General features: G+C 41.7%; 50 protein-coding genes (1 of these 50 running past the window's edge). 11 read left to right on the top strand and 39 right to left on the bottom strand.

Features of this window, described 5'->3' with window-relative positions:
* Nucleotides 1-534: the beginning of a spermidine synthase gene (locus tag BLO53_RS10535; RefSeq protein WP_092061255.1), read on the bottom strand. The gene continues 1110 nt to the left of window position 1, outside the view; 534 of the gene's 1644 nt are visible here — the first part of the coding sequence; the start codon lies at nt 532-534; its stop codon lies off the left edge, out of view.
* Between the two features lie 349 nt (nt 535-883).
* On the opposite strand from BLO53_RS10535, the gene BLO53_RS10530 reads away from it, so the two are divergent.
* Together BLO53_RS10530 and BLO53_RS10525 are read left to right on the top strand one after the other, a co-directional pair.
* Nucleotides 884-2299, top strand: a complete 1416-nt coding sequence (locus tag BLO53_RS10530; protein WP_092061253.1) for a GGDEF domain-containing protein — start codon at nt 884-886, stop codon at nt 2297-2299.
* A complete protein-coding gene (locus BLO53_RS10525; protein WP_092061251.1) occupies nt 2296-4083 on the top strand; it encodes an ABC transporter substrate-binding protein in 1788 nt (595 codons plus the stop codon). The genes BLO53_RS10530 and BLO53_RS10525 overlap by 4 nt, the downstream gene beginning before the upstream one ends.
* A gap of 26 nt (nt 4084-4109) precedes the next feature.
* On the opposite strand, the gene BLO53_RS10520 is transcribed toward BLO53_RS10525, so the two are convergent.
* The 8 genes from BLO53_RS10520 to BLO53_RS10485 form a co-directional block, all read right to left on the bottom strand.
* Nucleotides 4110-5321 carry an FAD:protein FMN transferase gene (locus tag BLO53_RS10520; RefSeq protein WP_242875359.1) on the bottom strand — a complete coding sequence of 404 codons (1212 nt, stop codon included), beginning with the start codon at nt 5319-5321 and terminating at the stop codon, nt 4110-4112.
* Nucleotides 5322-5410: 89 nt separating this feature from the next.
* Nucleotides 5411-6664: an FMN-binding protein gene (locus tag BLO53_RS10515; RefSeq protein WP_092061249.1), complete on the bottom strand. Its 1254-nt coding sequence runs from the start codon at nt 6662-6664 to the stop codon at nt 5411-5413.
* Nucleotides 6664-7905 (bottom strand): hypothetical protein, encoded by a 1242-nt coding sequence (locus BLO53_RS10510; RefSeq protein WP_092061247.1) that lies wholly within the window; start codon nt 7903-7905, stop codon nt 6664-6666. Before BLO53_RS10510 ends, BLO53_RS10515 begins: the two co-directional genes overlap by 1 nt.
* 760 nt (nt 7906-8665) lie before the next feature.
* Complete coding sequence (locus BLO53_RS10505) at nt 8666-10033, bottom strand: MATE family efflux transporter (protein WP_176757247.1); 1368 nt, start codon at nt 10031-10033, stop codon at nt 8666-8668.
* A 14-nt stretch (nt 10034-10047) separates the two neighbouring features.
* Nucleotides 10048-13002 carry an AAA family ATPase gene (locus BLO53_RS10500; RefSeq protein ID WP_092061245.1) on the bottom strand — a complete coding sequence of 985 codons (2955 nt, stop codon included), beginning with the start codon at nt 13000-13002 and terminating at the stop codon, nt 10048-10050.
* A gap of 74 nt (nt 13003-13076) precedes the next feature.
* Complete coding sequence (locus tag BLO53_RS10495; RefSeq protein ID WP_092061243.1) at nt 13077-14225, bottom strand: exonuclease SbcCD subunit D; 1149 nt, start codon at nt 14223-14225, stop codon at nt 13077-13079.
* 134 nt (nt 14226-14359) lie between these two features.
* Entirely contained in the window at nt 14360-15469 is a 1110-nt protein-coding gene (locus BLO53_RS10490) for a helix-turn-helix domain-containing protein (RefSeq protein WP_092061241.1), read from the bottom strand.
* The gene (locus BLO53_RS10485) at nt 15459-16733 is read right to left on the bottom strand and encodes an MFS transporter (protein WP_092061239.1); all 1275 of its coding nucleotides are present in this window, start codon (nt 16731-16733) and stop codon (nt 15459-15461) included. The genes BLO53_RS10490 and BLO53_RS10485 overlap by 11 nt, the downstream gene beginning before the upstream one ends.
* A gap of 245 nt (nt 16734-16978) precedes the next feature.
* Between BLO53_RS10485 and BLO53_RS10480 the strand changes: the two genes are divergently transcribed.
* Nucleotides 16979-17509, top strand: coding sequence for a hypothetical protein (locus tag BLO53_RS10480; protein ID WP_092061237.1), 531 nt, complete (start codon nt 16979-16981; stop codon nt 17507-17509).
* The gene (locus tag BLO53_RS10475) at nt 17496-17687 is read left to right on the top strand and encodes a helix-turn-helix transcriptional regulator (protein ID WP_026488573.1); all 192 of its coding nucleotides are present in this window, start codon (nt 17496-17498) and stop codon (nt 17685-17687) included. The genes BLO53_RS10480 and BLO53_RS10475 overlap by 14 nt, the downstream gene beginning before the upstream one ends.
* 77 nt (nt 17688-17764) lie before the next feature.
* Here the strand turns inward: BLO53_RS10475 and BLO53_RS10470 are convergent, their stop codons facing one another.
* From BLO53_RS10470 to BLO53_RS10455, 4 genes are all read right to left on the bottom strand, one after another.
* Nucleotides 17765-18979, bottom strand: coding sequence for a serine hydrolase domain-containing protein (locus BLO53_RS10470; protein ID WP_092061235.1), 1215 nt, complete (start codon nt 18977-18979; stop codon nt 17765-17767).
* 64 nt (nt 18980-19043) lie between these two features.
* Nucleotides 19044-19460 (bottom strand): hypothetical protein, encoded by a 417-nt coding sequence (locus BLO53_RS10465; protein WP_143003234.1) that lies wholly within the window; start codon nt 19458-19460, stop codon nt 19044-19046.
* Nucleotides 19461-19538: 78 nt separating this feature from the next.
* Nucleotides 19539-20078 (bottom strand): hypothetical protein, encoded by a 540-nt coding sequence (locus BLO53_RS10460; protein WP_092061231.1) that lies wholly within the window; start codon nt 20076-20078, stop codon nt 19539-19541.
* Nucleotides 20079-20086: 8 nt separating this feature from the next.
* Nucleotides 20087-20500 carry a DUF4430 domain-containing protein gene (locus BLO53_RS10455; RefSeq protein ID WP_092061229.1) on the bottom strand — a complete coding sequence of 138 codons (414 nt, stop codon included), beginning with the start codon at nt 20498-20500 and terminating at the stop codon, nt 20087-20089.
* A 296-nt stretch (nt 20501-20796) separates the two neighbouring features.
* On the opposite strand from BLO53_RS10455, the gene BLO53_RS10450 reads away from it, so the two are divergent.
* Together BLO53_RS10450 and BLO53_RS10445 are read left to right on the top strand one after the other, a co-directional pair.
* The gene (locus tag BLO53_RS10450) at nt 20797-21918 is read left to right on the top strand and encodes a DUF6688 domain-containing protein (protein ID WP_092061227.1); all 1122 of its coding nucleotides are present in this window, start codon (nt 20797-20799) and stop codon (nt 21916-21918) included.
* Nucleotides 21919-22002: 84 nt separating this feature from the next.
* Nucleotides 22003-22965: an endo alpha-1,4 polygalactosaminidase gene (locus BLO53_RS10445; protein WP_092061225.1), complete on the top strand. Its 963-nt coding sequence runs from the start codon at nt 22003-22005 to the stop codon at nt 22963-22965.
* Between the two features lie 12 nt (nt 22966-22977).
* Here the strand turns inward: BLO53_RS10445 and BLO53_RS10440 are convergent, their stop codons facing one another.
* From BLO53_RS10440 to BLO53_RS10415, 6 genes are all read right to left on the bottom strand, one after another.
* Nucleotides 22978-23889 (bottom strand): hypothetical protein, encoded by a 912-nt coding sequence (locus tag BLO53_RS10440; protein ID WP_092061223.1) that lies wholly within the window; start codon nt 23887-23889, stop codon nt 22978-22980.
* Between the two features lie 193 nt (nt 23890-24082).
* Nucleotides 24083-24445, bottom strand: a complete 363-nt coding sequence (locus BLO53_RS10435) for a hypothetical protein (protein WP_092061221.1) — start codon at nt 24443-24445, stop codon at nt 24083-24085.
* Between the two features lie 21 nt (nt 24446-24466).
* Entirely contained in the window at nt 24467-24787 is a 321-nt protein-coding gene (locus BLO53_RS10430) for a hypothetical protein (protein ID WP_092061219.1), read from the bottom strand.
* A gap of 4 nt (nt 24788-24791) precedes the next feature.
* Nucleotides 24792-25193, bottom strand: a complete 402-nt coding sequence (locus tag BLO53_RS10425) for an Imm7 family immunity protein (RefSeq protein ID WP_092061217.1) — start codon at nt 25191-25193, stop codon at nt 24792-24794.
* Nucleotides 25194-25222: 29 nt separating this feature from the next.
* Nucleotides 25223-25549, bottom strand: a complete 327-nt coding sequence (locus BLO53_RS10420; RefSeq protein WP_092061215.1) for a hypothetical protein — start codon at nt 25547-25549, stop codon at nt 25223-25225.
* A gap of 2 nt (nt 25550-25551) precedes the next feature.
* A complete protein-coding gene (locus tag BLO53_RS10415) occupies nt 25552-27540 on the bottom strand; it encodes a hypothetical protein (RefSeq protein WP_092061213.1) in 1989 nt (662 codons plus the stop codon).
* A 325-nt stretch (nt 27541-27865) separates the two neighbouring features.
* Here BLO53_RS10415 and BLO53_RS10410 point away from each other — a divergent pair, with 325 nt between their 5' ends.
* Nucleotides 27866-29143, top strand: a complete 1278-nt coding sequence (locus BLO53_RS10410; protein WP_092061211.1) for an O-acetylhomoserine aminocarboxypropyltransferase/cysteine synthase family protein — start codon at nt 27866-27868, stop codon at nt 29141-29143.
* 76 nt (nt 29144-29219) lie between these two features.
* Here BLO53_RS10410 and BLO53_RS10405 read toward each other — a convergent pair whose 3' ends face one another.
* Nucleotides 29220-29564, bottom strand: a complete 345-nt coding sequence (locus BLO53_RS10405) for a winged helix-turn-helix transcriptional regulator (protein ID WP_035789365.1) — start codon at nt 29562-29564, stop codon at nt 29220-29222.
* Nucleotides 29565-29679: 115 nt separating this feature from the next.
* On the opposite strand from BLO53_RS10405, the gene BLO53_RS10400 reads away from it, so the two are divergent.
* From BLO53_RS10400 to BLO53_RS10390, 3 genes are read left to right on the top strand one after another with little or no spacing between them, the layout of a single operon-like run.
* A complete protein-coding gene (locus tag BLO53_RS10400) occupies nt 29680-29865 on the top strand; it encodes a 4Fe-4S binding protein (protein ID WP_026488564.1) in 186 nt (61 codons plus the stop codon).
* 14 nt (nt 29866-29879) lie between these two features.
* On the top strand, nt 29880-30479 hold the full coding sequence (locus BLO53_RS10395) for a 4Fe-4S binding protein (RefSeq protein ID WP_092061209.1): 600 nt from the start codon (nt 29880-29882) through the stop codon (nt 30477-30479).
* Nucleotides 30476-30868: a C-GCAxxG-C-C family protein gene (locus BLO53_RS10390; protein WP_092061207.1), complete on the top strand. Its 393-nt coding sequence runs from the start codon at nt 30476-30478 to the stop codon at nt 30866-30868. Before BLO53_RS10395 ends, BLO53_RS10390 begins: the two co-directional genes overlap by 4 nt.
* A gap of 32 nt (nt 30869-30900) precedes the next feature.
* On the opposite strand, the gene BLO53_RS10385 is transcribed toward BLO53_RS10390, so the two are convergent.
* The 19 genes from BLO53_RS10385 to BLO53_RS10295 form a co-directional block, all read right to left on the bottom strand.
* Nucleotides 30901-31542 carry a GDSL-type esterase/lipase family protein gene (locus BLO53_RS10385; RefSeq protein ID WP_092061205.1) on the bottom strand — a complete coding sequence of 214 codons (642 nt, stop codon included), beginning with the start codon at nt 31540-31542 and terminating at the stop codon, nt 30901-30903.
* 128 nt (nt 31543-31670) lie between these two features.
* Nucleotides 31671-32963, bottom strand: a complete 1293-nt coding sequence (locus tag BLO53_RS10380) for a DUF6056 family protein (protein ID WP_092061203.1) — start codon at nt 32961-32963, stop codon at nt 31671-31673.
* Nucleotides 32926-33486, bottom strand: coding sequence for a hypothetical protein (locus BLO53_RS10375; RefSeq protein ID WP_092061201.1), 561 nt, complete (start codon nt 33484-33486; stop codon nt 32926-32928). The genes BLO53_RS10380 and BLO53_RS10375 overlap by 38 nt, the downstream gene beginning before the upstream one ends.
* Before the next feature lie 220 nt (nt 33487-33706).
* Nucleotides 33707-34432 (bottom strand): tRNA threonylcarbamoyladenosine dehydratase, encoded by a 726-nt coding sequence (locus tag BLO53_RS10370; RefSeq protein WP_092061199.1) that lies wholly within the window; start codon nt 34430-34432, stop codon nt 33707-33709.
* Nucleotides 34433-34445: 13 nt separating this feature from the next.
* On the bottom strand, nt 34446-35138 hold the full coding sequence (locus BLO53_RS10365) for a methylated-DNA--[protein]-cysteine S-methyltransferase (protein ID WP_092061197.1): 693 nt from the start codon (nt 35136-35138) through the stop codon (nt 34446-34448).
* Nucleotides 35139-35512: 374 nt separating this feature from the next.
* Nucleotides 35513-36358, bottom strand: coding sequence for a hypothetical protein (locus BLO53_RS10360; protein ID WP_242875358.1), 846 nt, complete (start codon nt 36356-36358; stop codon nt 35513-35515).
* A 75-nt stretch (nt 36359-36433) separates the two neighbouring features.
* Nucleotides 36434-37804 (bottom strand): MFS transporter, encoded by a 1371-nt coding sequence (locus tag BLO53_RS10355; protein WP_092061195.1) that lies wholly within the window; start codon nt 37802-37804, stop codon nt 36434-36436.
* A 105-nt stretch (nt 37805-37909) separates the two neighbouring features.
* On the bottom strand, nt 37910-38746 hold the full coding sequence (locus tag BLO53_RS10350; RefSeq protein ID WP_092061193.1) for a hypothetical protein: 837 nt from the start codon (nt 38744-38746) through the stop codon (nt 37910-37912).
* A gap of 598 nt (nt 38747-39344) precedes the next feature.
* Nucleotides 39345-41087, bottom strand: a complete 1743-nt coding sequence (locus BLO53_RS10345) for an SGNH/GDSL hydrolase family protein (RefSeq protein ID WP_092061191.1) — start codon at nt 41085-41087, stop codon at nt 39345-39347.
* A gap of 112 nt (nt 41088-41199) precedes the next feature.
* Nucleotides 41200-42690 (bottom strand): ABC transporter substrate-binding protein, encoded by a 1491-nt coding sequence (locus BLO53_RS10340; protein ID WP_092061189.1) that lies wholly within the window; start codon nt 42688-42690, stop codon nt 41200-41202.
* Nucleotides 42691-43035: 345 nt separating this feature from the next.
* On the bottom strand, nt 43036-44046 hold the full coding sequence (locus BLO53_RS10335; protein ID WP_092061187.1) for a carbohydrate ABC transporter permease: 1011 nt from the start codon (nt 44044-44046) through the stop codon (nt 43036-43038).
* Nucleotides 44039-44947: a carbohydrate ABC transporter permease gene (locus BLO53_RS10330; RefSeq protein WP_026488555.1), complete on the bottom strand. Its 909-nt coding sequence runs from the start codon at nt 44945-44947 to the stop codon at nt 44039-44041. The genes BLO53_RS10335 and BLO53_RS10330 overlap by 8 nt, the downstream gene beginning before the upstream one ends.
* A gap of 14 nt (nt 44948-44961) precedes the next feature.
* Complete coding sequence (locus tag BLO53_RS10325; protein WP_092061185.1) at nt 44962-47568, bottom strand: DUF5696 domain-containing protein; 2607 nt, start codon at nt 47566-47568, stop codon at nt 44962-44964.
* 19 nt (nt 47569-47587) lie between these two features.
* The gene (locus BLO53_RS10320; protein ID WP_092061329.1) at nt 47588-48247 is read right to left on the bottom strand and encodes a YIP1 family protein; all 660 of its coding nucleotides are present in this window, start codon (nt 48245-48247) and stop codon (nt 47588-47590) included.
* 5 nt (nt 48248-48252) lie between these two features.
* Nucleotides 48253-49776: a hypothetical protein gene (locus BLO53_RS10315; RefSeq protein WP_092061184.1), complete on the bottom strand. Its 1524-nt coding sequence runs from the start codon at nt 49774-49776 to the stop codon at nt 48253-48255.
* A 19-nt stretch (nt 49777-49795) separates the two neighbouring features.
* On the bottom strand, nt 49796-50659 hold the full coding sequence (locus BLO53_RS10310) for a carbohydrate ABC transporter permease (protein ID WP_092061182.1): 864 nt from the start codon (nt 50657-50659) through the stop codon (nt 49796-49798).
* A 1-nt stretch (nt 50660) separates the two neighbouring features.
* A complete protein-coding gene (locus BLO53_RS10305) occupies nt 50661-51599 on the bottom strand; it encodes a carbohydrate ABC transporter permease (protein WP_092061179.1) in 939 nt (312 codons plus the stop codon).
* A gap of 22 nt (nt 51600-51621) precedes the next feature.
* Nucleotides 51622-54567 (bottom strand): extracellular solute-binding protein, encoded by a 2946-nt coding sequence (locus BLO53_RS10300; protein WP_092061327.1) that lies wholly within the window; start codon nt 54565-54567, stop codon nt 51622-51624.
* Between the two features lie 13 nt (nt 54568-54580).
* Entirely contained in the window at nt 54581-56011 is a 1431-nt protein-coding gene (locus BLO53_RS10295) for an endo-1,4-beta-xylanase (RefSeq protein WP_092061177.1), read from the bottom strand.
* Between the two features lie 391 nt (nt 56012-56402).
* Between BLO53_RS10295 and BLO53_RS10290 the strand changes: the two genes are divergently transcribed.
* Nucleotides 56403-57368: a helix-turn-helix transcriptional regulator gene (locus BLO53_RS10290; protein WP_092061175.1), complete on the top strand. Its 966-nt coding sequence runs from the start codon at nt 56403-56405 to the stop codon at nt 57366-57368.
* The last annotated feature ends 303 nt before the right edge of the window (nt 57369-57671 follow it).

Genomic DNA, 57671 nt, shown 5'->3' with positions numbered 1-57671 from the left:
TGTGACAAAGGTCGGAACGAAGGTTCCAATGATGCTTCCGATCGTATTGAAAGCGCCGAGAGTTCCAATAATCTTGCCGTTGTCCTCAAGGGAGTCTGTAGTGTACTTGGCAAGGCTTGGTGTTACCGTTCCCAAAAGAAATAACGGAAAAACGAACACTATCATACAAGCCGCAAAGGCAGCAATAACAAGGAAGTTACTATTAACTGCAAAGATCAAAACTGCAGAAATCCCTAGAATTATGTATTTGCCAAGCACTGGAATTGCTGCGATCCAAAGAGCTGCAACAATGATCCTTCCATAAAGCCTTCCCGGATCTGGGTTTTTGTCGGCTGCCCTACCGCCATAGATGTTTCCAAGAGCCATAGCAATCATGATAGTTCCAATTATGATGGTCCACACAATCTGCGATGAACTAAAATATGGCGCAAGAAGTCTGCTGGCGCCAAGCTCTACAGCCATTACGGACATTCCTGCAAAAAACTCAGTCATGTATAAGAATAATTTGTTGTTTAAGATGGATTTGTTTTTCATGATTTTCCCCAATAATTTTTTGATATAGATATGATATAGAATTGTGAAAATACCCCTAGATCACTGACTCATCCATAATAACAATTCGAATATCATTATGAGAAGTATATCATAGACCTTTGCCACAAGCTAGTGCATGCAATCATATTGTAAGCAAGCAAATATCAACTGTCATAACTTCATAACTTCATAACTTCATAACTTCATAACTTCATAACTTCAGAATTTTATAATTTCGTAAATTTACATATTTATTTTCGCTAGTTTTCATAATTAGACGCCGCATAAATGCTATAATTACTGTGTATATGTATGGACATGGGAAGTATTCTCTCGGAGTTTTTTGCATATGTGGAATAAAGCGCAGGAAAGATTTAGAACTCGAAGCCTTATTGCTACCATAGTCCTGATAATAGCTGCTATGATCGGCTCTTTATTTTTCGTTTTTTTTATCAGGTCTTACACAAGGGAACAGAGTTATCTGAAACTTAAAAATGCTACAGAAGAAACCATCGAATCAATCGAGGGTGAATTTCGTGCGAGCAGAAATATGCTGCGTATGACCGCAAGGATCATTTCCTCCTCCCAGGATTCCCTTTCCTCCTTCAAAACTAATTCCTACCTGACCATAAGCAAAGTCACATCTTCTATTTCAGATATTGCAATCCTCACTGATGACAATACCATTATCAGAATAACCGGAAATGACATTGATGCCACAGGCGTTCTGGATTTTGAAAAGATAAAGCAAAAAGGCGAGCATATATCCACTCTTCAGGAGGATCTCGATACTCCTGGTGTCTATGACATAAGAACCTTTGTGCCCATCAGAAGAAAAGGCGAAACAATCGCTTTTATCTATGGAACAGTTACTCCTGAGGATATTCTAAGTGCCTGGGTTCCCAATATTTATGATGGTAGTGCAACAGTATCAGTTATAGAAAGAAATACCGGCATGTTCCTTATTGACGGCGCCGGTCGTCAGCTTCAGACCATAGAGGAAGCCAGCTTCAGCCTTAATTCGCTTAGTGTAGATGGCTCTTTTACCGAAGCCATCAGAAACGGCAGTAGCGGCTATGCTGTAGGCACCGATAGTGCAACCGGCACTACCACTTACTATTGCTTCCTTCCAATGGACATTGCTGAGTGGGAAATGCTGGTAAGCGTACCCTCAGAGAGTGTTTACGCCCAGGTTCGGCCAATCCACACCTATCTGTATATTTTCTTGTTGGTTGCGGGCATCGGACTTGTCATCTATTTCCTCTACATAATCCACATCACAACCGGTTCCCTTGTAGGTATCGAAAGACGTGCCAATATGGACGCTCTAACTGGCCTTCAGAACAGAAACCGCTATGAATACTTCTGCTCCCACCTGCAGCAAGGCACAGACGGTCTTGCCTGCATATATTTTGACGTAAATGGGCTACACGAACTCAACAACACTCAGGGCCACGTTGCCGGTGACAATATGCTAAAAACAATAGCAACTCTCATCTCTTCAGAGTTTGGCGAGAACAACACATACAGGATTGGCGGCGATGAATTCGTGGCCTTTAGATATGAGCGAGACGAAAGCCTTGTTCGTAAGGACCTTGCCAAGGTGATCCAGGCAATTGAAGATAACAACTACCACGTAGCCTGCGGCCTTGCCATGGCTACACCTGACAAAAAGCTCCTAACTGTCATCAAAAACGCTGAAGCCGAAATGTACGAAAATAAACGCAAATACTACGAATCTATCGGAAAGGAGATGAGGGGATGAAAAAGACAAACAAGCTTCTTTCCATATGTCTTTGCGCCCTTATGCTCCTTAACAGCGGCTGTAGTTTCTATAAGCTCCCTGATATTGAAAATCACAACCTTGATGAATACTACAAAGGGGACGCTGCAGTCTATAAAACTCTTTATTCTTCTGAAACCATGAGCCTCAACTACCTGTCCACAAACGCACTTGTGGACAACGTTATCTGCTCAAATGTCATTGACTGCCTTATCGACTATGACTCTTATGGCAAAGTAGTTCCCGGCCTCGCCAAAAGCTGGGATTCCAATAGTGCCATGACTCAGTGGACTTTTCACTTGAGAGATAACCTCAAATGGGTTGACCATAATGGTAATTACTACGATGAAGTAACCTCAGATGATTGGCTCTGTGCCGCCGAATACGCTGATGACAATGACCTCTCAAAGCCCATTGATTTTACAGTTGAAGCTCCCGATGAAAAGACAATTATCTACACGCTCAAGGACTCTTGCCCGTTTTTTTTAAGCATGCTGTCCTATTCTGCCTTTCTTCCGGTTTCCAGATCCTACCTCAAAAAAGTTGGTCCTATGTTTGCCAAAGACCATAAAAATCTTCTATATTGTGGTGCCTTTATACTTCACTATTTTCAGCCCTTTGAAAAGCAAATTCTTGTAAAAAATCCATCCTACTGGGATAAAGAAAATGTCTATATTGACAGGGTTGAAAACTATTACGACTATGATGCTTCCGATGTTTCTGTTGAAATGTTCCTTGAAGGCAGCATAGACAGGGCCATAATCCCATATGATCAGCTTGTTAAATCCCTGGAAGACCCGGAAATTTCCAAGCATATCCACCGTTCCAGACCAGATAGCTCTTTTACCTACTTCTATGCCTTTAACTTCGATCCTCAGTTCGATGAGAAATATGACCCGGAAAACTGGAAAAAAGCTGTAGTTAACGAAAATTTCAGAAAAGCGGTCATGGCTTCTTTGTACAGAGTTTCCCTGCTGTCTATCTACGAGCCGGAAGACCCTGCTTCTCTTATAAGTAACACCATCACTCCACCAAGATCCCTGTGGATAGAGGGCCAGGACTATACTCAGCTCCCTGCCCTTAACGCAATTTCAGGAAGAGACAGCTACAGCATCGCTCAGGCTAAGTATTTTAGGAAACTTGCCAAAGCTGAGCTTGACGAAGAGGGTGTCAAATACCCCATCAAGATTCTGATGCCCTATGACCCTTCTGTTGAGGGCTGGGTAAAAGAGGCATATAAGGCTGAGCTCATGATTGAAGCGGCTCTTGGTAGAAATTTTGTAGATGTAGTTGTGGAAGCCGGCAATGACACTGGCTTTACCACTTCTGTAATTGAAAGCGGCAAGTATGCCTTCACCAAATGCAGATGGGGCGCCAACTTCTCAGATCCTTTGACCTGGGCTGAGCCCTTTACTGATGACTATGAATATACTTTTTGGAATAGATGTAGTGATACGAAGATTTCTTTTTTAAATGCCAGATGGAATTCCATGATCCAGCAGGCCAGCAGTATCAACTACAGTCAGAAGCGGCGCTATATCGCCTTTGCAGAAGCGGAGAAATTCCTGATCAATAATGCGATAATCGTCCCCATCTCCATAATGAATGGTGATGGCTACGAGATGTGCAACCTGAACGAATTCGAAGGAGAGTTCGCCCCCTACGGCGCAGCAAGGCGCCGCTACAAGCACATGCATCTATATAATAGTTCCATGAACATGGACGAATACAAGGCCGCCTATGATCAGTGGCTTAAGGGATTCTGATATACTTCATATTAGCGGCTCTTATATTAATCCAAGACATGAAGCGAAAGATCATGATACTCGGAAGAAAGCGAGAATCTCTCTGAAGCTCCTGGGGTTATGTAGACATCACCCTCAGTAGTCACAAGGATCATGTCAAAAGAGCTTTCCTGTTTCGCAGCATCTGCAGCATTTGCTGTTTTGTCATTGGCTACGCTGCTCGAATCTGTGCTGGCAGCGGAATATTTGCGGTAGTAATCAATAGCCCCATCACGCCCTTTTACAAAAAGAGCTGTGGAAAGGGCGTCACACATAAGGCCATCCTTACCTATTATGGTAACGGAGATAAGGCCGTTCCTTGCTGGTTTTCCAGTTGAAGGATCTATGATGTGCCAGTAAGTTTCACCATTTTCCTCAAAATATCTCTCATATCCACCGGAAGTGATTATTGCCTCGTCAGAAGCCTGTATTACCCCAAGGATTCCGCTATCACTATCCTTAAAGGGGCTCTTTACAGCCACATTCCACTTGCTGCCATTAGGCTTATTGCCCACACACTCTACATTTCCGCCAAGATTTATAAGTGCACTTGTAACTCCATTGTCGCGGAAATATTGGGCAAGCTTCCTGCTGGTGTAGCCCTTTGTCACACTGCCAAGATCAACCTGCATGCCCTCTGGAATTGTGCAGAGTGCTGCTGCCTGATCATCACTGCCATCTGCATCTGCTTCTTCAAGCTTCACACTTCTGTAATCCACATTTTCAAGAAGTCCTGCAATCTCCTCATCTCCAGGCACCTGATACTCTCCAGTAGTAAAGCCCCAAGCCCTGAGCACCGGATAAATTGTAATATCAAGAGCTCCATCTGTGCTATCACAGTACATCAGAGCTTCCTTCATGATCTGTGCTGGCTCCTTAGAAAGCTCAGCTGATCCTGCTGCATTAAGCCCCGCAATCTCACTATTTTCATCTGTTACAGACAGCTCTTTTTCCAAAGTGCGGATCTGATTATCCGCATCTGCCAAAAGACCTTCCGCTTCTTCACCGCCATACACCTGAATATCCATAACCGTATCCATGGCAAATATAGTGCTGACGTGCATTATCTCCTCACCAACTGCTCCGCCGTCTACAACTTTGGGAAACTGAAAGCTGCCTTTTCCGCAACCAGAAAGAATGGCAACTGATAAAATCAGCGCCATTCCAGCCATTGTTTTATGTTTTATATTTCTTCTAATCCTTTTAAAGCTAAAACTCATATATACTTTCTTCCACAAATCTTTTCTGTTCCTCGATGTAATTTTTCGCCAGAGTTGATCATTACTTGATGCACTTCGCTTATTGGTTTTCACTCAGAAGCTCCGCTCTCCGCCTCCTTAAGGGCCGCACTCACCGCATCAATAAGTCCCTCAGAAGAGTAGGTCGCACCGGAAACAGTATCAACCTCAGCATTCTGAATCGCGATCATCTGCTGTGTCATCTTAGAACCATCTTTTTCTACATCAAAATAGTCCGCGTCATCGGGAAACTTAACTATCTCAATGGCAGATATCATGCCGCTTTGAATGGTGACATTAACGCCAATCTTGCCATTATTGCCCATTCCCTCGCCGTAATAGGTTCCATCTATATAATGATAACTTTCTGAAGACTCAACTTCAACTTCTTTTGGTCCAGAAGCCAATATTTCTCCTGCATCTTCGTTTTCACTTGTTCTTCTGGCGCCGGCAACCTCTGGATATTCCCCATCATTACCATGAGAATTCCCACCATCAGCCTCGTTATCCACAATTACTTCCGGTAAGTTCCCACTATTATCCACATAATCCTCTGATTTGTTATTCCTGGCATTATTTGCTGCTACAGCAAAACTCCCGGCCGCAGCAATCAGCAGCACCGCCACCACAGAAATAACCTGGGCTCTTAACATTTTTTCTTTTGCATTCTTATAGACCGATCTGAAAATCCTGCAAAAGAGATAACTCACAAAAACCACAAAATACGCGAATACGTTAAGTGCATAGCCCTTAACCCCGCGCAGAGCCTTAGGCATTTCAAAGGCCAAAATGTGGATAAAGGTCAGAAGGTAAAAGAGATATGCAAGGCGCTGAAGCTTTTTCCAGGACTTTGGATTCATCTTTTTCCTGATCACAGTAAATGAGGTCACAAATAGCGGCACCATCACAAGGAGCAGTAAAAGAGATATCACAAATTCTACAGTAAAATTTAGTCTCTTTATAAAGCTCTGCCCCAGGGCAATTCCGTGCCCTATAGCCAGAATGCCGCCCAAAATTGAGAGCTGCGCTCTTACAGGCATAGACTTTTTAGCCAGCGTGCTTCCCTGCACAAAGGCCCCTGCAAACATAACAAGGGTGAACAGCGCTCCAACCATGGCGCCCCCTGAAATGTAGGACAGAACAGCCTTAACGGTCTTCAGGGCAATACTTCCAGAGAAGATATCACCTGGCATAAGCTGAACAGTTATCGCTGCAGCCGCTAAAATAACCGCTCCCACATAGTATGGGAGCGGCTTCTTCCTCAGTCTGTCACCGCAGATTTGCACCAATAATACAATTAGACAAAAGGAAATCAGGAACTTCATTATTCCACCGTTACAGCTATGTTAGCGTAGTTATCGCTTGAAATTACAACGCTATAGCGGCCTTCCTCTGCCTGAGCGCTCTTTGCTTCTGATAAAGCTGCGCCGTCGATTGTTACTGTCTCGCCTTCAAGAGCTCCGCTGCAAAGATTTGTCTTTACACTGTCATGTCCCTTTCCGACGATATATACTGCCTCAATCTGAGGATTTTCAAGTCCCTCAGGCACTCCAGTCAGGGTAAGAGTTCCCTCTTTTTCATCTATAACACCTGTAACTTCCACATCTCTGTAAACTGGCTTTACATAAACCGGATCAAAGTTATACACATAAGCGTCATTCTGATTAATGAAGGTTACTGAAACTATCTCTTTTTCCTCAAGCTTGGACAGCTCTGAAAGGTTGTCGAACTTAACTCTCTGGTTGTGAGTATTGTCTGCTTCGATGTTAAAAGAAATTTCGTAAGGCATTACCCAAATACTCTGAAGGTGCTCCATACCTACCTTGAGACCATCTTTTGTCTCTAGGATAACGCCCTGAATATCTGTTCCAATTGGAAGATTCTCGTCTTCTCTTGAACTTCTGATGTACTTAGTTGAGTTTTCCACAACGTTGAGCTGATAATCTCCCCAGTTTGTTCCTGTAAGAAGCTCTGCTGTTGCGTCTGTTACTGTATCTGTAATGTTAAACACTGTTGCCGAGTACTGTGCCTGTCCATTTTCAACGCTTACAATCTTGTACTGCGCAGGTTCTTCATCTGCCTTGGCAAAAGAGTCATTGATCTTAGCAAATTCCTCTGCCTGATCAGCAGGTACTGCCACATTTACATTCTTAACTCCAAGAATGTTGTAGCCCTCTGCATTTGATGTCTCATCCACAAAGTCTGTGCTCATGTTAGGGAAAATCTCATATTTCTTGGCTGTTGCAGATGAAACTGCATCATAAGAATCAGTGCTTGATACATCCCCTGCATAAAACTCAGCATAGGTAAGTGTTGCTGTTCCAAAGACATACTCTGTATTTGGGTCAAGTGCTGCTGCAAGAGGCACTTCCTCCTCTGCAATTGTTGCTTCTACCGAAGCACTTTCTACTGCATCGCTTTCATCAGAAGCGCCCTCCGCAGCTGTCTCCCCGCTTGAAACCACAGACGCAGCATTATCTGCGTTTGCATCTTCTGCCACATTTCCACATCCTGCCATTGCAAATGTCATAACAGCAAGTGTCATAGCTAATACTTTTTTCTTCATACTTTCTGCTCCTCCACGTTGTATTTACATGTTTAAGGCCGGCACAGATATGCGTTTGACTAAAGATACACAAGTCAACACTCGTGCCTGCCTTACGTTTGCTCTTACATGTTAGTTGCCGCTAACACTTAGTTATGATAACAACGAGGTTTTGCAGTGTCAATTGCACTAATTGATAATATTCTTCATCTACTCTTGCATCTTTGTCTGGAACGTTGTCTGGAATTTGAGTAATGCATAGATCATATTTTCCTTTATTCTGCATCATTCTGGCAAGCCACTGTAATGCAAAACAAATAAAAACACAATTCTTGCATCATTCTTTGACACTCGAATAATGCACAAATCATATTTTTCTCTTTTCTGCATCATTCTGGCAAGCCACTGTAATGCAAAACAAGTAAAAAAATTATTTTTGCATCATTCTTTGGCACTCGAGTAATGCACAAATCATATTTTCCTTTATTCTGCATCATTCCGCCAAGCCACTGTAATGCAAAAAAATCAAAAACACTACTTTTGCATCATTGTCTGACACTCGAGTAATGCACAAATCATATTTTCCTTTATTCTGCATCATTCTGACATGTCCAAATAATGCAAAACAAACAAAAACACTACTCTTGCATCATTATCTGACGCTCGAGTAGTGCATATATCAATATATTCCATTTCTTGCATCATTCAATAGCACCTAAGTAATGCACAAATCTAAATTTCCTCTTTTTGCATCATTCCGCCAAGCCAAGTAATGCAAGTTTTAGAATTTCTTAAGTTCCGTATAAGCCATGGGGATTGCGATGAACAAAGATAGCACATCAGCGCAGGCCTGGGCCATCTCTACGCCTGTGATGCCAAGGAATGTAGGCAGGATCAGGATCATAGGGATAAAGCAGATTCCGTTTCTGGCGGAAGCTGTGATAGAAGCCTTGACGCCCTTACCGATAGACTGAAGCATCATGTTACTGATGACGATTGCTCCTGAAAGAGGAAGTGTGCAGGCCTGGAATCTAAGAGCTGCAACACCAACAGTAATCGCAGCATGGTCCTTTGAAAAGCCAGAAATAATGTATGGAGCAAAAATAAAAGCTGCGGCGCCGATACCAACAAGAACAATTGTTGAATACTTGACGCAGAACTTAAATCCCTCTTTTACGCGGGCTGTGAGGCCTGCGCCGTAGTTAAAGGAGCAGACTGGCTGATAGCCCTGACCAAATCCAATAAGAGCTGCTGCCAGCATCATCATGATCCTGCCCGCAACACTCATACCTGCAATTGCAGCATCTGAGCCAATTGAGCCAGCTGTATAGTTGAGAATAAGTGTAGAAATAGCGGCAAGGCCCTGACGGAAAAGAGATGGTGCCCCGCCGTTAATGATTTCCTTAATAAAATGCCAGTTGAGGTGCACATTCTGAGGAAGAAGCTTTATGTTCTCCCCTTTGCTAGTGCCAATAAGAAGTACCAAAAAGCTTGTGGCCTGGCCCATAACTGTTGCTATAGCTGCGCCTCTTACTCCAAGATGGATCACCAGGATAAGAAGTGGATCAAGTACCATGTTCATAACTGCACCGCACATAAGACCAATCATGGCATAGTAAGCAGCTCCCTGGAATCTGAGCTGATTGTTTACCACAAACTGTGCCATCATAAATGGGGCGCCAAAGAGAATTATCCTCATATACTGCATTGTAAATTCAAGAGTCTGGCTAGACGCTCCTCTTCCAAGAAATCCTGCAATTGGTCCTGCGAAGATATTCCCAGTAATAGCAAATATCACACCCAGGATAAGTGCTAGCGCAAAGCCTGTAGAAGCCATTTCGCTGGCTTCCTTATAATTGTCTGCTCCCAGCATTCTTGATAAGTAGTTGCCTGAACCATGTCCGCAAAAGAAGCCTGTAGCCTGGATCAAAGCCATTATGGTAAATACGAGTCCAACTGCTGCTGTGGCAGAAGTGTTGATCTCTGCAACGTCAGATACTCTGGCAACAAAAAAGGTGTCCGCAGTATTGTAGATTGCTGTTACCATCATGCTGATAATTGTTGGAACTGACAGAGTCAGTATCAGCTTGGGCACAGGAGTCTGTGTCATATATTCTCTTCTGTTTTTACCTGTAACTTTTATTGCCATTTGTATACCTCAATTCACACAACAATAACAGCTCTGCTGCCACCACTCTTTTCCTTGGTGACAACTATCTGCTTGTCGATTTTTTCCTTAAGCTCTGTGACATGGGATATGATTCCCACAAGGCGGTTACCCTCAGTGAGCCCTGCAAGAGCATTATAAGCAAGCTCCAATGAGTCAGAATCCAGAGTTCCAAAGCCCTCATCCACAAACATTGTATCGATCTGAATGCCTCCGGCAGATGACTGGATCTCATCAGAAAGCCCCAGTGCCAGTGAAAGAGCTGCCATGAAGGATTCTCCTCCTGACAGAGTTTTGACGCTTCGTCTCGTACCATTGTAGTGATCGATGACGCCAAGGTCAAGTCCGCTCTGCCCCTTGTTATTAGTAGCCTCCTCCAGGCGCTTTAGCTCGTACTGGGCATCAGACATCTTCATAAATCTAAGATTCGCTCTTGCGATTATCCTGTCAAAATATGTGGTCTGAATATAGGTCTCCAGCATGATCTTCTCCTTGCCGGAGAGCTTGCCGCTTGCGGTATCTGCAAGAGAGTTCATCCAGGACAGGCGCTTTTCTGCCTGGGATAGCTCTTTTTGTTTTTTCTCGATGCCTGCCCTTACGGCCTCATTACTCTCCATTCTTGCATTTGCGCTGGTATAAGCATCAGTCTGTAAAGCCCTCTCTCCCTCAAGCTCACTCTTTTTAGCAAGAAGTACCTCCATATCAGGAGCCTTGGCATCTATGAGAGACTCCTCAAGTCCCTTGATCTGCCCCTTTAAAAGGCTTATCTTCTTGGCATGGCTCTTAAGCTCTTTGTCTGCCTTGTCAAAAGAGCTTTGTATTGCCGACACTTTAAAGTCCAGCTCGCCTATCTTTTCTTCAGCCTTAGCCCTATTCTCAAAGCTAAATCCTGCCTTTAGGCTCTCGCACTGCTTCTTATCAGCTTCATGGCGGCTCTTATCTGCCGCAAGCGTCTCCTTCTGAGAGGAAGAGAGCTCTTTTAACTTATTAAGCTCACTTTCAGTTTCAGGAACTATCTTTTCAAGCTGGTTTTTTCTGGCTATGCGCTGGTCCTCAGCCTTGATAAGACCTGCTACCTCAGAAATCTTCTCAGATAAACTTTTCGCAAGCTTCTCCGAAGACTCTTTCATATCTTCCAAACTAAGAGGCTCAGGGCCTTTCATATCATTCCTATAATCTATACCTGAAAAAAGCTGCCCTTCGCCATCGTAACTCTTTCCTATACCGCCACCAGCAGTATTCTCACCTATACCGCCACCAGCAGCATTCTTACCTATTCCACTATCCGCAGCAGTACCACATGCGGCAGCATCACTTCCAGCACTTGTGATAATATCTCCCACAAGCTCCTCATGCTCTCTCCTTGCATGCTCAAGGCTTACGTCAAAAGAGCTGCCAAGCTCGCTGCACTTTCTGCTGGACTCTGCTACCTCTTCTCTGGCCATGTCTGCATCTTTCTTGGCCTTTTTAAGCTCAGCATCAGTTGGAACCTCCATTGACAGTGACGCAGGACTTGGGTGATTTCTTGAACCGCAGACAGGGCAAGGCTCTCCTACAACAAGGGTTGTGGCAAGCACTCCCGCCTGGCCATCTCTGTAGAGCTTAAAAATATGCTCATAAAGACCGTTCTTTTCCTGGTAGATATGATCAATCTCTTTATACTCTTCCCTGGCCTTTTCCAGCGCCTTCTCATCTCTTTGAAGGGCTGTAACCTTCTTATTTAGGACATCAAGCTTATCTTTCCTATCTTCAAGCCCCTTTTTCTCTGATAAAAGATGTTCTTTATTTGCTCCAACATCCTGATAACCAGAAAGTTCCCTTTTAAGCTCCTCAATTTCAGAAGCCCTTTCCTCCTGAGCCTTTATAGAAACCTCGATACTCTTTTCCAAGGCTACTATGTCTTTCTCAAGCTTACCAGTAGCAAGAAGTACTTCCTCATATTCCCTATATCTTGGAAGTTCTGCCTCTATCTGGGCCTTCAGCCTGCTGTAATCATCCTTTTTAGGAAGCTCTTTTTCCGCATCTTCAAAGGCTTTCTTAAAGCCCTCTTCCCTTGGAAGCTCCTTTTCAAGCTCTGCTCTGGCTTTTTCAAGGTCTGCTACTGCTTTTTCAAGCTGCTTGGCCTTTCCAATATTCTCATTTACTTCTGAAAGGGCCTTATCAAGGCCCTCTATCTGCTGCCTTGCCGCATCCTTCCTGGCCAGGTCTCCAGACAGGAGCTTTTCAATAAGCTCCATCACATCGTCTATGACCATCTCTCCTGCTCTTGCCTTGTCCGCTTCCAGCACTAGCTGATCGTCCGACCTGCAGACTATGCCTGAGATGTACTGTTTAACACTCTTTTTGGCATCCTCACAGGCCACATAGCTCTTTTTGCGCTCAGCCTCAAGCTGATTCTGAAGAGTCTGATAGCACTCAGTCTTAAAGAGCTTTCTAAAAATCTCCTGGCGCTCCTTGGTATCAGCCAGAAGGAGCTTTAGAAAGTCTCCCTGAGCCAGCATTGCTATCTGGCTAAACTGGCCTCTGTCAATTCCAAGAAGTTCAGTAACTGCACTGTTTACGTCCTTGACCTTGGTTATCACTTTGCCATCCGGCATGTGGAGCTCTGCGTTTGGAAGCTCTTTTTTCAGTCCCTCTCCGCGCTTTGCAGGGCGCATATACTCTGGATTTCGCTTTATAAAATACTCTTTTCCCCCATGGGTAAAAGACATCTCAACAAAGGTAGGTGTGTCGTCATCTGCGTACTTGGAGCGCAGCATGTTGGCTTCCCTGCTGCCTCCGCTGGCCTCTCCGAAAAGAGCAAAACAGATAGCGTCAAAAATAGTGGTCTTGCCTGCCCCGGTATCTCCCGTTATCAGGTAAAGCCCTCTTTCCCCAAGTTCATTCATATCTAAATCTATCGCCCCGGCATATGGTCCAAAGGCGGAAAGTTTTATATTTTCTGGTCTCATCTCTATTCCTGTATTCTCCCCTACGTTCCCCTTTATTATCTCAAGATACTTACAGTCTATTAGCTAGCTTCTCTTTACTTATTCCAGATACTCTCTATCAGTCCGCTTACTAGCTCGCGCTGTTCATCGCTCATTTCCTGGTTGTTCTGCTTTTCATAGAATTCCTCAAAAAGCTCAATTGGAGACTTCCTCTCAATATCTGTAGCCCCCTCGATAACCTTATTTTCCCTGGTTCTCGTATTATCATAGGTAAGCTTCATAAGATTGGGATAAATGATCCTGAGTTTACTGATGGCATCAGGAATATCCTCTTCATCAGTAAGGATTGCATGGATGTAATCTTCTCTCCTTGTTCCCTCGTAGTTTCTTTTATCTGAAAGTTCCTCGTAGGTTCCTCTGATCTGGCGAAGATCTCGCAGAGGCTCAAAGGGCACAAGTTCTATCTGGACCTTGCCTTTTTCTTTTACCGTGACTACTGTCAGTGACTTGTGGTGGTCCTTCTCGGAAAAAGAGTACTTGAGGGGCGTTCCGCTATATCTGATAGTATCTCTCTTAACCTTCTGAGGACCATGGATATGGCCAAGGGCCACATAGTCGAAATCATCAAACACAGAAGCATCGACGTTATCAAGGCCGCCAACAGTGATTTCCTCAGATTCGCAGCGCTCTGCCCCGGTAACAAACTGGTGGGCAACCAGGATGTTGCGCTTTGTAGGATCTATACTACCATCAGCATGCTCTAGCGCAACCCGCACTGCATCTGTGTAGTCCTTAATATCCTCCTCAGGGTAAAAAGACCTTACTACTGCAGGCTTAATAAAGGGCAGCATGTAAAGATTTACATCACCGCTCTTTTCTGAGTACTCATCAAGTATTGTAAAATGCATAAGTTTTCCATCATAAGCTGGAGATAAGTGGATTCCTGCCTGGTCTATGATACGTGAGTTTTGTGCAAACCTCACAGCGGAATCGTGATTGCCACTAATGGCATAGACTTCAAGCTTACGCTTTGCAAGCTTACTTAAGAAATCATCCCATAGCCTTACAGCTTCCTCTGAAGGCACGGATTTATCGTAGATATCCCCCGCAACAATTACTGCGTCGGGCTTTATCTCATCAATTCTGTTGATGATCTGTATCAGAATATATTCCTGATCTTCTATCATTGAAAATTCGTTAACTCTTTTTCCAAGATGAAGATCTGACAAATGTACCAGCTTCATGAAAATCCCCTACTTTCTGCAGGTTCACCCTGCACTCATTAAGTATAACATATGGGGACTATCAATGTGGTCCAATAAATGTACCACCTTGCCATTCATAGATATATTCCTTGAATGCTAAGGTGGGTATGATTTCAAATCAAGGACTCCCAGTATTTGCTGGCTTCTTCCATCTTTTTTATAACGTTCTTCTCTCCCGGCCCTTTTACATTTTCAAAAAGGCTGCTGATGCCCTCCACAGCTCCGTGGCCCAGATTATCATATATAGGGTTCTTATAATCCTCTCCGGCATGCCAGAATTTTATTTTCCCATTAAATTCATTAGATGGTCTTTTGTCGTACTCTTTTGCCAGTTTATAAGCGGCATCAAGGCTCTTTTTCATATTATCATAGTCCTTATAGCAGGACTGATTTATGGCCTTGAGAGCAAGGCAGAATACCTTGACCTTTGTAAGATAGCTTGTCTTCCCATTGGAAGTGGCATCAACTATATCTATGCACCAGTCCATGAGATCTGCTGCCTCCTTGTAGGAGGCTGGCTTATCCATGGCCATAAGGCTTACATTCATTCCGGTAGCAAGCTCTATACTCTGCACGAGTATCCCTGAAAGTGCCCTGGTATACCTGTCCAGGGTTTCTTCTTTCTTGCCCAGCGCGCGATAGGCCTGGGCAATGCCTATTTCCGCAGCGCCTCTGTAGTTAATCTCCTTAAATTCCTTGATAGACTCATTGGGATAGTCGCTTATCTTGAGTTCTGCAATCTTGTATCTTATTGACAGTTCATTGTCATCGATTCCAGTATTCTGATCCACATAGCGAAGCGACTCCTCAAATAGTTCAAGGGCTTTCTCCCTATATTCTTTCTTGAAGTTCTTAACAGCGCTGACCGTCACATAGGCATTGGCGCACTTATTTAGAATGCGGTAGTTCCCCGGGTATCTGACTATAGCCTTTTCCGCTTCCAAAATTGCCTCATCATAATGACCATCAGACAAAAGTTTCTCTATCCTGTCTATAATGTCATCTACGTTCTTGGAGGAAATGGTATAGCCAAGTAGCGTATCAACAGATATGTCAAAAAAGTCTGCCAGGTCCATAAGGGTCATAATATCAGGGATGGTACTGCCACTCTCCCACTTCGACACAGCGCCCACTGTAATTCCAAAAGCTTCAGCCAGTCCTTCCTGAGTCAGCCCCATTTCTTTCCTGTATTTCTTTATATTCTCATGCAAGTTAAGCTGCATTTAAGGATTCCTCGCTTTTAAACGTATTAGTCAAAGTGCGTGAAACTATTATGTATAGGCACACTATCACATCAAAGCCCCCGGTAAGAGTAAAGATCACATCTGTTGGAAGGAATGCTGCCAGAGCACTCACAGCAAGAGACATTATTGGTGTTACTGCTTGTCCTATGGCATTCATGATAGATGCTGCTCTTGCAAGATACTGCTCCTCAATAAGCTCTATAAATTCTACCTGCAAAAAAGCTGTAAGAAGCGAAATAGCAAGTCCCAACATGAAGCTTGCAAAAGCCACAAATACATACATAAATACTACACTGTCATAAGCTGGCTTTGCAATAATAAGAGAAATATAATATATGCCAATTGCAAGGCCTCCACTGATCACAAATATCTCTTTTCCTATAAATTTGCTAAGAATAGGATATGCAACAGTACCTATAAGAGTTCCAACAGTAACAGTGATGCCAAGAACTGATAAAACTTCTGCGCCACCTCCGAGAACTTCGCTTGCAAGCGGAGCCTGAAGGCTGTTAAGCGGAACCAGGATTCCGTTCAAAAAAGCTGCAAATAAAACGAGGAATCTGGCAACTTTACTGCTAAGGACATATGAAAAGCCCTGTTTAAGCGTTGAATAATAGTTACTTAAATTACCTTTTACATTGGATGGCTCATCATTTCTCATCTTTACAGTTGAGATCAGAAAGGCTGATAAAAGAAATGTCGCCATATCTATATAAATTGCTCCCGCAGTACCGACGAAAGCAATGATACCTGCTGCAATTCCCATTCCAATAAGCTCAACTATAGTACCAAGTGCTGTAGACAAAGACATTCCATAGGATAAATCCTCTTTATCCAGGACCTTAGGTGTTACTGCTGAACCTGCAGGAAGTCTGAAGGCCTCTGCTGTTGAAATCGCAAAAGTTGTAATAACAAGCATCCAGGCTTCCAGAAAGTTAAATAAATAGCCTGTTGCAATAAAAGCAACACATATAGCTCTTATGATATCAGTAACAACCATAACCGGTTTCTTGCGCTTTCCTTCTACCCAAGCCCCGGCAAGCGGCATTATAAGAACTGACGGAAGTTTATTCACACCATATATTACAGCTGACCACATAGCATTACTGGTAAGCTCGTAGATAATCCAGGCTGATGCAATGGCATCCACAGAATCCCCAAAGCGGTTTATCAGTGATGCCATCATCAATTTCATGTACTGAAAATTCTTCAATATGTTTTTGTATCCTGTACTTTTATTCATATACGCTTATCTCCTTGCTTTTTGATAATTAAATTCTATAAAAGGCAGCGATAAAGCGTAATACACAGGTATTATCAGTAGGAGTAGAAAAACTTTCCTGTTAGGAAAGCCGTGTAAATTATTATAATTATTATGTAATATATACTTGACATATTGCTATTAGGGTATTATTATAAAATCACAACAAGAGCAAACGACGTCGCGATCAAATAACATTATCAATGAGTAATCTTTGGAGGTGTATGATGGGAAACAACATTTTTGACATTTTGACAACTGTAGCAGTATTTCTGGTACTCTTCCTAATTATCATGATCATCAGGAAGAAGCTAACAGGCAACAATGAGCATTATGATGAGAGGCAGATTCTTGTAAGAGGCAAGGGCTATAAGATCAGCTTCATGACAACAATATTACTCAATGTCTTTTACGCAGTCTTCTTTTATGGCCCTTCTAAGGATATTGTGTCACCACAGTTTGTAGTAATAACTATTGCCTTTATCGGACTCGCTATCTACGCAATTTACTGTATTTTCAATGATGCATATCTTCAGGTTGGACAGAAAGTCGGTACCTGGATGACACTAATTGCATTTGTAATAGCCTGCAATTTACTGGCATTTTTCGCAAGCAGTACCAAGGGCTTTACTGAGGATGGGCTTGCAACAGGAAGCTCTTTAAACCTCATGGTGGCAGTATTGTTCGGCGCAATCCTTGTATCATTTCTGATCAAGCGCTTTATGGATAAGAGAGGTGATTCACATGAAGAATCTTAAGATGAAGGCTGCCAGAGCAGGCATGGATCTGTCACAGCAACAGCTTGCAGAAATGTGCGGAGTCTCCAGGCAGACAATAAATGCTATAGAAAAGGGTGATTACAACCCCACTATCAATCTGTGTATTTCAATTTGTAAGGCCCTGAACAAGACCTTAGATGAACTGTTCTGGGAATAAGTCGAGTAGAAGGCGATTAGTCTTCAATAATGAAGCCTGGAGCTACGGCAGTTCGCTGTAGTTCCAGGCTTTTTATATCATGAAAGCACAATATTGCGGATTCTTCTTGTAAGATGGCCTGTGCCATAATCTCTCATCTGTGTCAGCATGATCATTGTTGTCCTGCTCTCCGGATCATTCATGAAGTAAGCACCCAGCCAGCCATCCCAGCCGTATTCGCCCTTGTGGCCGATGATAAGGGCCTGTTCAGGATCAGTCATGATACGCATGAGATTTCTGTATGAGTGTCCCTCAAGACCATGCCAGTTATCGAAGGCATGCTGTGGGCCTTCCTTGAGGGAAGCATTAGTCATAAACTTAACTGTAGCTGGAGTCAGGATTTCTTTTCCCTTGTAGGTTCCGTTATTAAGCAGCATCTGACCGAAGTGGGAATAGTCATCAAGAGTTGAGAAAAGGCCTGCCCCGCCTGATTCAAAGGCATTTGGGTTTCCATCATTTCTGATGATGAGATGGTCTCCTGTAAATTCTCTGAACTCTCCGCCGTGAACCTCATAAACTCGTGACAGGCGGGATTTCTTTTCCTCAGGAACAAAAAAGGCTGTATCCTTCATTTCAAGAGGGTCAAATAGTCTCTCCTTCAAAAAGTCGCCAAACTTCTGGCCTGTAGCCTTCTCAATTACAGCTCCCAGAACGTCTGCGCTTGTTCCGTACTGGAAATAGCTTCCGGGAACAAACTGGAGAGGAAACTTGCCAATCTCATCAGCAAATTCAAGAGTTGACATCTGATGCTTCTGTCGCTCATCCTCAGACATTTCCCTATAATCAGCAATATCATAAGAGTTTTCCAGCCTTCTGACAGCATCTATAAAAAGAGCTGACGTAGCTCTCTCAGCTTCTGTGTTAATTCCAGGATAAACAAGTCCTGAAGTCATGTTCAGAAGGTCAAATATTCTCACCTTTTTATCATCAGGTACCTTCTGTATCTGGCCATCAATAAGGCATGTCTGGTTCTTGAAGCCCTCAAAAAAGTTTTCTACAGGCTCATCCAGATCAATGACCCCATCCTGCATAAGAAGCATTGCTGCTGCCGCTGTAACTGGCTTTGACTGGGAGTAAAGGTGAACAATAGTGTCGCGGTTCATTGGTATATCTTTGGCTATATCAGCGTGACCACTCTGGGCATAGTAAGTTTCCTGCCCATCCTGAGTTACTAAAAGGTTAACTCCCGCAACCTCCTTATTGGCCACAGCCCTGTCCATGGCCTGCTGAATCAGTTTCTGCTTGTCTCTCATACGATTATCCTTTCCTCTTCAAACAAAATACGATATTATCCCATCTTTGCTTTTCTTACCTTAGTTACCCGTTAAAACGCGCTTGTATATACTCAAATAGTTTAGGTATATCATCCAATGCATTATCACAAAATTTGATATACTCTTTCTCCCCAAAATAACTTTTTTCACTGAAAAACTCTTCTCTAGCAGACCTTGCTTCATATAGATGTTTCAAAGCCACCACTGATAATATATAGTTTCCTTTCTTCGAAAAAGGATCTCTAAACATCTGCCATTTTTCGTTTCCGTTGAACTCTTCCACTGACTTTTTTAGGGCGATAAATACATCATTTTCACATTTAACCCTAAAAGTCAAAAATGGTATATGCCTATACAAATCTTCTGAATTGTACATATTAAAACGCATCCACTCAATCGGGAGAATACTCCTTATTACTTTCGCTATAGAAGTTTCATTTTCTTTAACTGACTCAATCATAAAATTAGCACCAGAATTCATTGTACCATATCGTCAATGATTCCTAGTGCCAAAATTACTAGTATTAAAAAAAATTACTCAGACATTCGAAGCTTTCAGCTTCTTCATTGCACCGTTAACTGGCCTATACAATACCAGCATCAGTACAAAGTTTCCAGCACAGTGGATAAAATCCCAGGGAATCCCGGCTATCCACCATACAAATCCGGCTCTAATGCCATTTGCAAAACCGCCGCTGCTCCAGCCTATCACCACATAAGGAATGGAACATAATGCGCCAAAGCAAAGTCCGAAGATTCCTGACACAATTGCCCAGAAAATAGCCGAATCATTCTTCCTGAGAAACCAGGCTATCAGCACCAGCAGAGGCCAAGCGTAGAGATACATTATCCACCACAGATTCATGCCGTAAATACTGCCCTCAATCAGGATAAAAACCGGCACTACTGCCACTATTTTCCATCCAAAAAAGAGTGTGAACATGATGATCCAGAAGCTTGTGAGCTCAATATTGGGCAAAAAAGCAAGTGCTGCCTTGGAAACCTCTATTACCGCAACCATAAGCCCTATCTGGGCAATATCCAGTATTGTTATTCTTCCAGAAGTACTATTAGACATACTATAAATTACTGTGCCTTTTCATAAGTCCATGTGTATGTATCGCCATCAGTTACAGGCTGTGAATCGCAGCCGTACTGGCCATATTCGCCGTTAACATAAAGAGCCCAGTAAGCTCCGTCTGTTGCATAGTCTGCTGTCTCGCCGTTAATAGCTGAGATCATGATTCCGTACTCAGAATCTGTTCCATCATAGCTAAAGCCCTGGTCATGAAGCTCATCCATAGCGATGCGGAGGAACTCTGCATCTGTATCAAGTTCGTAGTCAGTTGTAGCGCCTTCGCTATTTACTACTTCTACAGTGATGTGCTTGTCACCCTTTGTGGCCTTTGGTCCAAATACCTTCCAGCATACTGCAAATGCAGCTACAAGAACTACAAGACATACTAATCCAATAATAATCTTCTTTGTGTTGTTTTTCATAATATTCTCCTTCTGTCAACATTTTTCCTATCAAGAATATCACAGAAAAAAGACTGAATCAATTTGATGATGTAGGCGCTGCAGTCAGATTCTCTCCTTAAAAACATTTGTACAGGGCATGGATTCTGGAATACATGTGATGTCATGCGGGTTTCCGGGTGCAACCATTATCGCTTACAAGATGTATAATGTATGATATAGGTGTCAAAAATCAAAATGAGTGCATGCTCCCTTGTTAAGCATTTTGATTTTCTGATCCGAACAAATATTCAATAAAAAGGTGGGTTTCAATATTCATGGATGATTTATTCGCATATATTCTGATTGGGATTTTAATAATCACTCCTCCAGTAGTCAGCATCTATAACTTCATAGGTCTATTCCACAGATTCAGGAACAAGGTCGCAAGGAATATCATCTGGGCAGTCACAGCAATAGTCGGTGTTCCAGAAACAGTGCTAAACCTGGAGTTTCTCTGTGATGTAAGCTTTGAAAAGTCCTGGACTGAGCAGCTGTACAACGAAATGGTTCATCAGCCTATATGGACTAACAGTTACCCTACACTTATTATTCTATGCACTGTAGGAGTCATTGGCTTTATAATCCTGGCTGGAACTGACTCTGCAAAGGTTCCACCTCTTGTTACTGTCTTGTCCATGGCTGCATCCTACATCCTGCTGGGCTTTATGATAGTGTGCTGCATACAGATTTCAAACCATGCATTTGAAAAATTCATCGCTCTTAGCTATATACTTCCCATTAACATGATCTTTATAACCTTCAATCTGTTTAGGGAAAAGATAATGGAATGGAACGGATGTGAACTTCATAATAGTGACGCTTTTGGGAAAAATGCTTTCATCAAAAAGCTTAACGAGAGTCTCCTTCGCTCTGAAAAATGGCCGCTTTACGCCTTTATCTTCATGATTCCGCTTCTTGGCATAGTTCTTTTGATACTTATTTTATTTGGTCAACAGCCAGATGCTGTGATAAAAGCCTTTACAGAGACAACCAACTGGGCCTTGTCAGGTCAGGAGGGCCCACAGAACCTGTACTATGATGAGCACTATCTGTGCACTGTTGCTGCCGGCGGCCATAAAAAGATTGTAAAGCCTGTGAGAAAGGGCATTCGCCACGGACATGACGTTATCGTAAACAGACAGCTCATGATAGCCAACGCCTTTGAAAACGTTCTTGAAGAAAAGACACCACGCTTCCACAGGACAGTTCGTGCTTTCTACGATAAGTACGGCTTCCCAATTGCTGACCACATCAGGCATAACAAGGTTGCCTGCGATGTAACTTATTTTGTTATGAAACCTCTTGAGTGGATTTTTCTTGTAGTTCTTTATCTTGTGGATGTAAATCCGGAGAATAGGATTGCAGTGCAGTACCTGCCTGGAATTGATAGAAATTAAGAAAGATAAGAAGCTGATATATTGCAGGTAACAATATACGAAATAGTATATTTATAAAAATACTAGTTACAGATTGGAGCCAATATGAAAAGAGGATTAATTAGAAACTCGACTATAGTCTTATTACTTGTTATGTTGACAGCCTGTGCAGGACAGGAAAGCACACCTCCTAGCAAAGAAACTAAAACAACATTTCCAGCCACAGATGCGCAAACTGCCACAGATTCAAAATCACAACCAGATAATGCTTTAACTGTATCGTCATACACCGATGAAAATGCTCGCGCAAGGGAATTTTCCACAGACACCGAGTACGGAGTTTACATTGGAGTTGAATATGATGAGCTGCCAGAGGATATCAACTATGATGTACTGGTAATCGACGCCCAGTACTATACTAGCAAGGAGCTTGATCAGCTCCATAAGACCAACAAAGAAATCTATTCTTATCTCAATGTTGGGTCCCTTGAGGACTTTAGGCCCTATTATGATCAGTTTAAAGATATAACTCTTTCCCCTTATGAAAACTGGGATGGAGAATATTGGATTGACGTATCCAAAGAAGAATGGCAGGAATATATTGCCCAGCAGATTGCTCCTACTCTTGCAAGAGGCGGAGTAGATGGTTTCTTTATTGATAACGCGGATATTTATTACATGTATCCTACAGATGAAATCTATGATGGTCTCACAACCATCCTAACCACAATAAAGAAACTTAACAGAAAGATCATCATAAACGGTGGAAACGACTATGTCACAAGATACCTTGAAGAGAATGGCACACTTACACCCGTCCTTGACGGTGTCAATCAGGAAAGCGTATTTACCTCTATCAACTGGGATGAGGGCACTTTTACCGAAAGTGCTGCTGAAGACAGAGAATACTTCCTCGACTATCTCTCCCAGGTAGCAGCAGATGGCAAAGCAGTCTATGTCCTTGAATACACTAAAGATGAAGCTCTTGCAGAAATGGCAAAATCTGAATGTCGAGGGCTCGGCTACAAAGTCTACGTTTCAAAAAACCTCGAACTTAATGGTGAGTAAAAATATGTATCTTTATCTTTTTCTTGCTGCAGCTCTTTTTTCTGCAATCTCAGCAAGTCGCTTGTTTATTTGATTTCTGATAAAGTCCTGATCTGACTCTTTTACCAGATAATACATATATGAGTCTAAAACAAGACTCTGTGGAAGTCCTCTTCCTACCACCTTAAAATTCCTAAAGCCCAGATCTATATAATCCTTCATCTGGTCTCTGCTAATGAAGGCGGGCTTATCTTTGCAGTCGGCAAAAGATTTCTTTTCCTGCCTGTTAGGGCAGTTAAAGGGCCTTGCTATCTCGTATTCAAGCTGGTGAAGAGACTCATCCTTGTAGTGGTCTATTCTCTTTGGACAATTAGGGAAGCATATTTCATCCACCAGAATTTCCACCCTGTCTGCCACTGGCCCAAGGCTCTCTAAGACTTCCCTGTTATGATTCAGGTCATAGTCCAGAACCACCATGAAATAGTCCTTTTCAAGCTCTTCATGGAGCTTATCAGGATCAGTTATCCTCTTGGTAGTAGAGGAAATGAACTTGAAATTCGGATACTCTTTTCTAAGATAATCCTCTAAAACAGGCCTGTTGACCAAAACCTGATTCTCCCCGTTGTCTGCAAGGCGCATTATCAGGTTACAATAGGTGTCGTAAACGTGCTTTTCCTCTATAAGAGAGTTTGTCCAGGTAAAGCGCACAGGAACGTGCTTGGAGTTAAAGAGCTTTATAGTGCGCTCAATCTCGTTCTTTGGGCAAAATCCCAGAACTGTTCTGCCACCATTCCATATTGCCCCAGGAAAAGTGCCATAAACACTGCCTACGCGATAATTGTCATTAAAGCTGTTTGGAAACTCCCTCATTAGATCAATAAGGGTGCTGTTAAGATCCCGGAATACACTAAATCCAGGTAAGTGCCAGTAAATATAGTCTCTCATTTTATCCCCCCGAAATACCATTTTACACTTGCTTAAATTCATACCTTGTAACCCCATACAAGCATATTTTATTATACCCTCGAGGGCTGAATTTTACTATATAAAATTGCAAGCAAATGTAGGCGAGGATTTGTATAAGAACAAAGAGTCGCTTGCGACGGCGGAGTAGATCTGTATTTTAGGTATAAGTGATTTATAGAATTTCAATATCTATACGTTGTACCAAAAGTCCGAACATTTTTCCATCCAAATAAGAAATGTCATAAATGCTATCATCATCTATTTCGAAATCTATATCGGATTTAAATATTCTATTATCTACATCTAATATTCCATAAATCTTGTAAGAATATGTTTTTCCTACACGTTCTAATCTACATTCTTCATCATCACATTCGCATACAGAATAATCATCATACAAAGAAAGCTCGCATTTTACCTTATCTCCGGCCACGTGAGTAGTCCCTACATTACAGAAACATACAAGCTCTACCCCATCAATTTCTATAGTTATTTCTTCTTCGTCCACCGCTTTTATAAAACAGTTATGATACATACTACCTATCCTTTATAATTTTCACTCACCAATGGCATTATTTAAATCATCCATGAATGCTTCAAACTCGTTACCTAAAGATTCTTTTATCTCTGCCATTGCTTCAGGAGTCATAATCTGTTGAACTTTACTAACAATTTCCTTATTGTCCAAACCGTTTTCTTTATATAGCAAAACCAAAGTGACATGAATACAAACATTCTCTGTTAAAGAAAAATCTTCTCCATGCTCATATTCGTTTAAAACAGCAGGAAAAACCTGCTTCTCATTGAATCCCATCTGGATAAAACGCTCAAAATCCTCTGTTACATATTCCTTAAGTTCTGAATACTCAAAAATCATTTTCTCATCCTAAATCATCAAAAATCATAGTTGATTGCGGAGAAAGATACTCATCCTTCTTCCACTCTGTCTTTCCCTTTCGTGCCACAAGCACCTGGAAATCATCATATTTCTCAGGATCTTCATCATCCCAATAATACAGCATTCCATAACTTCCTGTAGCAACTTCAGCAATCTCATTAAAGGCGGCAATCAATTCTTCTGACTTTTCTGTCTTACGATTATCACATAAAGTCATATGAATCGTCTGCGGCCCATTTCTTTTGATAATATCAACCTTATTATATTTCAAGTTTGAAACTATCTGCTCAACCTTAGCATAAATCTCTTCTTCATTTATCTCTGTATGAACATCTTCGTTCAAGTGGGTTGCCCATATGGTCAACCATGCCTGTATTTCAATCATTTTTGTTGTTTCCTAATTACAGTCACATTTTAGAAAATATAAAGAACATCATCTTCATTTTCCAAGTTAGCTGCGATGGCCTCCTTACCTTCTTTGAGGTTAGAAAGAAGATGCTCCTTATCATCACCAGAAACGTTTTCTTCCACCCAAGCAATTAAGCTTTCGACCTCTTTAAGAGCAGTATCTACATCTTTTAACCTTATTTCTGCTCCATCCTGAAAAAAATGAATTCCTAATTCCTCTATAGCAGGCTCCAAATAAGTGTCATATAGTCTCTGTGAGGCTATACCAACACTCATAATCTCATCTGCTCCTGCGTACATATCTCCATCATATTTATATAATCCTACTGACATTTTTATTTTCCTCCATATATAACATCAAAAGAATACTCTGGATATTCTTTTCTCAGCATATTTAAACATTTCTCAACTTCTTCCCTAAGAGCAGGAGTATCTGCATCAATTCTAAATACATATTTCTTTATTGATTTTAATGACTCTACGCTTGGGCAGTCTTCGCTTCCAACGATAGATAACCAATACTCTGGCTGTGAAATAGCTTTAATTCTATTAGATCCCTTTTTATAAATCTGTTTATATGCCCACTGTTGCTCGGTTTGAGGGAAATCTGGATTTTCCATATAAAGCTTTCCTGCTGATTTATCTTCATATATTATTCCATTTTTTAAATCAACCTCATCTAGCTCAGTGTTAATTTTACCATGAACATTAACTTCTTTATAGCTGCTTGGATTTGCAGGCTCTACATCAATCATTCCCGGCTTTTTAGGATCTATTTCAATCTCTCCCACCTTTGCCTTTTTGGGTTCTATATCTACAACTCCTGGCTTTGGTTTCGTAGGCTCTACAACATCATAATTTGCATATCTTCTGTAGTTGTTATAAGTCGCTATATCGACTGGAGCAAATGCCAGATTCCCAAGGGTTCCCAGCAGCATATCCTGACCCAGGGCCTTATACTCCGCATCTGTCACAACTCCGTCTGAAGCATATTCAAGATATGTTGGCATATAACGAAGGGTTGCATCCTGGAAAAACTGAGTGTACTGTCCAGCCATAAATGCTGCAAGCTTGCTTGATTGCGTTGCTACAGTATATTCACTAAACAATCCCATAGTGGCGAAGTTCAATCCCGCATCCATCATTGCCTCACCTGTAATAGTACCATATGGATGCTGCACTGCGGAATTAGTTTTTTGAAAGGACAGCCTGTCATATTTTTCTCTTACATCTTCTATCCTTTCATAGGTATCATTCATATTGATAAGCCCCACCATCTCAAGCGCCGTGCATCCTATTTCTACAAGGGCCTCTTCACCAAACTCCTGAACAGCAAGAAAATAATAATTCAAGCCATTGCTCACAGCAGCAAAGAAATCTGTCTTTTCATAAAGTAAACTATAAGCTTCGTACTTTTGATACTCAGCTTTCTGGCGTTCATTAAGGGCATTATATGCATCGTCATAAAAGATTGTGTTGCGGCTCATATACACCAACGTATACTGGGCTTTATCCCCAAAATCCATTTTGCCAAGCTCGGTGAAGTAAATCTTTCTGGCTTCTTTTTCCTGTTCTTTTGTCATTTTGTAGTTAGGATTTAGCCAGGTATATGCTTTATTCTTATTGCTCATACTCTCAAGGAATGACTCTATTCCCTGATCCACATTAGGATTCATAACCTGCATAATGGTAAGATAAGCTAGGTAATTGTTGTCATCTGCAAGCCATTTATCGATGTATTCCTGAGAATATGGGGCGCCACCTTTGGCGATTCGCTCTGCTATCCTAAGTTTCTCGTATTCATCCGGATCGTAATAAGGACTGTTTTCATAATCCTCAAAGAACTTCTCGACATCATCTTTTTCTCCATATTCCATGATGGTAACTATCGCTGAATATAATTCTCCTTCATTCTCCGCTGTACTTAAATCAACCGATCCATTTCCGACGGAAACCTTAATGCTACTATGCGCTTTGACCGCAGTCAGAAGCGTTTCAATACTTTCCTTAAAAGGATCATCTATGAGTGTTGTTGCATCCCCATGTATCTTTTGAGCAAAATTCTGTAGTTTCGTCAACCTGGTATTTAGGCGAAAAACTTTGCTTGAATCAATTTCTTCTATTTCGCTAATTCCCTCTATAGCTGCATCACGTATGGCTTTATTTGCAGCAGCAATGTAACTTTTAAAACTAGTATAGTTTCTAGTAAGCTTGGTCATTTCCTCACTAGCATATGCCTTGCTTACTTTACTCCAGGTTTCAGAATCCGACTTGAATACCTGATTCTTAGCTGAGCCTATATCCGCCCAGGTCTCATATGACATACCTCTTTCCTCCAAATAAAAAATTCATCTGTCACAGTAACGTAGATAAATGCTGCCACTAGCACCATTGCAACCAGAATAGTTGTAACTATAATCTTAGATTTAGCTTTCATGTATTTTCTACCTAATTCCATCACTTAAATCATGTTCTAGTATTATAACAACAGTCAGCCTCTTTTTGTCCCACTTTTATTCCTTTACCTCAATAAAGTGTGTCGAAATTTCTTCAAATGTGTTATTGTTATATGGATGTGAAATTATATGCAGATGTAGCTCTTTTGCAGGATTCATATCGATCTATAAAAAGAGATATAGGAGAATTACAATGAGCAATCAGAATATCGGTACAAAATGTGTACAGGCTGGCTACACACCAGGAAACGGCGAGCCTCGTCAGATTCCAATAATCCAGTCCACAACTTTCAAATATGATACAAGTGAAGATATGGGTAAGCTCTTTGACCTTGAGGCTTCAGGATATTTCTACACAAGACTTCAGAATCCAACAAATGATCATGTGGCTGCCAAGATTGCAGCTCTTGAAGGGGGAAGCGCAGCAATGCTGACATCTTCCGGACAGGCAGCGAACTTTTTTGCCCTGTTCAATATCTGTGAGTGCGGAAGCCACATCGTAGCTTCATCTTCAATCTATGGTGGAACCTTCAACCTTATTGCTGTAACAATGGCTAAAATGGGTATAGAGGTAACATTTGTATCACCAGATGCATCAGAAGATGAGCTCAATGCAGCATTTAAAGATAATACAAGAGCTATGTTTGGTGAGACTATCGCAAACCCTGCTCTTACTGTTCTTGATATTGAGAAATTTGCCAAGGTTGCACACGCACATGGCGTTCCACTTGTTGTGGATAACACTTTCCCAACACCTGTAAACTGCAGGCCTATTGAGTGGGGGGCAGATATCGTAACTCATTCAACTACCAAGTACATGGATGGACACGGCGCTGCTGTTGGCGGAGCTATTGTTGACTCCGGTAAATTTGACTGGATGGCTCATGCAGACAAGTTCCCAGGTCTGTGCACTCCAGATGATTCCTATCACGGAATTACATACGCAGAGAAATTCGGAAAAGAGGGAGCTTTCATCACTAAGTGTACAGCCCAGCTTATGAGAGACTTTGGCTGCATTCAGTCACCTCAGAACGCCTTCATATTAAATCTTGGCCTTGAATCACTACATGTCCGCATGCCAAAACATGTAGAGAACGGACTTGCTGTTGCCAAGTTTCTTCAGGAACAGCCTGGTGTAGTCAAGGTTAATTATCCTGGTCTTGAGGGAGATAAATACTATGAACTTGCCAAGAAATACCTTCCAAATGGAGGTTGCGGCGTAGTTTCATTTGAGCTTGAAGGCGGAAGAGCTGCTGCCGAGAAGTTTATGAAGAAGCTCAAGGTATTTGCGATTGAAACTCACGTAGCTGACGCTAGAAGCTGCTGCCTGAATCCTGCAACTTCTACACACCGCCAGATGACTGACGAGCAGCTTGCTGCAGCAGGAATCCCTGCAGGACTTATCAGAATCAGCTGTGGTCTTGAGGACAAGAATGACCTTATCGCAGATCTTGCTAATGCACTTGCGTAATTGCTGCATTACTAGAAGCTTTGCAATATACAAAAGTATACCTGCCACTTTGATTTGGGTGGCAGGTTTTTTCATATCATAAATTGTCTTCGCCCCACTTTTTCATCTGCAAAAGAATAGGTATAAGGCTCTTGGCCTTTGAGGTAAGATTGTATTCTACGCGGACAGGCATCTCATCATACTGCTTTCTCTCAACAAGGCCGTCTGCCTCTAACTCTTTTAATGAAGTAGCAAGCATGGTATTTGTTATTCCACTTACTGCGCGATTCAGTTCTCCATATCGCACCACTTCTCTGTTGTCGATAACACAAAGGATCATTATCTTCCATTTTCCTCCGACAATGTCCAGGACTTTCTTAAGTCCGCATCCCTTACCCGCAATATCTTCACACAATGGCTCTTTTTTGGCTATTTTACTCATGGTATAGTTTTCCTTACTAGGTATATATTTTTTGCGTACTTGATATACTTTTTATACCACCTATAATAGGATCGTCAAGCAAAGAAAGCAATAAAAATCTTTCAAGGAGATTATTATGAAAAAGGCAATTAATGACATTAGTAGATGCGTGGCTTGCGGCGTCTGCGCTCTGCAATGTCCAAGAGAAGCAATACAGATCTATAGAGGCTGTTATGCCCTTGTAGATGAGGCAAAATGTGTTGGATGTGGCATGTGTGAAAAGGCCTGCCCTGCTGGCACTATAAAAGTAGAAAACAGATAATTTTGGGAGGCGTTATGGCATCAAGTAAGAAAAAGCACTGGTATGATTACCTGTGGATATGGTCAATTGTGTATTTTGCATTAGGCTTTTTTAACATTCTATTTGCATGGCTTGGCATGATAGATTTTATATTGCCACTGGTATTTGCGGCAGTATTTGGAAATAAGTGGTTCTGCAATCATATGTGCGGAAGAGGTCAGTTATTCTGGGTTCTGGGAAGGAAAGCTAAATGTTCCAGGAGAAAGCCTGCGCCAAAGTGGCTATCTTCAAAGTGGTTTCGATATGGCTTTTTAATCTTTTTCCTTACCATGTTTGGAACCATGATCTTCCAAACCTATCTGGTCTTCTCAGGAGCAGGGACACTTAAAAAGGCGATAAAGCTCTTTTGGACGTTTAAAGTTCCGTGGAAGTGGGCGTATAATGGTAGTATCTTCCCTGATTGGGTGGCACAGTTTGGCTTTGGGTTCTACAGCCTTATGTTAACCTCAACTCTAATAGGTCTTATTGTGATGGTACTGTATAAGGAGCGAACCTGGTGCACTTTCTGTCCTATGGGGACAATGACACAAGGCATATGTAAGATCAAAGAAAAGAAAGGTACGGAGAAAAAATGACATTAAATGAAAGAGCTAATAAGGCAGTAGAATTAAAGACTTCAAGCAAGTTCAACTGTGCACAGTCAGTAGCAGTTGCACTGGCTGATGAAACAAGCCTGTCTGAGGAGCAGTTGCAGCAGCTTACTGCAGGTTTCTGCGCAGGAATGGGCAATCTGGAAGCTACCTGTGGTGCACTGATAGGCGCAGGTATGATAACCGGTCTTAAAACTCAGGGACAGGGTACCCTTGGTAAAACCAAGCAGATTCAGGAAGAGTTTGCAAGAAGATGTGGCGCACTTAGATGTAAGGATCTTAAAACAGTCACTGATGGAAAGCCTCTTTGCCCATGTGAAGAGTGTGTTAGAAATGCAGTAATGGTCTACGGCGAAATAATGGGCCTTGAGTAAAAAATAAATATGTTTAAGAAAAGCCATGCGTGTTACTGCGCATGGCTTTTCTTAACAAATCCTATTTCTTCTAGTTTATCTATCATTGCTGTTGCTAAGGCCTGATGCCCCATCTCGTTAAGATGCTCATCATCTACGGGACTTGGCTCAGCAAAATCTGATGCCGCAAGAAAATGCGTTCCACGCCTTGCTGCGATCTGCTTATACACAGCTTTTAGCTGTCTGCTGACTTCTATAGAAGTCTTGTCAAACTCATGATCTTTTTCCGGAAGCCATACCTCTTTTCCCAGAGCAATTGGAGAGACCACTAGGATATTCTGAGGTTTGAGGAATTTCTCAAGTTCATCCAGGCACATTTCAAGGCCCTTTCCTATGACAAAAGAGCTGGCATTAAAAACCTTTTTGCAATCGTTTGTGCCTAGCATGATAACTGCCGCATCCAGTGGATAATTGCTCTCAAGAGAAAGTCTCAGTGTTTCTGCGCCTCTTCTAAAGGGCCTCAGCGCATCTTCAAAGATTGTTGTCCTCCCGCATAGACCATCTTCAATGATCCGATTCTCTGGAAGTGCCTGCTGCACAAGGCTTGTCCACCTTGTGCCCCAAGGGTATCTCTCCATAGTTCCCGGAATAAGCCCCCATGTATTTGAATCACCAAAAAATAAAATGTTCGCCATTATAACCCCTCATAGTAAAATGCTGCGTAACCAATTGGTCTAAAAAAACATGAATTTCATTACGCAATTAGCTTACAAATATATTATGAGAGTATTATGGCGAACCGTAAAATAAACAAATCTGATAGTCACATATAACGCCTGGCTATCACTAAAGAGCTTTTAAACAGGCTGCACAGCATTAACAGAAAACATATAAACATTGAGCGATGTCCACTTGCATATATGGTTGGAGAAAATCCCATCATTGCCATAGTCGCCAGCCCACCAAAGAAAGCTATAAAAATTGTCATGTCAAATTTATTCTCTTCTAATACACATAGGCTTGATCCTAAAAAGCAGATCATGACAATATTTACGCATTCTGCCATAGCTCTTTTGCCAGTTATTACAAAATCAGCAGCCTCAAAATCAGCAAGTGCAAAAAGTCTTGATAACATATAAAAGGTACCATTTAAGCTATCACCAATGCGGTGGATAAAATTAAAAAGGTAAAAGACAAAACAGATAGCTGATAAAACCTTCATGAGTCTGCTATTTCGCTTTAAATTGACCACCAATACGATAAAAGCTAATGCCAGGTAGAGAAATGCGATTCTTTTTTCGCTTTCACCAAGAGCATAATTTATGCCGGTAGAGGCTTTATCAAATACACTATACATTTTGAAATTTGGGTACCACTGGATTATTTCTGATGTAAGCCGAGCCGTATTTCCTGGCATTGCAAGAAAGAAAGCGGTGAAACCAATTGAAAATAGTAATAGCACGCTTCCTAAGACTAAGGATTTAAAAGGCAGCTTATTCTTATTAGAAAATGCACTATATAGTAGCAATAATAACATTCCTGCGCACAATAAAACTGCTATCTGCTCATAATTTGAAGCATAAATGCAGCATACGAACGCAAGCACCCAATCTTTAACAGTTGGAACATCATTAAAAGATAGCTTTACGTAAGGCCACATTGTTACAAGAGCAGTGCTTGTTCCCCATATATAAGACACACTCGCACTTTTCCAAAAAACAGTCCATCTCAAAACACTTGAAGGGAGCAAGATCAGCATCATAAAGAAAAACAGGATAAGGGCCACATCTTTTTTTAACAGCTGCTTATAGTCAAATATCTTAACTATGTAGACTATTAGTAGCATCCACATAAACGCGTTGATAATCTGGAAAAAGATATCCGGTAATTGTAAAAGAAGTACCAGAATTCCCTGGGACAAAATCCTTCCGCCCCAGTTGTTCCCATAAAACCTGGCCCATTCAAAGACATTGCCATATTTATTTATAGCATCCTTTAAAATCAGATCGTCCATCTCAGTATTGATATAGCAGCTTAAAAGAAAAGCCACTATAAATACAAATACGTATGGGCATGCCTTAATTAAGTGTTTTTTGTCTTTGCTTACTAACTGCATATATTTTTTCACCACCATAAGGATTTTTAACAAGAATACCTATATTTGCCTTTTCATATTTATCTGCATAGCCTGCAGCTATATAGGTTTTGAATCCGCATTTGCCATAATCAATTCCGTCGTTAATTTCTTCAGTTACGTCCTCGCGCTCAAAGAGTTTTGTCGGAAATATATATACTTTCTCACCGTCTAAAATACACAAATTATAGTTGTTATAAACAGATTCGCCGTACCACTCCAAGCCATGATTTTCAAACGGATACGTGATTCCTTTTTCGATAAACCATCCAGCTACTAATAAGCCTCCGTCTTTTGTTTTCTCGCAATTCTCAATATCATAATCAATGTCAGCTATGGCTTTTTGCTCCTGGCTACTCATGTTTTCACAAATGATGCTGTTGCCAAAACTGCTGATTTCTCTGATATCTATACGGAAGCGTTCCTGATCAAAAATGAATATCATTCCTATGGAAATTGCTAAAGATATTACGCATGAAATAATAACGAACTTATCAGTTTTCATGTGCTTTCCCCTCTGACAGAATTTCATTTTCTTCTAATCGTTATTATATATTTTATTGTGTACTCGCGCAATCTATCGGCTGGCAATCCGCCTTGAATTGTTGCATTTGGCGCAATGTGAAATGGTGAATGAAATTAGAATGATAGAAAAAAGGAACACAGCTATGACTTCTTGTGATATGAATGAAATTTTTGGATGGAAGAAATGTTCCATCCATTTTTCAATTTGAAATCAGGTCCTTTACAACCTCAGATGCAATGATGAGTCCTGCAACTGATGGAACAAATGATACGCTTCCCGGGGTGCTGCGACGAGGGTGCGGAGTGCTTATGTTACTGGTACTATCTTTGGATTCAGGCTTTATTGGCTCTTCTTCAGAATACACAACCTTTAATTTTTTGACTCCTCTTTTTTTGAGTTCTCTTCGCATTACCTTAGCCAGAGGGTCTACGTTAGTCTTGTAGATATCAGCCACCTTAAATCTTGTTGGATCTAACTTGTTTCCGGCTCCCATTGAGCTCATGACTGGAACATCTTTTTCTTTTGCCTTCATGATAATCTCAATCTTGGCAGTCACAGTGTCCACCGCATCAATCACATAGTCGTAGTCCTCAAAGGGGAACTGGTCTGAGTTCTCTGGCAAAAAGAAGCACTGATGGACGTTGACTTTAAGTTCTGGGTTGATGTCCAAAAGGCGTTCTTTCATGACTTCAACCTTGCTTTTCCCTAATGTGCTGTGAAGAGCAATGATCTGCCTGTTCAGGTTTGAAAGAGCTACTGTGTCATCGTCGCAAATATCTATTTCACCAATCCCAGCACGGACCAGGGCTTCACAGACAAATCCGCCTACGCCGCCTACGCCGAAAACTGCAACTCTTTTATTTGAAAGTTTATTTGCTGCTTCTTCACCCAGAAGAAGCTCTGTTCTTGAAAATTGTTCGCTCATGTTTTCTCCGTTATTACTTCATACCAAAACGCTTTAGGTCTACCTTGCCATTTATGACTGTTACACCTTCCTCATACAGGAATTTCTCCTGCATGTTCACGCCGCCAAACAAAAAGGCTTCTGCTAATTCGCCTTTAGAGTTGACCACACGGTGACAGGGAATACTGTCGTGATCAGGATTCTTGTGAAGTGCATTGCCAACGACTCTTGCCATTTTCCTATCTCCCGCCATCTCTGCTACCTGCCCATAGGTTGCAACTTTCCCCTTAGGAATCTTTTTAACTGCCTCATATATGCGGCGTGTTGGGGTATCTGCAATCATCTTGTAGCTGTCATCAATCCGTGCTGTGACTTGTTCCAGCTCTACTGTTCCATCCAGAAGAATTGTCAGCCAGTTGCGCTTGTTCATATGGTAGCCTGGCATAAAGCCTGGCGTCCGCCCCATCATCATTATGATCTCCGGATCTGCCTTGACATTGATGATTGGTATTTCGTCGTCGGTTGGTAGCCCCAGCTTTTTTCCTGAAACTGACATTATTATGGCAAACCATTTCTGTGAATACAACTCCTTGAATGTAGCATAATCCGGGTACTGATGCCAGGGGTGTTCCGGGGAAATGTTGTATTTTTTCTTTATGTAGGATTGGACAGCTTTTGTGAGGCCATTAGTATCAGTGGTATCAATGATGTTCTTGCTAATACTCATAAAAATACCTTTCTTGCCTTTTTCGTGTAAGACTTCATGATCTATGTTTTACACTAAACTGTGCTTATCATGATTTTCATATAAGCCGTTGTTCCTCGGCCTTTCGTGGAACCTTATATGCAAATCTACTGTACCCTAGCTTGCATATAAGAGTTCGGCGAATAGCTATTTGTTTCGGACTACCAGCTTTTATATGCAAACTTATATTTTGGTTATTTCATGTAAGCCGCATAATTCGGCGGCTTATACGCAATCTTTGATATTTGCATTTTCATGTAAGCCATATGCCTGTGGCTACTCATAGAGCCTTATATGCAAATTTACTGTACCCTAACTTGCATGTAAGGTGTTCTGATAAGCCTATAAATTTGTCACTAGTTTATCTTCGCAACTTCATATTCTTCCAGGCTTCGGCCCAAAAGCTCAATTATTCTGAGTTCATCAACTGCGTCATACACAGCATTGTGGACTTCGCAGTACCGCATGTTGCCTGACAACATTCTTGTAATGGGCTCAACGCCGTAATTGGACTTAAGTCGACCAGTCTTGCAACATGGGAGGGAATCATCAATAGCCCTGTTATGCTGCTTGTAGGCTGCAAGCCTCATGATATCGTACCATTCAAAGCTACCAAGCTCAGGCAAATGGCAAAGATCAAACTTGCCATTGTAAGCGTAAATACTGCCGATTCCCATCTCTTGCAGATAGCTTTTTATAGCTTGAAGAGCTTCTTTACGAGATACTACATGTTCTTCTGTAGATAAGAGAAGTTCCTCACTTGATGGCTTGCCTGACTCTCTATAGTTAAGTGGGGCTTCACATATATTTCTTTTTACATGATAATGCAATACCCCAGAATACATTCCTCCTGATCTATATTCAGGGTCAATGATGTAATACAGGCAATCTATGCACTTAAAGGTCGTGGCATCTGCAATAGCTACTCCTATTGACATTACCTGGTCTCGCCAGTTAGTCTCTGTGTCTATTACAGCAAATCTGCTGGCTATAGCAGATTTCGAAGTTTTAGGCGAAAGGCCCTTGCAATTCTTGTTTTGTAGTTTATATTTTACTTCTGGTGTAGCCTTTTCTAGGGCTTTACTTGAACCGTTAGTACTATTTGCTCTCATTGATCCTCTTGTAGTGCTTCCTGCTGCCTGTCCCTTAGAACCCCCAGCTTTTAACATTTCCAAAAAATCTATTGATGGATTAGAACTCATTATTATCTCTTTCTTAGGTTTTATCGTTTGTTGCAATCACACTCCGATTCAAACAGAATTGGGCAATTAGAATTTTTAGCCTTTTCTAGATAATTCTGAAATTCTGAGGTCACATTCCTGTCTAGTAATCTCGCCATTGTTGCATAGAGCCATAAGGCTCACGCTATTATCTCTTAACTTATATCCAAGCACCAAGATAACGATGGCAAAAACAGGTCCGATTGCACTAATCCATGTTAGCACATTCCAGCAGCCATATGCACCTGTTTCATCAACGATTCCTGTAACAGCATCTGCGTTAATTGCCTTGAAACCAAACAGGGCTAAAAGAAGTAACGATATACTGCTCATAAGAGCCGCTGACAATTTGGTAACACAAGTCTGGATGGAAAATGTTATGCCCTCCTGCCTTACGCCCGTTACATACTGACCATATTCCACGCAATCTGGAGTAAACATATACACTAGAACGTTATATCCAACAAGTCCAACTCCTCGAAGTGCCATGGTAATACTAAGTGCAACAAAGCTGCCATATCCCATAAAAAACTGAATTACTGAGGAAAAAACAAATATCGCAAGACATGCAATATAGAGCCAGAATTTGTCTATCTTTTTGGAGAGCACAGGAATAAATGCAGCAACCACAATTGCCGGAATTATTGCCATAGCAAGAAGAAGTGTCCCTTTTTCCGTATTCCCCAAAACATACTGCGCAAATGTTGGAATAACCGTCTGCACTGTATTTGTGAGTCCAACCAGGAAAAAAGCTATGTAAAAAATAATAAGATATTTATTTCCAGAAAGCGCTCTAAGCATTTCTTTTGCTGTTGGAGATTTTGTTTGCACCTGAGATCTTTCTTTTCCAAATATGAGAATAGGAAGCATCATTGCCATTGAAACTATAGAAAGAGATATGGATAGCAGTTTCCACCCCATGCCTATATAGAGGCTTTCAATTGCCAAAGTCGCCACAACTGCACCGGATGTGCCTGTTACACGGCCAATTGAGAGTATGGAATTTCGTTCATCAACTTTATCAGTCATTGCTGTTGACAACGCAAAAATAGGTGTGTCGCACATAGTGTAGGCCACAGACCACAGGCAATATCCTATTATAACCCAGCCACACTTAGCAGAAAAACTAAGTTCCTGAGGCATGCAAAAGATAAAAACTGTAGTAAGTGGGATAAGAAACCAGGATATTTTTAGCCAAGGCATGAATTTGCCGCCTCTCAAATGACACTTATCCACAATTCTTCCAAAGATAATATCATTGATAACATCCCAAATCTGAGGTGCAATGATCACGGAAGCAGCAACCTTTTCACTTATCCCATGATTTAGTAGAAATAGACTGATGTAACTAGCGATGATCATATAGAACATATTTTGACCAAAGAAATACAGATAGTAGCTTATTCTTTCTCTTTTCGATGTTTGCATGCTTTGCTCCCCCAACAGTCTATGTAAGATGCTGAAAATATCAATTCAGAAACCACTAAACTTTTTACTCGTTGTCACAATATCGTTTACTTAGATTATATCAGATTAGCTCATGCACATGAATTCAATGTCTTTTAAATAATCAGCTATATCAAAAGAATTATCGTAATCTTCGAATGTCATGATCAGGTTATTTCCCTGAATGATTCCCATTTTACTGAAATTACTCATTTTCCAGAAAAAAGATTTCCTATACTCTTCGTCGTCCATTCTGCCGAAGTGTTCGATATAGACTTGTTTTCTACTATTAACATTCAGTACTGTGAAATCTGGCCTGAATACTACTCTTCCATTTTGCTCAAAGGGAAGCTCATATTGGTAGGGGATTCCCAGTCTGAGGAGGGTGTCTGCTATAATGACTTCTGATTTTGACTTTACAATTTCACCATTGGCGGTAGTAAATGTCTTTATCTCGATTGCATTATCGTTTGTATTTTCGGCGTTTTGTAGCTTAAGCGCATTATAATAGGCTATTTGGGCTGATGTTTCTTCATACCACTTCTGTGAATATTCTTCATCTGACAATTCATAGCTAGAAATCAGTGCACGCCTTGCTTTATTATATTTCGTATGATATGTTTTCAAATTTATCGTATCATACGATTTGAGCAAATCCTCTATCAAATTTATCTGTTTGTTTACGTTTTTCTGTACATTCTCTGCGTAGCCTTTTTGAGCTAAAGCCCTTGCTAAATCTCGATTTGATGCCTTGATATAAGTTCCTAATCTATCGTTCTTATTTTCTCTGTAAAAATAGATTGGACTCTTAGTTGCTTGCGCGATGCGAAGTTTTCCCTTGGGGGCTTTTTCAATGTCAAGCTCAGCCTGCTTCCTTATTTTTCTTAGTTTGGATAATTCGTTATTTAGTTCTTCTGTTAACAATTTGATTCCTTTCTGATGGCGCGGCTAGATCTAAATTATGTCCAGTCCATGTCTTACTTGTTGCAAATATTATTTGTGAGTTAGTGCGCTTGAATGTCCGAATGGGACTGCACTTTCTAAGATATTACTTAGACGATGGTGAGAATTATAACAATGAATTTTGGCTTTTGTCAAATATGAATTTTAGGTATTCTTGTTTTTCGTGTAAGCCCTTCAAATCTACCACTTATACGAAAACGTCTTGTGCCGTTCGTTTCATGTAAGCCACTACTCCTTGGCCTTTCGTGAGGTCTTATATGCAAATCTACTTTACCCTAACTTGCATATAAGGTGTTCTGAGGAGCCTGAAATTGTAGCTTACACGAAAGTAATGCTTGCTGCGCTTTTCGTATAAGCCCTCCAAATCTCCCTCTTACACGAAACCCTCCTTAGCCGAGCATTTCGTATAAGCCACAGTCTCACGGCCCTTCGTGAGGTCTTATATGCAAATCTACTTTACCCTAACTTGCATATAAAAATCCCCGAGAAGCCAACAAATGCAGGCCTCCCGGGGAACTATAAATACTCTCAAATACTCTCTCAAATCCTTAATGCGCAATTATTCCACTACCCCAAATCCAAGGATAGTAAACTTCTTGTCTTCGTGGCCTTTAGCCATGCAAATCTCTACAATATGACTTGCAGATTCCTTCTCGTTAAAGAGGATTACTGCGTTGCAGTGAGTCCAGCCAACCTTGAGTGGATCGGCATCCATAACCTTCTTGCCATCAACATAGACTTCTGCTGTGCCGTAGGCTGTGCTTCCTGAATCCTTGAAGAGGAGGAGGAGCTTGCTACAGGTGAGCTTTAATCTGAAAGGATCATTTTCTGTACTAGCATGTGCCCAGTTGTATGGGAGCTCAGCTACAGGCTCGATCTTCTTGTCCATTTCAACCATCTGAAGTTCTTTGTCTTCGCTGTTAAAGGAGCCTTCACTCATAAGAGTAATGTGGTATTTTTTTGATAATCTCTTGAGTTCATGTTTATCAACAAGTTCAACCTTCTCAAAATCAGCGCCGATGACAGGTGTGATCTTATCAAGTTCCTTTTCATCAAGGCTAAAGCTCTCACTTACAGCTTTTCCATTTACTTCATCAACAAGATTGATGAGGCAGTCGCTCATGACCTGGTGTCCAAGGTTACTAGGATGGAACTGGTCATAGAAGAACTGGTTTTTGGATATGATTCTTCCATCGTTTGGAAGAAGTGTAAACTGAGGTGTAACTGCATCCATGATGCTGACCATAGGAAGGTCATAGCGAACTCCTACTGGTCCGAGTCTGTCCTGAAGATTCCAGTCAAAAGAAAAGACTGCAAACAAAAGAACTACCGCTGGCTTCCATGGAAGTGCAAGGGCCTTTCTTACAAGGCTCTCATAGCATACGCCCTTTGTTTCATCTCCTTCATCATTTACAGCAAATTCTATTACAATAAGGTCTGGCTGCTTGGCGCCCTGGCGGAGAATATCTCTTTCAAACCTGCACATACCAAGCTCAGAAGGTGTTCCGCCTACACCAGCCTTAATAAAATCAACTTTTCCGCCATTTGTGTATTTCTTTTCAAAGGTCTCTGCAAAAAGCCTTGGATAACACTTTTCATGGATGGGAATAGCACCTGCTCCCTGTGTTATTGAGCCTCCTATAAAGGCAAGACATACGTCCTCTCCCTTTCCAGCCTTCTGAAGAACTTTTTCAAGTCTTGCTGTGTTACCTGTTTGCATAAGGCTTCGGCCAATCATTTCCTTATAACCCTTAGATGCAAAATCAACCATTGTATCAATAGGCTGGATTGGAGCTACAAATCCATTATTCAAATAAAATCTAACATCTACAGATGCCTGAATTCCAGGTTCCGGAAATTCAAATCTGATCTGGCCAGGCTCCTTGTCGGAAGCCTTCCAGTCAACATCTGACATCTTGATGATTCTTTCCATTCCATCAGTTTCAAAGTCCAGAGTAATCTGTGTGGATGTTGGATCTGTCTGTGTTTCTCCATACATCTGAAAAACAAATCTTACCTTTTCATCTGGAACTCTGCTGGATACACTAACTCCGATCGAGTGTACCATTTTCCTAAAGCCCTCTGTGGTCTTAAGGAGTTCTAACATGTAATCATCAGTAATATTTCCAGAAAGTCTGGCTGCATTTATGAGTCTTCCGTCACTCTCATAAATAAACTGTATTCCTCTGCCGTCTGGCTGAGGTGCACCGTATATATCTTTTCCCTGCATGATAAAGAAAAATGGTTTTTTCTTGATAGGATCCTTAGGTGCCTTGGGTCCTCTAACTTCTTCCGTTCCCATTACGAATACCTTCCCATAAAAGCTTTCTTCAAATTATCTGTGAAAATAGGTAAAAAAAGGTAAAAAAATGGAGCGGCGCCAAAACGCCGCCCCAAAAACATATCAGTTTTAATTATTTGTTAGCTTCGTCAACATAAGCCTTCCATGTGTCACGGATAGCTTCAACCTGCTCTGATACTACAGCGCCAGGTCCGATGTTCCATACGAAGTCTGAACCAAGGTTAAGGTTAGGAACCATTCCGTGGAATGCAACTGTACCCTTCTCAGTCATCATTGTGATTGTCTCATCAACTGCTCTCTCATCGAACTTACCGTTTCTAGCTGTTGAGATGTATCCGTTGTAATCAACGTACTCAGCATCAGGAGCGTTTGTCCAGAGGTTCCAAGCAAATGCAAGCTTCCAAGCCTTCTCAGCATCATAGCAAGCTGGGATAGCAACTGGGTTGTTTGACCAAACGTTGATGTAGTCGTTCATCTTAGGTCCCTTAGGGAACATTACGAAACCAATTTCATCCTGCATATCCTCAAGGAAGTTACCAGGGCATCCTGCATACTCATCCTCTACAAGGAATGCTGCCTGACCGTTAAGGAACTGCTCTTTGTAGTAATCCCACTCAGCGCCCTCTGGGTTAGCAACTTCTGCATCATACTTATCAAAGATGCTTACTGTCCACTCAAGAGCTTCAAGTGTCTCAGGAGACTCAAGGTTGTAAACGAACTTGCCGCTTGCATCCTTATCGATGTAAGAACCGCCGTTTGAGAATACAGCTTCTGTTGTCATAACACCTTCGTTAAGTGTAAGACCATAGATATCTACTGTACCATCGTTGTCCTTATCCTGCTGAACCTTTGAAAGAAGTTCTTCGAACTTATCCCATGTCCATGTTCCATCTGCCTGCATATCATAGATTGAATCAGGATCGATACCAGCTTCTGTAAGGATTCTCTTGTTGAAGTATACACCAGTTCTTGCCTCTGAATATCCAGCGAACATAGCATAGATAGCATCTCCCTTAGCATACTGCTCATGGAGAAGGTTTCTCTGGAACTTGTCCTGTGAGAAATCAAGGCAATCAAGTGTTGAAAGGTCATACATAAGGCCGTTAGCCATAGCAGATGTGATAGCTGGATCATCACGAAGTGTGAAGATGTAGTTCTCATCGCCACCTGTTGTAGCATAGTCTACGAAGTCTGTAGGTGTTGAACCCCAGTCTGACATAGCCTGTGACTTCATTGTGAAGTTGTATGTCTCCTGAAGCCAATCTCTGTAGTTCTTAAGAGATTCTTCATAGTCGTTCTGAGGCTCTGCCTCATCGCCTGACCACCAGTCACGGATAATGATTTCCATTCCGCCGAGGTCGATTGGGTTGCCGTCTGCATCTGTGATGATCTGATATGGATCATATTCGTCAGATGTAGTTTCCTCTGCTGCTGCAGTTTCTGTAGATGCTTCTGCAGTAGCTGTTTCTGTTGTTGTCTCAGCTGGCTGCTGAGAATCTGTTGATGCTGGAGCTTCTGTCTGAGCGCCGCATCCTGCCATGCTTGTGAGCATAGCTGCTGCTGCGATAGCAGCTGTTGCTTTTGTTGTTAGAGACTTTCTCATACTCTAATCCTCCTTGTTAATGTAATCCCCTTAGGATATGTTTAACGGAAAACATCTTAACTTTTATTATAGTTTTTTGCATGGTTTTCCGATAACCAACTATTGCTAAAAAAGAAAGAAAATTCTCAAATATTGCTAAACTTGTTAGACTTGCATTGCTAGTTTACTTCGTTCGCGATATGGCGCATGGCTCCACGCTTCGCGTTCTCGCCATGCTACGTACATTCGGAAATCGCTATGCTCGCTACACTCGCATATCTTTTTTCCTCATGTACGTTCGATCCTCGAGGTTTCAAGCATATGCATGCGAGCATGCATGCTTGAAACTTCTCGTCTCTTTATCGCTCACATCTTTATACCCGTCGCACTGATGCTTTCTACGAAGGAGCGCTGTGCGAAGAGGTAGAGGACGATAAGTGGTACGATGATCATGAGTGTACCTGTTGCCAGGATACAGTTTGAATATGCTATTGAAATTGTTGTCTTAACTCCGTTGATACGCTGGATGTAAGCACCAAGGCTATCTACGATTCTTGAAAGAGCTGTGCTGACAAGCTTGGTATTTCCAAGGAACATTCTGGAGTAAAATCCGTCTGTCCACTGCCATACAAATGCAAATAAGAAGCAAGATGTGATAATTGGCTTAGCCTGTGGAAGCATGATTCTGATGAAGGTCTTTAGTGTTCCGCAGCCGTCTACATATGCAGCCTCTTCAAGGTCTCCAGGGATGTTACGGAAGTACTGACGGATCATGTAAATGTAAAGACCGTTCTTAAGTCCCATACAGCCTGCGCTCATCAGATAGTAAGGAATCTTTGAACCACGAAGGTTGATGCCCTCTCCATTGATAAGCTTGAAGATTCCAAGGATATCAAAATATCTGAAGTGAAGGTGCAGTGAGCTGGCGATTGTCTGTGGTGGAATAAGGATTACAAGAATAACCATTGCAAACCAGAATTTCTTTAAAGGGAACTCGAATCTGGCAAATCCATATCCAACCAGAGTACATACTGCAATCTGAAGAGCAGCGATTGTCAGGGAGATAAGAAGTGAATTCATTACTGCCTGCTTGTAGCTCATAAGCTCTGCTGCGAGTCTGTAGTTACCTGTTGTAAAGTGTTCAGGAATTGAAATAACTATCGGGTTATAAAGGTCTTTTTCTGTCATAAAGCTGACAGAGATTTTGTTTAAGATAGGCTGGAGGATAAGGAAACACATACCAAACAAAAGTATGAACCTAACAATGCTTACTCCCCATTCCATTATTACCTTCTTTAGAAGGTAGCCACCTGAGAGTCTATTTCTTTCCCAAAATGTTAACTTTTTATATCCTGTTTTTGATTCCATATTAGTCATAGTAATAAACCCTCTTAGATATGAAGAATGATGTAACTCCTACAAAAGCAAGTACCAACAGGAAGTATATCCAGGACATTGCTGATGCATTTCCGTATTGCTGCTGGTCGATCATAACCTTCTGGATCTTTGTGATTACTTCGTTATCTGATCTCATACAGAAATCAACAACTGTGTAGATCCAGTTTACAAGGAACAGTGAGCTGATCATTGGGAAGGTGATCTTCCAAAGGCTCTCCCACTTTGTACATCCTTCGATATCAGCGGCTTCATACATACTTGATGAGATTGTCTGAAGTCCTGAAAGGAAGATGATGATCTGAATACCGGAAGCAAGTGCTACATCATAGATGTTATCAATTACTTCGAAGACCTGTTCATAAGCTCTTACACCGACGCCTGCAGTTCTAAGGATCGTCTCAAGGGCATCTGTTACGCTGATGCCGCTTGTTGTCTGTTCGATAGTGCTTGCAAGCTGGTCCATAAGCTGGTTGTTAGACTCAAGTCCAACGATAACACCAGATGAAAGGATAACTGGCAGGAAGAATATTGCTCTTACAAGTGCTCTTCCCTTGAACTTCTGGTTAAGTATCAAAGCTACGAAGAAGCTGAATACTATGATTGCCAGGGAGTATACCATCATTCTGGTAAGCTCCTCCCAGAGCAATCTGTTGTACTCTGGGTCTACCCTGAATGCAAATATGTAGTTTGTAATTCCATTAAGAGTCTTTGTAACCTGTCCTGCTGCAAGATCAACCTGGCAGAAACTCATGTAACATGACTCAAACAGTGGCTTGACCATAAAGACCAAAAAGCCGATTATGAACGGAGATATGAAAAGATATCCCGATAATGCCTTACGCTTTTGCAAGCCGGCTAATTTGTTTTTCTGCTTACTCATGATAAATGCCTCTCTTATCTTGTTACAACATAGTCTCTTGCTGGAACCTTGACTCCACCAACTGTGTACTCACTGTAACCATAGTTTACATAAACCTTTGTTCCATCTGCATATTCTGTGCAGGAAACGTCTGCATTTATGTTTTCATGTCCAACCATTTCCTGATTGAAGGTGTGACCAAGTTCGTTGTTGTATCTGGTGTAGATAGCTAAAATGTTGTCCTTCATTGCATCGTAGTATGCACCATAGTACTGGGTGTAAAGTGTCTTCTGTGTTGCAAAAGAACTTTCTTTCATTACTTCGAAGCAAAGGCCTGCGCCGTACTCTGCTGAGTAAAGGACTTCGTTTTCCATGTTTCCACATGTATTTACAGGTCTTCCTGTGTAATCTACTCTTCCGTGGATAGCCAGCTGGAAGAAAGGAATACACTCATCAAGTATTGTGTACTCTGAACCTCTAAGATCCATTCTTGTAACCATCTTTGCAAAAGGAACTGCATAATCGTTACCCATGTTGATCATTACTGGGGTTCCGTTGTCGTTGTAATTCTTAAGCTGCTCAACCTGTTTGTTAAGAACTGCCTCACGAGAGTTCATATTCTTTCTGTAGAAATCAGATGAAAGATCCATTCCAAGATCATCAAATGATGCTCCAGCGCCATACTTCTGTGCTGCCTTAACCAGGTTGTCTGAATACTTACCGGCGATATCTGTGTGAAGCAGGTAGTATCTGTTATCTGAATTTTCTCTTTCTGAGTATGTTACGTTACTGTAAGCATAGAGCTCAGCTCTTTCTTTACTGATAAGCTTTGCTGCATCTCTGTAAGAGAAGAATCCATCAAGTAAGTTACTATCAAAAGCGTACTGTGTGATACCGTTGAGGTATACCTGATTTCCATTTGCCTCTGCAGCACTTACCATGTTTGTCAGATCTTTTTTGCTGCCAAGAGCATGTATTGTCTTAACCTTACTAAGAACCTTCTGGTTGACACCGCCGTTGCACCAGCCAACCATCTTGATGTGCATGTTTGTTACTCCTGAGTTTGTAAGATCTGTAATGATCTCAGAAGCTTCATCATAGCTTGTAAGCTTTAAAGGTCTTGATACTGGAATACCAACAATCTGTTTTACCTTATCGATAGATCCGATAACTTCGATTGCTACTGGTGTGCTTGTATCATCTACAAGATCAAGGTATCCGGCATATTCTTTCTGGAGATACTCGCCATATTTCTTGGCCATATCTACGTAGCTGCCTGAGTTTACAAATGAATATCTCTGAACCAGTGACTCATCAGGAAGATCTGTTATGTACTCGTAAATCTCACTGTTTGCGATATCACCAACATCGTACTGTTCTCTCTGGCAGATGCTGTACTTGGCATTTACGAAGTTGTAGCTGTGATTCTTGCCAGCAACATCGGCCTGGATTGATGCATAAGCTCTGCCGTTTTCAAGGATACAGATGAAGGAATCATTTCCCTCTGAAACACCATATACTCCGTAGTATGCTCTGGTGTTATGTACTACAGCGTCTCTTGAAAGACACATGTCCCAACCATATACGTTGGTGTAGTAACTACTCTGTGATGTCTTACCGTTATTAAAGTTTATCAGTGCTCCGCCGCCTTCTGGAACAACCATGAAGCCCTTATCGTTTGGTCCGCCTGCTCCGAAATATGGAAGAGGAGTGATTGTGTAAATAGGTGTCTCAGGATCATAATCAAGATCTGAGAAAGGAACCTCTACTACCAGATCTTTTCCATCAAGCTTGTAAATGATGCTTGCGTTAAAGATAGGTGTGTCTGATGACTTGGATGAAAGATCAAGTTCTTTATCTGCTGTGTAGTCATCGTAGGTGTAACCTGCTGCTGCGAACTTATCCTGAAGTGTCTTTCTTACGTTTTCCTTGGCTCCTGAACGAAGAACATATATTACTTCTGTCTCAAGAATAGGATAATTTGCAAGAAGTTCATCTTTGTTGTCCTTGGCTGTGAGCTTGTTGATGTCGTACTTTTTGTAGTACTGCTTGATGTAATCGACATCTTTCTTCTCCATAGCACCAGTAAACTGCTCAAATCTTGTCTTTGTAAGAACTGGTGGAATAGTGAACTCTTTTTCCACACTACCAAGTGAGTAATTAACTCTGATCTCATTCTCTCCAGGAACAATCTCATAAATTCCGTTTGTAGCACTGAATGCATAGGAGTTATAAGTTGTCTCAAGTCCCTGTGTGATTGAGTAGGACATGATAAATGGAGACTGGAGGAAGTTCTTTTGATCATCAAGAGCTTTCTCATCCTCAGCAGCATCCTTGGGATTTGAATACCAAACCTTGCCGCTGTCCTTGACCTCAAGTGAAAACTCTGTGGTCTTGGGATCCATTGTAAGCTTGAGCTGTCCGTTATCTACTACTACCGGTTCCTCTCCGCCGCCAAAAGCATAGGGAGGAATTGCCTCTTTTACCTCTGTGGGAGCCTTGGTGTTAGCCACATATACTATCGCACCCACGATTATCAGAGCAATTATTATAGAAGGAATAAGTGGCTTAACTGCCTTCCATATTTTCTGAAGTACTGGATTTAGTTTTTTGTTTGTGTCTTTGTTCTTATCTTTTTTCAACTTCGTCACCCCTTCATTCCTACATTCGGAACATCAATTCTTTTGCCAGGGAAATGAAATATGCAACTCCCTGTGAAATCATGCTAAAGAAGATCATCAGAATAAAGATCATGACTAGCATTGCAAACAGTGTTGCCACTGTGAAAAGAATATTCTTTCCAGCGGAGTATTCGTGGATCTGCCCCATAGCTGCGATGACAAGAAGTGCTGCCCACACAAGGGATAATGCACTGACTACGCTGTAGAATTCCGCTTCCTCAACAGTTACGAAGTTACTAAAAATCATAAGTGGGAACTGGATAAGTGGATAAGGAGTAAGTGCGTAGCAGGTTGCCATGTATACCTGGCCCAGCTTACCTTTTCCATCAAACAGTGTTGTCAGTCCCCAGTTTCCTACTACCCAAAGGGCCAGTGGGAAAAGAATACTTGCAAGATACAGGAAGATGTTGATGCCTTCCCAGTAAACAGTTATGAAAATGAAGCTTGTGTAGCGGAGTTTTAAGACTCTTATCAAAAGTGTAAGGAAAAGAATCGTATTAGCCGCTGCCATCGTGCCTCTTTTTTCATGAGTCAGATCCCAGAAGCCATCCAGCGGATGTGTGATGCAATAGAGCGCATACTTCAGGGAGTCAATATATCTATCTTTTGGATTATCAATCGGTTTAGTGTTTGCTATCATATCTCTCACCCTTTTTTCTCTACTACAAATATATCTGCTGTATCTATCTCGTGGCGTATGCTCTTAACCTTGCCGATGCTGAGCGGAACAAGGAACAGTAGAAGGATTACTGCAACTATCCAGCCAATATGCTCCTCTACCCAAATCTTTCTGTACTGCTTGTAAGCTTTTGAGTAGTTCTCAGCGTCATACTTAAGTTCAAAGTACTTCATGGCTTCTTCATATTTTTCCTGACGAAGAAGTGATCTTCCGATTCCGATATAAGCAAGATCGTAGTTACCGTTCTGGTTCAGAACTTCCTGCCATGCAGCACCTGATGTCTCGTAGTTACCTTTGTCGAATTCCTCTACAGCCTGGTAAACAAGATCACCGAACTGTGTTGGAACAAGGACTGTGATTGAGCAGTCAAGACTGTCAACTACGTAGAGCTCATGCCCGATGTGCTCGATGGCTGAAGGTCTTCTGAAGTAACCGTCCATGTTTCCGTTACCACCAAAGGCAAATACCATCTTACCCTGATCATCATAGCCAAAGAGTCGTCCTCTGTTACGGTCAAGACAAACATATACGTCATTGTCCATTACTGTGATATCAGTCAGGATTGATGGTCCTTCATAACCACCACCAGATCCAAGATAAAGATCTCCGCCTACAGACCAGTCGCCGTTTGAAACCAGGATGTCATTACCCATGAGGTTAAGCTTTCTAACAGCGTTTTCATCTGCCTGTGCCTGTTCAAGTGTACGGGCCTTTGTTGCATATATGAAGCCTTCATAGTCCATGAAGATGTTCTCATACTCTGTAGGAACGAAGGATTCCATCTTGGCTCTCTGTTCCTGAGATGCCAGTTTCTTCCATATATAATCTGTCCAGTTAAAGGTTACTGGTGTAGCTCCTACAAATCCTGAGAAAGTACCATCATTCTCATACTTTATAAGACCTTTGTTGATACCAGTTGCTATACAGTAAACACGCTCTGCTGTGTCAACCGCAAGCTTGGTTGGCTGAAATACAAGCTTTGGATCAAGTGTGTTATCAGTTGGCTTAACAAATTCCATGATGAAATTCAGGTCTTTATCAACCTTGACAACTCTTGCATTTCCATTGTCTGCTATGAAGATGTTTCCATCCTCTGAAACAGCTACATCTGTAGGGTTATTCAGCTCTTTTGACCCGCTGCCACCATTTATCTTGTCGATAATTCTCACAACCTCAAGCTGCTCTGGTGAAACCCTGTTAAGTTCTATGATTCTGTTGTTTCCACTGTCGCACAGGTAAAGTGTATTACCTTCTGCAAAAAGACCTTGTGGATTCTTGAGCTTTAGATCAAGTCCAAGTTCTGATGAGGTGAACACCTTGCAGGAATTATAGAAATCTGCACTGTTCACATAATCGCCCCAGTAATCGTAATTGTAGGTGTATCCACCCTCACTGGTACTTGTTGCTTTAACCTGAAGTGGCTGAAGAAATGCTGCAGTTATCGCAAGTATTGCCATTCCAGTTCTCATTAAGAAATTCTTCTTACGCATATCGCTTCAACCTTTCAAATTAGTCCTTAAGTCCTGAGCTTGCCATTGTTTCAAGGATCTGGCTCTCAGAGAATACAAAGATGATAATAGGAACTATCATTACTACTACAAGAACCGCAGCTCCCTGACCTGTTCTTGCGATACCACCTGCCTGAATCTGCTGAAGAGCAAATACAAGGGTTTTTCTTTCTTCTGAATAAATATATGTTGATGCTTTGTTGTTCCACAGTCCCTGAACTGAGAAGATGATCAGTGTCATCCATGCCGGCTTAACGTTTGGCATTACGATTCCAGAGAATACCTTCCACTCGTTGGCTCCGTCGATCTTGGCAGCCTCAATAAGTGATGTAGGAAGTCCTTCCATGAACTGCTTCATAAGGAAGAGTCCCATAGGAGATGCAAAAGCAGGAATGATGATTGACCAGTATGTATCGATCCATCCCAGTTTGTTAAGGATCAGGTAGTTAGGAATTGCTGTAACCCAACCTGTGAACATCATGGCAACTGTTACAATCTTGAAAAAGACCTTGTTGCCAGGGAAATCGTACTTGGCAAGTACGAAAGCACCCATTGATGCGATTATAAGGTGTCCTGCTGTTCCGCAGAATGTGATAAATACTGTATTGAACAGGTATCTTGTAAATGTTACCCAGGATTTGCCCATTGTTACGAACAAATCTGAGAAGTTATCAAGTGTAGGATGCTGAGCAAAAATCTTTGGTGGGAATTTGAAAAGCTCATCCAAAGGCTTCAGTGCAGCATTTACTGCATATATAATTGGGAATGCCATTACAAATGCTACCAGCAGGAGGAAAATGTAAAGAGCTATATCTCCGGCTATTGATCTGTTTGGCTTTCTTTTCTTTAATATCTTTGCGCTCATATCAAGTACCAACTCTCCTTAATAGACTCTGGATTGCCTTGTTACAAAGTATCATCATAAGGAACAGGATTGTAGCTATTGCACAGGCATAACCCATTTCAAATCTGGAATAACCATAGTCAAACAAGTGTGTTACGATTGTTCGTGCTGCATAGTCTGTACTAGGATATCCGCAAAGTGCCATTGTTACATCTGCCACACCAAAGGATGATGTGATGGTCATAACAGCACCGAACATAAGCATTGGCTTCATGCTTGGAAGTGTTATGTACCAAAGTTCCTGCCATCTGTTCTTGATACCGTCCATGTAACCTGCTTCAAACTGTGATCTGTCAACACCCTGAAGACCAGCTACAAAGGAAAGGAATCCGGATCCCATACTCATCCACAAGATAACGATCATACAGATTGGAAGCATGTACTTGGGATCGATGAGCCAGAGCCTTGGTGTATCAATGATTCCCAGGTTCATCAAAAACGCGTTTACATATCCGTAAGCATCTCCTCTAAAGAACACTGAGAAGATAACATAGCAGTTACCTGCGATGGATGGGGCGTAGAACACGATGACGGCTATGCTTCTGATCCATCTGGGTAGCTCATTTATGAGCCAGGCAAAAAGGAAGGATAGAATATATCCAAGGGGGCCTGTGATCAGAGCTATCATCAACGTGTTCTTAACGCCTATCAGAAAAATATCGTCCTGAAGTATCAGTGAGATATAGTTCTGCAGTCCAATGAACCGAGGAGGTTCAAGTATGTTGTAATATGTGAAGCTGTAATAGATTGACGCTACTACAGGGAACACATAAAACATCGTAAAAAGTATTGCGTAGGGTGCCAGGAAGAGGTAGCACATCTTACGGAGCTTTGCCTTCTTCCAGGCTACTTTCATATTATGTTTTCGAAGTGTCAAATACTTCTGAAAATATTCCTTCATTTGCCCTTTTCTCCCAACTTACTTAGTCATCTACTGGCATACCAAATTCGATACGTTTCTTCTTTATCTCTTCATCTATAAGTATTGAGTAGTCAATTATGGTCTCTCGTGAATCAACCTTCTGATTGATAACCTTTCTTATAGCGTTTGAAATATGTCTTCCAGTGAAGTATCCACCAGGAACCTCTCTGATTCCTACTGTGTTATCCCACTGCTTGCTCAGAACTTCGATATCGTCTGTACTCCAGGAGAGGTTAGCAAAAGCATCTCTGTTAGCTGTTGCATATCTTGCAGATGAACCAAGGAGTGCTTCGATCTCACGACCAAATCTTACCTGTGTATCTGCGTTTGCCCACCACTTCATGAATTCCCAGGATGCAAGTCTTAATGCTTCATCATCTGTCTTGATCATCATTGTGGCGCTACCTGTGATGAAGTCTGATCTGTCAAGCTTGCCATCTCTGTATGTTCCAGGAATAAGAGTGAAGTCCCAAAGACCTCTTATCTCAGGTGCTGAAACCATAAGTGTGTTATAAGTAGAATAAGGTGCAATACCAATTGGCATTTCTCCTGAACGGAATCTACTTACAAAGTCATATACTGTAGGAATACCGTAATCATTAAAGTATCTAACGTAGTCATCAAAGGCTGCAACGCCTGCCTCTGTATTAACTGTTGTCTTGGTTCCTGCCTCGTTGTACATATCTCCGCCATACTGATAGAGAAGTGAGAAGTACATTGAAAGGTCAGGTGCGTTTGACATAACTGCTGTTGTAGCTGCTGTAGCACCGCTGCTTCCTGCTGCTGTAGGGATACCGATTGAAAGGTTGTTACCCTGAATTGTAGGAAGAAGCTCTATAAGTTCTTTCCATGTATTAGGAACTTCAAGTTCCATTTCCTCAAGTACGTCTTTTCTGTAGAACATTACGTTGAAGGTCTGTGTCTCTGGAATACCATAGATGTGACCATCAAGTCTGTACTGCTCATAGGAGCTTTCTGAGTAGTGGGAAAGAACTTCTTCCCAGCCCTCAAACTGAGTGATATCTTCTGCTGCTCCACGGAGTGCGTAGTTAACTGGCTGATCTGCACCAACTGAAAGAACTACGTTTGGTCCACGTCCAGCAAGTACTGCATTAAGAAGTGCTCCTGGATCAACGATCTCTACGTTAACCTTAACTCCAGTTGAAGTTGTGAAATCATCATCTACCATTGTCTTAAGGATTGTACCCTGGTCACGACCTGTAAGTACCCAAACCTTAACTACTTCATCGCCGCTCTTTTCATCGTAAACATCACCGACTGAGTTGTAGTCTACAAAGAATGAAGCAACGAAGGACTTGATCTCGTGTCCTGCCTTTGTAAAGAAGTTTGCTTTATCCTTCTTTGGAGTAACATCTGTTCCTGAAATTACCAGGTAATCTACATCGAGCTTAGTCTCACTCATGTTAAGTGAAGCTGTACCCATTGATGTGATGTTGTCCTTAAAGGTTGTAAACTCTGTTGTGATCTTCTGTGGCTTTTCACAGAATCTTTCAAGCTGCTGTGCAATAGTCTGTGCTGTTGCTACGTTGTCAGCCATCTGTCCTGAGTAAGCAACCATGTCATCGACTATCTTGTAAAGTCTCTTTGACTCAAGTTCCATAGCCTGCATAATCTCAGGATAGGTTGTATCAATATGGTAATCTCTGTAAACATCAGGTGATGCACCTGTATAAACAAGGATTCTTCTATATATCTGGTTAAGTCTGTAAGTGGAATCTTCCATTTCCTCAAGGATTGCACCCATTCCTCCAAGAGTTGCCTCAAGTCTTATTGTGTGCTGTCCCTTTGTAAGATAGAAGTTATAAGGTGTTCCGTCTTCAGCTGCAAGATCTTTGCAATCCCAGTCGTTTGCATATTCAAAAGAGATTTCTGAAAGAGCATCAAATGGAACCTGTCCATCAATAAGAACTGTTCTGTTTGATACTGAACCTCTTGCGTAGTTCTGACGTGCCTTGATCATGATGTTGTAGTAACCATCCTCTGGCACTTCGAAGTTCCACTCAATCCACTGTCCTGAGCTTCTCCAGGTCTCACCACCAACGTAGTTGAGAACTGTTGTTGTTACGCTGTTAGGTACTGTGGTTGGCGAGGAACGATCGTATTTAGCATATAGGGAGGACTCTGATCGAAGGCTGGAATCCTCGCCCTGTACCACCAAATTAAAGTTCCTTGCTGCATCTGATCCTGCATTCTGAGGATTCTGTGCAAGGTATTCCTCGTAAGTAGGTGTTGCCTTGATGGCCTTAAGCTCAACATTTGAAATAAGCATTGGCTCATTGTCCGCATTAAATGTCAGCTTGTTCTCACCCTTATTAAAATAGAAGACATAGGGTTCAGCTACAAATCCCATATCGTCTCTGAAATATGCACTCTGCCATCCGAAGTATTCAACCTGACGAGGTCTGATCTCATTGCCCTGGTTATCAACCTTGATATCACCACCGTCCATCCACATTCTTGTAAAAGAGATGTTTCTGGCATCCTCGAAAGGAAGCTCTCCGTTGATCATAACTGTTCTCTCAGCAGGAACTCCTCTTGACTCTGGAAGTTTGTAATCTACATAGAGTCTGTACATTCCAGCTTCTGGAACATTTACATTCCATGTTATGCTAGAGCCTGTCTCTGTAAGTACTGCATCCTTCTTGTCATCTGTGGCAGCCTTCTCAACCTTTACAGTTCCGGTTGACTCATAGTCAAAAACATCTACCACAACATCTTTTGAAGGATGAGCATCTTTCATGTGCTCGTTCACATATCCTGTGTAAGCTCCAACTCTTTCCATACCCTCAATTTCCTGGGTAAGATCAGTTCCTTCGTATTTCTCATGAAAGTCTGTTTTCTCACGGTGAGAAAGAACTACACACAAACAAATAATTGCTGCAAGAATACCAAGTACTATCAATAGTTTTTGTAAAGTCTTATTCATATCCTTAAGTCCTTTAGTTAGTTTCTGCAAAAACCCAAAACGCTGGCTTCGGTTTGTATAGATCATCAAATAGTAGCGGGCATTGGGCTTTTTCTTTATTGCTTCCTCCACCTACTGTAGATCTGTGCTGAAGCCATGAATACTTGTCAACAGTTCCCCAGAAGGTAATACCTGTAACCTGTACGCCGGATTTTTGAACCTCTTGAAGTGCGTAATACTGCAAATTGTACTGCTTGCGCATCTTCTCGTACTCTTTTTCCTTGGACTCGGGGCTTCCGTCGTAGTCATCACTGGAGCTTAGATCCCATTCAGTTATCTGAACTGCTCCAACCACATCTCCATAAGCCTTTGCTGATGTCTCTACATCTGTATAGGATGGTGAATCGCTACTGTAGTGACCCTGCATGCCCATGGCTGTGATCCTGGTTCCTACTCCAGGCTCGCCTTCCTGGTCCTTGACCGCTTTCAAAAGAGCTACAATTCCGTCTCTTTTCTTTGCCATACATTCGTTGTAATCGTTGTAGTACAGCTCAAGTTCTGCCGGAGCGTATTTGTTGGCGTATTTGAAAGCATTTATAATGAACTCTTCGCTTTGGTAAACGTGCCACCAGCTGGAGTTATTACCATGAGTGTCGTTCGACAGTGGTTCGTTTGGATTCTCATTATCTGACCTGTAAGTCCCTGTTCCATCTGAAACTGCCTCGTTGACTACATCCCATCCATAGAAAAGATCTTTATATGGACTGTCCTGCCCAGTGAAGTGAGTAAGTACTTCTCTTATGTACCACTCCTGTCTCTTATCCATTTCTTCCTTGGATACGTAGGGCTTATTCTTGTCGTAGTCTTCATGGAAGAACCACTCAGGTGTCTGTGAATGCCAGACCAGCACATGACCTCTTACCTTGATCTGTCTGTCTGGATGCACCTCATTCCATTTGAGAAACTTGTTAAGAATCTTCTCCGGATTATCGAAGTTCATCACAGGAACTGTAATGATCTCACCGTTAAGCTCTGCTTCTGTAGTACCCGGACATGCTCCGTTGCTGTAGCCAAAGAGCGAATCAGGTTTAAGTTCGTTTCCCAGTGTAACTGCATTAAAGTGAGTAGTTACCAGATTCCATAATGGAATGTCCCAGGGTTCCTTGCCGGTAATCGCACATCCTATCCGGCATCCCATCTTCTCCTCTACGCTATCACGCAGGGCCGGGATTTCTTCCTCTTTATTCTCACCAGCTTCTGCTGTGGAATTTTCAGAGGATGAGCTTTCTGTATTATTTAGTTGTTCTGCGGAAGTTGACAAAAGTGAATTGTCAGAAGCTGCCTCCTGGGCATCTGTTCCCTGCATAGCTGGTGCATCCGTCGCAGTGCTGTTTGCGCACGCCGTTGCTGTCAGCATCACAAGAGCTCCCAAGGTGGCAACTATAGATCTGCCCCGTTTATACACTCCTTTTTTGCCTCCCAGTTTTTGTTACTCAAAATTTGCTACCATCGACCCCCATCGATAGTTATAAGCATAAAGGCTTTGCGCGTTTTGTTCCTACCAGTTTTTGCCTAGCAATGTGCAGATGTTGCTTTTTGTTGCCAAAAATTGTCATGCATTTTTTGTGCATAATTCACAAAAAGGGCACTATTTTTACTGTGCCATTTATTTAATGTGAGCATTAATTAGGGAATGATAGCAATAATTGAGAAGAAAGAGTTGTCAGAAAATGATATGATTTGCAAGTAAATAGTTGGCGGTGCGGCATTTTTTTAGCCGCAAAAGCGTTCGCAATATTTTGGTAATGGGGACCAATAGAACGCTGAAAAAGTTGTTATTAGGGGAGGAAACGCCGATGTCAAAGGGTTCAGACAGCAACGTAACCTTAGATTATTACCAGCAGAACACTGACTATAGCTCACGTGTACTTGAGGGTAATAACGAGAAGTCTATTTTTCCAAAGGATAGTTCAATCCGAATCTGGTATAACGAACAGGGATATGACTATCCATCTCACTGGCACAACGCTCTTGAGATCATTGCACCTATCGAGAATCACTATGATGTTGAGATTGAGGGTGAGATGCATCATGTAAAGCCTGGAGAGATAATCTTTATTCCACCAAGAAAATCTCACTACCTGCATTCACCTGGATCAGGTAGCAGATATGTATGCCTCTTCGATATTGATTTCTTTTCATCGGTAAGAGGTTATTCAGGCCTTATGAACATGCTCAAGGACTGCATTCATATCACGCCAGAATTCTATGCACCTATTTATAATGAAATCTTGAATCTGTTCTCTCAGATTTGGAACGAGTATTTCCAGAAGACTGAATTCTACGAGTTTTCCATCTACTCACACCTGTTCCAGATCATGACCATACTTTCAAGATATCAGCTAAACAAGATCAATCTTTTTACAGAGAGCACTCCTGTTAAGCGCAGAGAGTATTTCGAGAAGCTCAACACTGTTATTGATTACATCGATGAGAACTACGCTTATGATATAACTCTTGAGAATGCCGCTTCCTACAGTGGTTTCTCCAAGTTCCATTTCTCCAGATTGTTCAAGGAGTACATGGGCTGTACCTTCTATGATTATCTTATCAATCAGCGTATCAAGGCAACGGAAGTCCTGCTGACAAGAGATGATCTTTCAATCACAGATATTGCGCTGCAGTCCGGTTTTTCCAGCATCTCAACCTTTAACAGAACTTTCAAGTTAAAGAAGGGCTGCACTCCTGGCGAGTATCGTTCTTTATTCTCAGGTGGCCTCGGCAAAGAAAAAGGGGATGTATCAGCCAAAGTAGCCAAGTGAATTTTCAAAATAAGACGGTCGTAAATACTTGTTTTCGTCTTCGTCGTAATTCTTACGGATCAGATAAAAAGAACCAGCTTCCTTTCAGCCTTGTTCAGAACAGTCAGCTGGTTCTTTTTATCTAATCTCGTGAATTATCTCCTTGTACGAGAACTGCGCATTTACGGCCGTCTCATATTAATTTCTTGGATTGCACTTTTCTTTTAATTAAAACTTTCCCAAATCGTCGGACTATAGGTTAAGCCCCTAAATCCGCGGTTTGTTACTTCAATTGTCAGAAAATGAGTGCACCAAAGGCAAAAA

Origin of the sequence: Butyrivibrio sp. INlla14 (assembly GCF_900102515.1) — a bacterium.
In the GTDB taxonomy this organism is placed as follows: Bacteria; Bacillota; Clostridia; order Lachnospirales; family Lachnospiraceae; genus Butyrivibrio.
This window is presented reverse-complemented; position numbering and strand designations above follow the sequence as displayed.

Bases quoted from the DNA above. Each gene is read 5' to 3' on its own strand.
- BLO53_RS10365 (WP_092061197.1), bottom strand. From the start codon at position 35,138: ATGAGTATTAGCAAGAACATCATTGATACCACTGATACTAATGGCCTC.
- BLO53_RS10470 (WP_092061235.1), bottom strand. From the start codon at position 18,979: ATGAGAGACAAGCAGAAACTGATTCAGCAGGCCATGGACAGGGCTGTG.
- BLO53_RS10360 (WP_242875358.1), bottom strand. From the start codon at position 36,358: ATGAGTTCTAATCCATCAATAGATTTTTTGGAAATGTTAAAAGCTGGG.
- BLO53_RS10315 (WP_092061184.1), bottom strand. From the start codon at position 49,776: ATGCGTAAGAAGAATTTCTTAATGAGAACTGGAATGGCAATACTTGCG.
- BLO53_RS10515 (WP_092061249.1), bottom strand. From the start codon at position 6,664: ATGAAGTTCCTGATTTCCTTTTGTCTAATTGTATTATTGGTGCAAATC.
- BLO53_RS10420 (WP_092061215.1), bottom strand. From the start codon at position 25,549: ATGTCAGTAGGATTATATAAATATGATGGAGATATGTACGCAGGAGCA.
- BLO53_RS10505 (WP_176757247.1), bottom strand. From the start codon at position 10,033: ATGGCAATAAAAGTTACAGGTAAAAACAGAAGAGAATATATGACACAG.
- BLO53_RS10460 (WP_092061231.1), bottom strand. From the start codon at position 20,078: ATGTCTAATAGTACTTCTGGAAGAATAACAATACTGGATATTGCCCAG.
- BLO53_RS10490 (WP_092061241.1), bottom strand. From the start codon at position 15,469: ATGCAGCTTAACTTGCATGAGAATATAAAGAAATACAGGAAAGAAATG.
- BLO53_RS10520 (WP_242875359.1), bottom strand. From the start codon at position 5,321: ATGAGTTTTAGCTTTAAAAGGATTAGAAGAAATATAAAACATAAAACA.
- BLO53_RS10300 (WP_092061327.1), bottom strand. From the start codon at position 54,567: ATGAATAAGACTTTACAAAAACTATTGATAGTACTTGGTATTCTTGCA.
- BLO53_RS10480 (WP_092061237.1), top strand. From the start codon at position 16,979: ATGGGAAACAACATTTTTGACATTTTGACAACTGTAGCAGTATTTCTG.
- BLO53_RS10320 (WP_092061329.1), bottom strand. From the start codon at position 48,247: ATGATAGCAAACACTAAACCGATTGATAATCCAAAAGATAGATATATT.
- BLO53_RS10440 (WP_092061223.1), bottom strand. From the start codon at position 23,889: ATGAGAGACTATATTTACTGGCACTTACCTGGATTTAGTGTATTCCGG.
- BLO53_RS10485 (WP_092061239.1), bottom strand. From the start codon at position 16,733: ATGAATAAAAGTACAGGATACAAAAACATATTGAAGAATTTTCAGTAC.
- BLO53_RS10340 (WP_092061189.1), bottom strand. From the start codon at position 42,690: ATGAGAAAGTCTCTAACAACAAAAGCAACAGCTGCTATCGCAGCAGCA.
- BLO53_RS10435 (WP_092061221.1), bottom strand. From the start codon at position 24,445: ATGTATCATAACTGTTTTATAAAAGCGGTGGACGAAGAAGAAATAACT.
- BLO53_RS10530 (WP_092061253.1), top strand. From the start codon at position 884: ATGTGGAATAAAGCGCAGGAAAGATTTAGAACTCGAAGCCTTATTGCT.
- BLO53_RS10405 (WP_035789365.1), bottom strand. From the start codon at position 29,564: ATGAGTAAAATAGCCAAAAAAGAGCCATTGTGTGAAGATATTGCGGGT.
- BLO53_RS10330 (WP_026488555.1), bottom strand. From the start codon at position 44,947: ATGAGTAAGCAGAAAAACAAATTAGCCGGCTTGCAAAAGCGTAAGGCA.
- BLO53_RS10395 (WP_092061209.1), top strand. From the start codon at position 29,880: ATGGCATCAAGTAAGAAAAAGCACTGGTATGATTACCTGTGGATATGG.
- BLO53_RS10370 (WP_092061199.1), bottom strand. From the start codon at position 34,432: ATGAGCGAACAATTTTCAAGAACAGAGCTTCTTCTGGGTGAAGAAGCA.
- BLO53_RS10430 (WP_092061219.1), bottom strand. From the start codon at position 24,787: ATGATTTTTGAGTATTCAGAACTTAAGGAATATGTAACAGAGGATTTT.
- BLO53_RS10390 (WP_092061207.1), top strand. From the start codon at position 30,476: ATGACATTAAATGAAAGAGCTAATAAGGCAGTAGAATTAAAGACTTCA.
- BLO53_RS10415 (WP_092061213.1), bottom strand. From the start codon at position 27,540: ATGTCATATGAGACCTGGGCGGATATAGGCTCAGCTAAGAATCAGGTA.
- BLO53_RS10475 (WP_026488573.1), top strand. From the start codon at position 17,496: ATGAAGAATCTTAAGATGAAGGCTGCCAGAGCAGGCATGGATCTGTCA.
- BLO53_RS10345 (WP_092061191.1), bottom strand. From the start codon at position 41,087: ATGGGAACGGAAGAAGTTAGAGGACCCAAGGCACCTAAGGATCCTATC.
- BLO53_RS10310 (WP_092061182.1), bottom strand. From the start codon at position 50,659: ATGAGCGCAAAGATATTAAAGAAAAGAAAGCCAAACAGATCAATAGCC.
- BLO53_RS10495 (WP_092061243.1), bottom strand. From the start codon at position 14,225: ATGAAGCTGGTACATTTGTCAGATCTTCATCTTGGAAAAAGAGTTAAC.
- BLO53_RS10335 (WP_092061187.1), bottom strand. From the start codon at position 44,046: ATGACTAATATGGAATCAAAAACAGGATATAAAAAGTTAACATTTTGG.
- BLO53_RS10410 (WP_092061211.1), top strand. From the start codon at position 27,866: ATGAGCAATCAGAATATCGGTACAAAATGTGTACAGGCTGGCTACACA.
- BLO53_RS10510 (WP_092061247.1), bottom strand. From the start codon at position 7,905: ATGAAGAAAAAAGTATTAGCTATGACACTTGCTGTTATGACATTTGCA.
- BLO53_RS10355 (WP_092061195.1), bottom strand. From the start codon at position 37,804: ATGCAAACATCGAAAAGAGAAAGAATAAGCTACTATCTGTATTTCTTT.
- BLO53_RS10380 (WP_092061203.1), bottom strand. From the start codon at position 32,963: ATGCAGTTAGTAAGCAAAGACAAAAAACACTTAATTAAGGCATGCCCA.
- BLO53_RS10375 (WP_092061201.1), bottom strand. From the start codon at position 33,486: ATGAAAACTGATAAGTTCGTTATTATTTCATGCGTAATATCTTTAGCA.
- BLO53_RS10455 (WP_092061229.1), bottom strand. From the start codon at position 20,500: ATGAAAAACAACACAAAGAAGATTATTATTGGATTAGTATGTCTTGTA.
- BLO53_RS10445 (WP_092061225.1), top strand. From the start codon at position 22,003: ATGAAAAGAGGATTAATTAGAAACTCGACTATAGTCTTATTACTTGTT.
- BLO53_RS10290 (WP_092061175.1), top strand. From the start codon at position 56,403: ATGTCAAAGGGTTCAGACAGCAACGTAACCTTAGATTATTACCAGCAG.
- BLO53_RS10500 (WP_092061245.1), bottom strand. From the start codon at position 13,002: ATGAGACCAGAAAATATAAAACTTTCCGCCTTTGGACCATATGCCGGG.
- BLO53_RS10385 (WP_092061205.1), bottom strand. From the start codon at position 31,542: ATGGCGAACATTTTATTTTTTGGTGATTCAAATACATGGGGGCTTATT.
- BLO53_RS10305 (WP_092061179.1), bottom strand. From the start codon at position 51,599: ATGAAGGAATATTTTCAGAAGTATTTGACACTTCGAAAACATAATATG.
- BLO53_RS10450 (WP_092061227.1), top strand. From the start codon at position 20,797: ATGGATGATTTATTCGCATATATTCTGATTGGGATTTTAATAATCACT.
- BLO53_RS10425 (WP_092061217.1), bottom strand. From the start codon at position 25,193: ATGATTGAAATACAGGCATGGTTGACCATATGGGCAACCCACTTGAAC.
- BLO53_RS10525 (WP_092061251.1), top strand. From the start codon at position 2,296: ATGAAAAAGACAAACAAGCTTCTTTCCATATGTCTTTGCGCCCTTATG.
- BLO53_RS10400 (WP_026488564.1), top strand. From the start codon at position 29,680: ATGAAAAAGGCAATTAATGACATTAGTAGATGCGTGGCTTGCGGCGTC.
- BLO53_RS10465 (WP_143003234.1), bottom strand. From the start codon at position 19,460: ATGATTGAGTCAGTTAAAGAAAATGAAACTTCTATAGCGAAAGTAATA.